The organism is Mesorhizobium sp. M7A.F.Ca.US.005.03.1.1, assembly GCF_003997975.1.
GTDB classification, from domain to species: Bacteria; Pseudomonadota; Alphaproteobacteria; order Rhizobiales; family Rhizobiaceae; genus Mesorhizobium; species Mesorhizobium ciceri.
The window spans coordinates 54,339-109,838 of record NZ_RZRO01000011.1; the positions used below are offsets into that span (position 1 = coordinate 54,339).

A 55,500-nucleotide genomic window follows, 5' to 3' on the forward strand; every position below is an offset into this window, starting at 1 on the left:
CTAACCAGCCAAACAACAGTTGCCGTAATGCCCTGTTGAAGCGGCTTTCTCCCGTTGACCTGGACCTACTTGAGCGACATCTTAAACGGGTGGATCTGCCATTGCGCACTCCGCTTGAGACCGCGAAGGCCCCCATCGAATACGTCTATTTTCTGGAAAGCGGCATCGCTTCGGTGGTTGCCAAGTTCCCGAAAGGCCGCGATACCGAGGTGGGCCTCATCGGTCTGGAAGGCATGACCGGCGCACTGTTGGTGCTTGGCGGCAATCGCGCCGCACATGATACCTACATGCAGATCGCCGGGGACGGATTCCAGATTCCTGCATTGGCATTATCCGCAGCCATGTCAGAAAGCACGACGCTTAAGGCCCTGCTGCTTCTCTATGTGCAAACGCTCTTCATCCAAACCAGCTACACCGCCCTGGTGAATGCCCGATCGAAATTGGATGAACGCTTGGCGCGCTGGCTGCTGATGTGCCAGGACAGGGTAAGGAATGACAGGTTTGCGATCACCCATGAGTTCATGTCTGTTATGCTCGGTGTGCGGCGACCTGGCGTGACCGTCGCCCTTCAGGAACTTGAAGGCAAGGGCCTGATCAGGGCAAACCGAGGTGAGATCCTTATCCGCGATCGCGATGGCCTGTTTCAGATCGCCGACGGCACCTATAGCGAGCCGGAACATGAATATGAGCGGCTGCTCGGTAAAATCTAGCCATAGTCGGCGGCGGCAACGAAGGTGACGGTTGCGATGACCGTCCCGTCGTCGAGCGCGACCTCAAACGCGGCATCACTTATCAACGGTTTGCCAGCGCGCAATTCCTCGGCCATCAGGTCCTTGGCTGCCCAAATCGCTTCGCGAACGGCGCTTTCGTTGTCGGGGAGCTCACTACCCTCCGGATCAGGCCGCCGACGTCCGGCTAGGACAAGGTGCAAGAAAAAGCGTGGCAACCGGTGTCTCCGCCAGCGGCAGTCCGGCCGCTATAGGGATGTAGGATGGGAAACAGTGTCTGCAACCGTACCAAGGACCGCTTTTAACGTCGACAGCGCTGCCCTAACGCAATTAAAGCTCAGTAAGCAATTGTTGAGCTCCAGGCGTCGGGAACTCTCAACTATGGTGGGGCAACAGCATGCGCAACTTCATTCAAGAGAAAGCTGCCAGCCTCGAAACCTATAGGTCCAAATCTGATGTGGCTTTCTGGTTACCGCAGCAGCGACATTATCTCGACGTCCGTTGTGATAGCCGACATCCGAAATCGGCTCCCTGCCTGCGAGTGCAGCGATGAGGATCTGGTCGGCCTGATTGTTCACGCCTAGGCAGGACAAGGGAAGGCCATCGGCTTCGATCTGCGGGGTGAACCCGTTGCCGATGGACACAGGAGTTGCCCGATAAAAACTGTATCAGGAACTTCTCCTTAAAGACGAGAGAGTCACTGGCGCTTTTCTTCTTTGATCTATCTGAACAACGGCGACGTATCCGGACGCTGAGACAGGTTCAGTTCCGCCAACGGAGTGATAGCAATGATCCCGTCGAAGCCGAGCGATGTCATCGAAAGCGCACGTATGTTCCAGCGGCGGGCTGATGCGCATTTGGAAGACTTACAAGCGACCATTCAAGCGACGCGACAGAAAATCGAAGAATCCCGGAAGGTGCTTGAGCGCCTGGCTACAAATGGACACTCAACCGAGCCGTAAGGTATGACTTCTCCGCTTTGCGTCGCTCATTCACGAGGGCGCTCCGGCTGCTCTTGTCCTGCAAGCCGCTGAGGCTATAGGCTTTGGCATTTGCGCCCATCGACATAGAGCCCGCGATAGCGCGGCTTCGAGCAGATATGGAACATTCCTCCGAAGCATGAGTTGGGCATGCCAACGCACCCGGAGGAATGTCAATGTTCATGCACAACAAGCGCCTGCAATACACCGTCCGTGTCTCGGAGCCAAACCCCAGACTGGCGTGCATGATCATGGAACAATTCGGCGGCGCCGACGGCGAGCTGGCCGCAGCGATGCGCTATTTCACGCAAGGGCTCGGCGAAGACGATCTTGGGCGTCGCGACATGTTGCTCGACATCGCAACCGAGGAACTCAGCCACCTCGAAGTGGTGGGATCGATCGTCACCATGCTGAACAAGGGGCTCAAGGCACAACTTGCCGAGGGCCAAATGAAGGAAGCGGACCTTTACCTGATGATCGGCGCCAGCGGTACAACGGCCAAGGAATCGATTCTGTTCGGCGGCGCTCCCGCGCTTTGCGACTCAGCCGGCGTTCCCTGGACCGCCGCCTATGTCGACTCGCGCGGCGAGCCTACGGTGGACCTGCGATCGAATATCGCCGCCGAAGCTCGCGCCAAGATCGTTTACGAACGCCTCATCAACATCACCGACGACCCCGGCATCAAGGACGCGCTCGGCTTCCTGATGACGCGCGAGATTGCGCACCAGAAGTCATTTGAAAAAGCGCTTTACGCGATCGAAAACAATTTCCCGTCAGGCAAGCTCCCGGGCGTAGAGAAATACGCCAGCATGTACGTCAACACCTCTCAAGGCGACGGCGATATCACCGGGCCCTGGAACTCCGGCGAAGAGTGGGATCGGATCGATAACCTTGAAGAGGTGATGCCCGTCGACGGCGGAGACGGCCTGGCAACTGTCAAGCTGGGGGCCAAGGACATGAAGGTGGTGGCCAAGATGGCCGACCGTACTCTTTCCGATCCGGCTTCCGATCCGACCACAGGCGCTGATCTCGGTGCGGGCCCGGGAGCTGGCCGTACCAAGAACGCGGATTTTGGCGGCGCGGCAAGCATTCAGGAGGCCCCCGCCGTGGCAGAGGCTGCCGTCAAACGCGCACGTAAGCGTTAGTTCGGAGCCCAACGTCGTTGCCGGGCACCTATGTCCGGCGATGGGTCAGGAAGCTGGCGACGAAAGCGGGGCATCCGACCGGCAGCAGAGGACTGGCCGGAGCGCTCGCATCGACATCTTTACTGAAGGTGGGTGAAGCACATGGCCACCGCCGCACCACGACCAGAGTCGGAACATGCGGGACAGCCGGAGAAGATGCGTGCCCACGGTTGCGAGAACCGGTGCATTGTCGCAATCGGAGCCTCGGCGGGGGGCGTCGACGCGCTGAAGAGACTTGTCCGCGATATCCCGCCGGACATTCCGGCGGCCCTCCTCATCGTACAGCACGTCGGCCCCACGAGTTACCTCGGCGACATTCTCGGTCGCGCTGCCAACATGCCCGTAGCGAATGCCGCAAGCGGCATGGCGGTTGAAAATGGGCACATCTTCGTTGCACCGCCCGGAGCTCACCTGCTTTTACACGACGATCACATGCTGCTGCGACGCGGGCCGCGGGAGAATCTGGCGCGCCCCGCCATCGACCCCCTCTTCCGATCGGCGGCCTGCAGCTTTGGTGGCAGCGTAATTGGGGTCGTGCTCACAGGCAACCTCTCCGACGGCACCGCGGGCCTCCGCGCCATCAAGACTTGCGGCGGCGTCAGCGTGGTCCAGGATCCCGACGACGCTGCAGTACCCGGTATGCCGCTGAGCGCCTTGCAGAATGTGGAAGTCAACCATTGCGTCGCCCTCTCCGAAATGCCTGGCCTGTTGCGCAGGCTTGCTTCCGAACTGGCAGGGCCGACACCAGAAATCCCGCCTGTCATCCGCCTCGAGGCTGCGATTGCTGCTCAGGAGCACGGCACAATGGAACAGACAGAAGGCCAGCTTGGCACCCCCTCGACATTTGTCTGCCCAGAATGTCACGGACCACTTTGGGAGATCGAAGACGGGCCGATCACCCGCTACCGTTGTCACACCGGACATGCGTTCGGAGCAGACGTTTTGATGCAGGCTCAAGCGGACGATGCGGAACAGGCTCTTTGGAGCCTTCTAAGAGCGCACCAGCAGCGAGCCGAGTTAGCGAAACGAACCGCAAAACGCGAAGCCGCTCGTGAAAGACATAGCTTGGCCAGCCAAATGGCTGCGCGGGCCGCGGAATACGAAGCTGACGCGAAACTTATTGAAGAGATCATCCATCGTCGAACGACATAACAAAGTAGAGGCAATCGAGGCAGGGGCGGGGTCTGATGTGGATCCCAGGAAATAGCGGCTATTCCATCAGGAACTTTCCAGCGTTAAGAACGTGCGCTGCAGATCGACGACGGCCAACCGCTGGAACCACTGCGGTTCTCGACCTGCCTGCGGCTGGCTGCATCATGCCGCTCACCCTCGATGAACGGACAGTAGCCGCATTGCGGGCGGGCTCGGTGCTGAAGATCAAGGTTAAAAGCGCCGATCAAAAGGACGTGGCGCTGTCCGTATCGTTGAAAGGTCTTGCACCCGCGATGGACAGGCTCGGCGTCCTCGCTGGATCTTGAAAACGCGGCCGTGGGGGGCCGACTGCCAACGCAGTGGTGCGTTCTCGCCTCCCGCCATGACGCGGACACAACAACTTACGCCGGTTGGCAGGGTCTAAACCGCAGGTATCCGAGACGGACACAGCGAATGCCCCGGGTTGGGTGATGAGGGGTCCCGTGGTTTAGGCTCGCCAATGGCCGGAGCCGCAATGCAGTTCCGGCCATTTTTACTCAGCCTGAGATTTTTGCCGCCCGCGCCATTGGCGCGGGCCGCAGACCTCGATTGCCTAGCATCAGGAAAGAAGCTATCGGTATGCTCTTGACGAGAGAGGAATATGTTCCTTATTTCAGCTTGATCTGGAGCAGCAAGGGACCATGGCTCGGCGTCACTCGCGCCGCTGGCCGGCGAAGCTATGGCAAAGACAGCGGAAGACAATTTTCGGATCGAGGTCTGGGATCGCGAGGAGCAGGCTTTGTCAGAGACCATTTCGCGTTCTCCCGATCCAACTGTGAGTCAGGCAGCCTGGCAAGCTGCCATCCGGCGCCGGCCGGGCATGTTGCTGATCCACTACAACAGTCGGCATGTGATGGAGAAAATCCTTACGCCGGGCGAGGTGAAGATCCCGTCACAGACCATCATCGATGGCAGCGTCCATGCCGGCTTCGATGTGGCGCTCGGCGATCTTCGCGAATGGCATGTGTTGCGGGCTTAGTGCAGATCCTGCTCGCACCACGCGACGGTAAAGCCTGCCGGGCTCATCCAGCGCTATGGAAAAGGCGCCCTGTTCAGCTCTGTCGAGCGAGCGCTTTTCTGCACGAGTTGTGACAGGGGCGGGCCTGTCCGTCTTGAAATTCACAAGCTGCCACGCAATTGAGGAGAGCCGAAGGGAGCACAACCTGAGTGATTCATCAGGCAATGCCACTGTACCGGCCAATCCTAGCGTCGCCGATGCGCGCGAACGATGCCGGTCGCATCCATATCCTGAACGCAAACCATACGGACCGCCGCGGACGGGGACAGTCGGTCCCGCGTCCCGTCCTGCGGCCGGCGCTATGCTGACGCTCCTACGGCTGTCCCGTTCACCGCCCGCGGCGGGGGCGAATTTCCTCCGTCCAGCGCGCGACAATGCCGCTGTTGCGGACGCGCGCAGGACTGCGGCTTATACGCCGTTCTTCCTTAGAGCGCCGACGGTCGCCGGCGCGTAGATGCTTGGGGATGGAACCGAACCGCGGGGCAGGGTATTGAATCGGACTATGTAACCGAGTTCCGCATGTCGCCTGTAGATGGCACCCTAAGCATCAGCAAAAGGCGCACACGGCGCAGAGACTCAGAATCTATCCCTGCATATCCGCTGCCGGGGTTTCGGTCGTTCCAGCTCTGCACATTGACAGACCAAATACCGGTGGGCGGGGATTGGCTTTTCGAGATGAAGTTCGACGGCTATCGTGCCCAAGTCGCCATCTCCGGCTCGGACGTCGTCGTCTATACCCGCAATGGCCACGACTGGACCCGACAGTTCAAGGTCATCCTGCCGCCGCTTCAGAGACTGACAAAGGGCGCGGTGCTGATCGACGGTGAGATCGTCGCCATCGACAGCCAGGGCCGCACGAACTTCTCCATGCTGAAAACCGGCATTGCCGCGGGTCTGCCGCTCAAATTCTACGCCTTCGACCTGCTTGAATTGGATGGCCAAGATCTGTCGAACCAGCCGCTCCTCGCGCGCAAGGAGCGGCTGGAGTCCCTGCTGGGCACTCGCCTGCCAGACGACTGCCTGCAATTCTCCAGCCACATCGTCGACCAGGGCAAAAGGGTGTTCGACGCCATGTGCGAGGGCGGCCACGAAGGTATCATCGCCAAACGCGCCGACAGCTCCTACGTAGGCGATCGCACCAGGAGTTGGCTCAAGATCAAGTGCACGAAGCGACAGGAATTCGTTGTCGGCGGCTATCGCCCGAGTGACACAGGACATGGCATGGCCTCGCTTATCCTCGGCACTTACGACAATGGCAAACTCATCTATCGCGGCCGTGTCGGCACGGGGTTCACCGCGGCGATGCGCAAGGACATCGTGGCGAAGCTCGAGAAACGCCGTATTGAGAAACCGCCTTTTGTTTCTGTTCCGAGAGACATTGCCCGCCGTGCCCGATGGGTGAAGCCCGAGCTTGTCGCCGAAGTCACCTATGCCGAAGTGACACCGGACGGCAGCTTGCGGCATCCAAGCTTTGAGGGCATGCGCGAAGACAAGCCAGCCGACCAGGTGGTGATCGAGATGCCGAAGACGCCGGCAACCCTTGGCTCCGCCAATCTCGATCCGCGATTGGGCAAGGAGATCGCCGTTGCTGTCGGCGTCAAGCTGACGCATCCGGACAAGGTCATGTATCCCGGGACCAAGGTGACCAAGGCCACGCTTGCCGCTTACTACGCCGTCGTCGCCGAGAAGATGCTGCCGCACATCCGGGATCGGCCGCTGTCGCTGGTGCGCGATACCGACGGCGACCTGCAACAGACCTTTTTTCAGAAACACAGACTGCCAGGCATGCCCAAGGCCATTCATGACGGCCACTTGGCGAAGATGTCCGGTAAGGAAAGCCGCATCTTGTGGGTCAGCGACCTGGCGGGGCTGATCGCAGGCGTCCAGATGAACGTGCTCGAATTCCACATTTGGGGAAGCCTGCGCCAGCAGCCGGATCTGCCGCATCGTATGATCTTCGACATCGATCCCGACGAGGGCCTGGGCTTCACCGCCGTCAAGCAGGCAGCCTTCGACATTCGGGGCATTCTGGAAGCGCTTGGACTGCAGTCGTGGCCGTTGCTGTCCGGCGGCAAGGGCGTTCATGTGGTCGTGCCGCTCGTCCCGGAGGCAGACTGGGACGAGGTCAAGAGCTTCTGCCAAGACTTCGCCGAACTGCTGGCCCGTACAGATCCGTCGCGCTTCGTCGCCAACATGAGCAAGGCGAAGCGCAAGGGCCGAATGTTTCTCGATTACCTGCGCAACGGCCAGGGCTCCACTGCAATCTGTCCCTGGTCCACTCGGGCACGCGCGGGGGCGGGGTGCGCGGTGCCCGTCAGCTGGGAGGAGTTGCCCTCCTGCGAAAGCGCCAACGGTTTCGATGTTTTCGCCGCCGCCGCGCGGGCTCAGCTGCCGGAAGCCTGGGAAGGTTATTTCGAAGTCGAACAAACGCTTACCGAGCGCATCCGCCACGTAGTCCGGTAGGAATAAGCATTTGGCGCGGACAGCCTTTGCCCAAATTCGAGAGCGTCCCCTTCTGCGGGAGGCCCCCGCAACGCCTTCTAGAGTGAGAGTACGGACCGGTTTGCCGTGACGGGTTGAGAGCTGGAGGAGAGGCTTCCGGCGCCCGTCGCGGAGAACCGCGATGTCCAGACAATACGCTCGCGCCGGCGCCGACCGGTCAAGCCTCTATGGCGATATCACCAACAAGATCCTCGCCGAACTGGAAGCAGGGCGCTTTCCCTGGGTGCAGCCCTGGGGCACGGCGGCGGCGCAAGCGCCCATTGCTATGCCGGCCAATGCCGCGACCGGCCGCGCCTATTCCGGAATCAATGTGCTGATCCTGTGGGGGGCGGTCATCGAGCATGGCTTTCCCGTCCAGAGCTGGCTGACTTTCCGTCAGGCGCTATCGCTGGGCGGCCATGTCCGCAAGGGCGAACACGGCACCACCGTCGTCTATGCTGACCGCTTCGTCCCTGAAGACCAAAAGAGCCGTGCGCGGGAAACCGGCGAAGCAGCCCAAGCCATACCGTTCCTGAAGCGCTTCATCGTGTTCAACGTAGCACAATGTGAAAATCTCCCCGACGATTTGGCCGTGGCTCCGCCTGCACCAGAGCCTGGACTGATCGAGCCGGTCGTCGACGCGCTGATCAAGGCGACCGGGATCGATTTCCGCATCGGTGGCGATCGCGCCTATTATGATCCGGCGCATGACTATGTTCGGGTGCCGCCGCCGCAGGCCTACTTCCAGACCATCGACTGGCATCGCACCGCCCTGCACGAGCTTGGCCATGCGACCGGCCATGCCTCCCGCGTCGGCCGTGACCTCGGCGGCGCCTTCGGTACCAGGAAATATGCTTTCGAGGAACTGGTCGCGGAGATGAACGCAGCCTTCTGCTGCGCCTCGCTTGGCATCGTGCCGACCGTACGCCACGCCGACTACCTGGCCTCCTGGCTTGAGGTTCTGCGCGAAGACAACCGCGCGATCGTGCGTGCCGCGTCGCGGGCCAGCAAGGCGGCCGACTGGCTGCTCTCGTTCCTGCCGCAACCTGACGGCGCATTCAGGGCAGGCCAAGGCGAGGTCGATGAAACCGAGATCAAGTGGAGGGCGGCATGATCCTCCTCATTGATGCAAAGTCGTGCCTGCTGCCCTGTGCCCCTCCGTTATCTTCGGTGTGGGGCGCAGTCCTCAGAGTGAGAGGGCTGCGCCTTTCTTTGTGACGGGTTTGGAGGTCGAGAGAGTCTCGGCCGCCCGTCGCGGAGATAATCAAGATGGCTACCGTCAAGCAGAAGATCACCCTCAATGCCTCGCGTGACATCCCTTTCAACAAGCTGACGCTGAGCCAGTCCAATGTCCGGCGCATCAAGCGCGGGGAAACGATAGAGGACCTCGCCGCCTCGATCGCACGGCGCGGCCTGCTGCAGAGCCTCAACGTCCGGCCGGTGTTGGATGACGAGGGTAAGGAGACGGGCATGTTTGAGGTGCCCGCTGGCGGACGCCGCTATCGCGCGCTGGAACTGCTGATCAAGCAGAAGCGCATGGTCAAGACCGAGCCCGTGCCCTGCGTCGTGACCAACGCCGATAGTGAGGTCCCGATCGAGGAGGATTCCCTAGCCGAGAATTTTCAGCGCGAAGATTTACATCCGCTCGATATGTTTCGCGCCTTCCGGACTCTGCACGACCATGGCGCCAGCCATGAGGAGATCGCGGCACGCTTCTTCGTTTCCGCAACGTTCGTGCAGCAACGCCTGCGGCTCGCGAAAGTCTCGCCCAAGCTGCACGATATTTACGAGCAGGACGGCATGAAGCTCGATCAGCTCATGGCCTTTACCGTGGCCGACGATCACGCCCGTCAGGAACAGGTCTGGGAGGCGCTCGAAAATTCGTGGTCGAAGGAGCCGCATCAAATCCGGCGCATGCTGACCGAAACCACGGTTCGGGCAAGCGATCGTCGAGCGCTGTTCGTCGGTGTCGAGGCCTATGTCGCAGCCGGGGGGATAGTGCTGCGTGACCTGTTCGAGGCCGACAATGGCGGCTGGCTGCAGGACCCTGTGCTGCTCGACCGCCTGGTTCGCGACAAGCTGAAATCGATCGCAGATGAGATCGCCGCCGAAGGGTGGAAGTGGATCGTGGTCGATATCGATCTGCCCTATGGCCACAATCACGGCCTGAGGGCGCTCGCTGGCACTCCCGCCGATCTGACCGACCCGGAGCGGGGACAACGTGAAGCGTTGCGCAAGGAATACGATCGGCTGGAAGCCGAGTATGGCGAAGCCGACGAACTCCCCGATGTGGTCGATCAGCGCTTCGGCGAGATCGAGTCCGCGCTCGAGGCCTTCGAGAGCCGGCCGATGAACTACGATGCGGCCGAGATCGCTCGCGCCGGCGTGTTCATCAACATCGATCGTAATGGCGATCTCGTCGTCGATCGGGGCTATGTGCGCCCTGAGGACGAGACACGTGAGACGGTCGAAGGCGACTCCGCCGAGCCCTGCGATGTGACCGGGAGCGAGGATGGCAGCGACGATCTTTCCGTTCGCCGCGCAACCATCACCATCGGCGCGCAGGCCTCCGAGCCCGAGGAGAATGAGGGCGACACCATCAAGTCGCTGCCCGAGCGCCTGGTGATCGAACTCACCGCCCAACGCACCTTGGCGCTGCGCAATGCCGTAGCCGAGAACCAGCATGTGGCCATCACGGCGCTATTGCGCTGGCGGAAGGCATCCTGTTCACCACCTATGCCACGCTGCGCTCCGACGCTCGCGGCGAGAAGGTTTCGCGGGTCAAACAAATCGTCGAATGGTTGGGTCCGAATTTCGACGGGGTCATCATTTTCGACGAGGCGCACGCCATGCAAAACGCCGGTGGCGGCAAGGGCGAACGCGGCGACGTCGCTCCCTCCCAGCAAGGCCGTGCCGGCCTGAGGCTACAGCACGCCCTGCCGAATGCCCGCATCGTCTATGTGTCGGCGACTGGCGCCACCACAGTGCACAATCTCGCCTATGCGCAGCGGCTCGGCCTCTGGGGCGGCGAGCATTTTCCATTCTCAAGCCGCGCCGAGTTCGTCGAGGCGATCGAGGCCGGCGGCGTGGCGGCGATGGAAGTGCTGGCACGCGACCTCAGGGCACTCGGCCTCTATACGGCCCGCTCGCTCTCTTTCAACGGCGTCGAATACGAACTGATCGAGCATGAGCTGACGCCGGAACAGATCCGCATCTATGATGCTTATGCCGGCGCCTTCGGCATCATCCATAACAATCTCGATGCGGCGATGCAGGCGGCCAACATCACTGGCAGCACCGGCACGCTCAATGCCCAGGCCAAGTCGGCCGCGCGCAGCGCCTTTGAAAGCGCCAAGCAGCGCTTCTTCGGTCATCTGTTGACCAGCATGAAGACGCCGACCCTGATCCGGTCCATCACCCGGGATCTGGAGGAGGGCCATGCGGCCGTTGTCCAGATCGTCTCGACGGGAGAGGCGCTCATGGAACGGCGGCTGGCCGAGCTGCCTACCGAGGAATGGAACGATGTTCGCGTCGACATCACGCCGCGCGAATACGTCCTCGACTATCTCGCCCATTCCTTCCCGGTGCAGCTCTACGAGCCCTTCACCGACTCCGAAGGCTGTCTATCGTCGCGCCCGGTCTACCGCGAAGGCCGGCCCGTCGAGAGCCGGGAGGCGGTCGCCCGGCGCGACGAGCTGATCGCCAAACTCGCCAGCTTGACGCCTGTCCCCGGCGCGCTCGACCAGATCATCCAGCATTTCGGGGTGGACATCGTGGCCGAGGTCACCGGTCGCTTGCGCCGCATTGTCCGCAAGGGCGAGCGCCTTGTCGTTGAAAACCGTACCGGGTCAGCCAACCTCGCCGAGACGCAGGCCTTCATGGATGACCAGAAGCGCGTTCTGGTTTTTTCGGACGCGGGCGGAACGGGGAGGAGCTACCACGCCGACCTGTCGGCCCGCAACACGCGGCTGCGTGTGCATTATCTGCTCGAAGCCGGCTGGAAGGCCGACACCGCCATTCAGGGCCTGGGACGCACGCGTCGCACCAATCAAGCGCATCCGCCGCTCTTCCGGCCGATCTCGACCAATGTAAAAGCGGAAAAGCGCTTCCTCTCGACGATCGCGCGGAGGCTCGATACGCTGGGCGCAATCACGCGCGGCCAGCGCCAGACCGGCGGCCAGGGCTTGTTCCGGCCAGAGGACAATCTGGAAAGCCACTATGCCCGCGATGCGCTACGGCAACTTTATCTGCTGATCGTACGCTGCAAGGTCGAGGGCTGCTCGCTAGAGCGTTTCGAGGCGGCAACCGGCCTTAAGCTTACGGATGCCAATGGCATCAAGGACGAGTTGCCGCCGATCACCACCTTCCTCAATCGCCTGCTCGCACTGACCATCGCACTGCAGGGCGTGCTGTTCGGTGCCTTCGAGCAACTGCTGGCGGCGCGCATCGAGGGCGCGATCGCGTCAGGCACCTACGATGCCGGGCTGGAGACGCTGCAGGCCGAAAACTTCGTCGTCACCGATCGGCAGGTGATCTACACCCATCCGCGCACCGGCGCCGAAAGCCGCCTGCTCACGATCACCCAACGCAAGCGCAATCGGCCCGTCACGCTCGATGCGGCGATCGATCATCTCCGCGATCCGCGTGCCGTACTGCTCATCAACGAACAATCGGGCCGCGCCGCCGTGCAGATCCCGACCACCAGCGTCATGCTCGACGATGGCGAGGTCGAGCGACGTGTCCGCCTGATCCGGCCGATGGAAGGCCAGAACATGCCGCTCAAGGCCATGGGCGAAACACGCTGGATCGAGGCCGATCGCGAGGCGTTCACAACTGCCTGGACGGCCGAACTCGCCGGGGTGCCGGAGTTTTCGGACTCGGTCTTGCACATGGTCACCGGCTTGCTGCTGCCGATCTGGAAGCGTCTGCCCAACGAGTCGACCCGGGTTTATCGACTTCAGACCGACGAGGGCGAGCGCATCATCGGCCGCCGCGTCTCGCCGGCATGGGCCGCCAACGCCTCTGCGCCGAACGTAGTTGCGCTATCGCCGGAGCAGGCTTTTGCGGCTCTGATGGACGGCCGGAGCATCCTCGATCTTGCCGAGGATCTCCAGCTTCGCCGCAGCCGCGTCATGGGCGCATGGCGCATCGAATTGTCTGGGTTCACCGACACGATGCCCGAGCGCCTCACCGCCTACGGTCTCTTCCACGAGATCATTTCGTGGAAGCTCAGGATGTTCGTGCCGATCGACGCTGGCGGACTCGCCGTGCTGGAGCGCGTGCTCGACCGCTTCCCAATCGATCAGGTCAGTGAGCGGGAGGCTGCATGATTGCGCTTCACGCTGCATCCGACCTCGCACACCGCCTCGGCGAACATGCCGAGGCGGTGTGCCGCCACTACCTCTCCAATGGCCGTCGCCAGGGCAACTATTGGACCGTCGGCGACGTCCGCAATGCGCCGGGCCGCTCGATGTTCGTGCGTCTGCAGCCATCCCCGAAGGGACCGCCAGGCAAATGGACCGACGCCGCCACCGGCGAGCATGGAGATCTGCTCGATGTCATCCGCGAATCCCTCGGACTGGTCAATTTCCGGGACGTCGCCGACGAGGCGCGCGTGTTTCTCGCTATGCCAGATGCCATGCAACCCCGACCGGCCGAGCCGATCGCGCAGGTCCCTATTGGATCTCCGGAAGCGGCTCGCCGACTGGTCGCCATGTCGAAGCCCATTATCGGCACCCTCGTGGAAACATATTTGCGTGGACGCGGCATTACGACTTTGCACGGAACCGCGGCCTTGCAGTTCCATCCACACTGCTACTACCGGCCAGACGATCCTGGACCGACCAAGACCGTGCCGGCGATGATCGCCGCTGTCACCGACCTCGATGGACATCTGACCGGCGCGCACCGCACCTGGCTCGCACCGGACGGCGCCGGCAAGGCACTCGTCGACACGCCGCGTCGGGCAATGGGTGACCTTCTCGGTCACGCCGTCCGCTTCGGCGTACCCGGCAGCGTCATGGCGGCAGGCGAAGGCATCGAGACGACGCTCTCGCTCAGATGCGCCTTGCCCGACATGGCGATGGCTGCGGCACTCTCGGCAGCCCATCTTGCCGCCATGTTGTTCCCACCGAACCTGCGGCGGCTCTATGTCATCCTCGACAACGATCCGGCCGGTGACGGTGCCAGACACAGCTTGCTTGAGCGCGCGACGGACGCAGGAATCGAGGCTATCGTGCTGTCGCCGGAGACGGAGGATTTCAACGAAGACCTCCGCCATTTCGGACTTGCCGCCTTGCGGGCCTCGATTGCGGACCAGCTCATGCGCAAAGATCGCATTTGCTATCTGACACGGGCAGCATGAGCCGGGAGGGAAGCGCGCGGCGCATGGTGCCGATGCGCCGCAGGATGCGTGGCCCGCCGGCAGGAGAACCGCGGCCAGGCCTTTAAGAGGGCGATCGGGCCCACAGTCGTGCCGGTCAGGCAATGGCGGCGGCCGACTATTTTCCGGCGGCGCACGACAATCGCGAATGGCAGCGATTGGGCGCGACGCCTTTCCATCGCGAAGCAAAATAGCCGGACGCCGCCATCCTCCGCTACGCTCCGGCCCTCCGCTTCGCTGCGGGTGTCGGACCGTCCCGCCCGTGGGCTCTCGCCGCCATGAAGGCCGCGAGGGTCGCGGTCACCCGACGGGAGCATCCGATGAGCGAGCACGACGACAGCGAACCGCACCACGCCGCTTCTCCGACCGATCATATCCTCACCGAACTCCAGCTTTATGGCTGGCGCCCCTATGCGGACGAGCCAGATCCGCGACCGCTCCCCGGCGGCGACCACGTGGCCGGCGCGGTGGCCGACATCTTTGACGCCCTCATCGCCACCTTGGCTGACACGCGCCTCGAATCCGACCTCGATGATCTGCTCTGGTCCGTCACCAATGTCTTCCACCGCGCTGTACAACGGATCGAGCGGCAACTGGACGACAACGAGCAGGCCCAGCGCCGCCTGCAGCGCGAACAGGACGGCACCGAGATCAAGGCGGTTGAACTCGAGACACTCACCGCCCAGGGTCAGACCATGATCGAACGGCGCGACGCCTTCGAGCTCATGCGCGACCAGGCCGCCGACCACTACGATCAGCAAACCGGCTCGGCCTGGCGACCGCGCACGGGGTCGATGGTCAACCACCACCATCTCACAGCCGCAATGATCGATAGCCGCGACTTCCTCGCGGCAAGGCGGCGCGCGGAAACCGAAATCATGTTACCCGCCGGCCCCAAGATCGCCTTCTCCGGCGGCGATAGCGCCGATCACCAGTTGATCTGGGCAAAGCTCGACCAAATCCGCGCCAAGCACCCCGACATGGTGCTGATGCACGGCGGATCACCGAAAGGCGCCGAAAAGATCGCCGCCCGCTGGGCCGATCATCGCAAGGTGCCGCAGGTCGCCTTCAAGCCCGACTGGAGCAAGCATGCCAAGGCCGCTCCCTTCAAGCGCAACGACCAGATGTTGGCGGTCATGCCGATCGGCGTCATCATCTTTCGGGGCACCGGCATTCAGGAGAACCTCGCCGACAAGGCCCGCAAACTCGGCATTCCGGTCTATCGGCTGGTCAACGGCGGCGCGTAAGCGCCGCCGGAACCTAAGCCCCCGATACATAGCCGGGAGACACGGCATTTTTCAATCTATGTCGTCGTATCCTTTCCCGAAAGCTTCACACTGGACGTCGCGCTTGCCGACACCTTCTTGCGCAATGCCGCCGCTCACCTCGATGGCACTGACTGGGCGGCGGATCGAGGCAGGAACAATGCGGCCCTTCACGCCATCGCCATCGCCATTGAATTGCTCCTGAAGTCGTATCTTCTCAGAGTCGCGACCGATGATTGCTGGAACCGCGCCATATCGGGCACGATCTCGACAAGGCGGCTCGCTACGCCGAGAGAGCTGGATTGCGCCTGCCACCGCAACTGCACAGCGTCATCGCCCGGCTTCATCCTCATTTTCAGCGTGGCGGCTTCCACCAGGATCCATCGCGATCATGGGCGTCCGGTTTCTCGCTCGACGCCCGCCACATCGCGCGGCAGCTCGCTCAGGCTCTCCTGGAGCAAGAGCGTTGCCTCAACAATGCCCGCTGCTCCTGACTTGAAGATGACCGCACCCCGCGATCCATTGCGCTGATCCTTGGTCCAGCCGATGGCCTGAGGCCATCAACCCGCAAGGGGTCGGACTACGCGAAGCGTGCCGCCGCTCCGGCTTCGCCTTCGCGGTGATTGCGGCCACCGGCCGAACACATCGGGCGCCTGTCAGCGGGGGAGGGTCCTCCGCTTCAAACAGGAGCCGGATCGATGTCCTTCGCAGACGCACATGCCTTCGCCTTCAGCCTCGCCGCCACTCTCATGGTCACTATCGTCATCTTTCGTGCTGGCGACGGCACCCTCTCGGTGGTGCCGGCGAACGAGTATGACGGCGACGACACCGCCGTTATCGGCGAAATCGACCCGTTCGCCCCATGACGGGGGCAGACATCGCGCCTGCCGATGCAAGAAGACGGTAGCGGGTCAGTTTGAAAGTCAGCCCCGATCACGATACGTGCATTGCATACGCGCCGTCTGGAAATTGGCGGAAGCATATGCCCTCTTCAAGCCATGACCGATAAGCACCCCAAGCAAAGCGAAGGAAGCTCAGAAGCCGACGGTGCGCGGCTCCTATAAGAAGCGCGTGTTCGCATGACAAAGCCGACCGCTGAAGGGTTGCCCACCGTCTATTGATGTTGGTATCAAGACAGACCTATGAACCAGGGTCTTTACTATGGACGAATACGATAACCAGAAGGGCGCGAAGCCGGAGGATGTGCGCGCCGCCTTAAAAGGCTGGGCGTTTTTTGCGGCTGCAACGCTTGCAATCTTCGGCGTGGCCTACGCCCTGATTGAGATGTAGCAGCAATGAAACATTTCTGAGGGTTCATGATTAGGGCCACATGGCCCGCTTCTTCTTCGATCTAATCGACAACGGAACCTCATACCCGGACACGGAAGGCACGGACCTTCCAAGCCTAGCTTCTGCCGAAGATGAGGCAGCAAGGGCGTTGCTCGAAATCGCCAAGGACCAGATGCCGGACGGCACGTTTCGCGAAGTCGCAATCCGAGTTCATGACGGTACAAGCGCGCCGCTGTTTGTGGTAAAGGTGACGTTCGAGCTAATCCGCAATGGACCGTCCCCTGATGGACGAGTGGGAACTTGATCACCTTGCCGCAGAACATGCGCGCCTCTACCAGATACGAGCGGCGGCAGGTGTGGAAGACTTGCACGCCACCATCGCAGAGACCCGCCGCATAATCGCGGAGTCCCGCAAGCTGCTAGATCGGCTTACCGACAAGAGCGCTACCCAGCCCTAATTTCAAATTGACCCACTACCAAGAAGACCGGCGGGTTTCACCCGCGCTTTTCCTTTGCTATGCTGTGCACTGCGCCAGGTGGTGGTGGAAGGCGCAATCGCCAGAGTCGTTCTCTCGGAGACACCACCATGATCATCCTCGGCATTCTCCTTTGCGTCGCGGCCATCGGCATCTTGTGCTGGTTGCTCTTCACGTCTGCCGTCGTCGCCCTCCCTTTGTTCGTCGGCATCAACGCAGGTGCATGGGCATTCAACACCGGTGCCGGCTGGCTTGGCGCGATCCTTGTCGGCATCCTCGCAGCCGGGTTGACGCTCGGCATCGGCCAAATCCTCCTCGGCGTTGTCAGGCCTATGTGGGTGAGGCTGGCGATCGCGATGGTCTTCGTCGCTCCCGCGATCGTTGCCGGCTACCATGCCAGCCATGGCATTGCGAAGCACATGATGCCTTCGGAAATCTGGCAGATCGTCTTTTCCGTCATTGGCGGGGTCGCCGTCGGCGTCACGGCATATCTGCGGCTCGCGGGCATGGCCGCCGCCGACCAATCCGGTAGGGACATGGTTGAAGCTTAAACCCGCGCGAGCGAGGCGGGTGGACCAGACCGACGAAGCCTTAGCCTCCTCATCGTCGGTGCTTGGAGCAATCGGGCTGCATGCGAAGGATAGAGCAAACGACCTCGACGGCGCGGCCTTGTTTGTGAGCGTGGACATTCTGTCGACGCCGCAGGGCAGACCGGCCATGCGGTGGCAGGACGGTAGGCGACCCGTCGCCGCGTCGTTGGAGATGCGCGTGATGCCTGGATGTCTAGGCGATGCCGGTCCAGCCCGCAGCGATCTGCTGGCGGCGCGTTGGACGCCACTGTCTCCTTTGCCAAACTGTTCCAAGAGCGCTCCAAACGGCCTCTTCAATGGGCTGATCTGGCCGAAGGACGGCTGAAGCCTCGACCGCCTAAGCCGCAACGACGCGTCCCGACTTTCTTCCCCTGCCGGCTCCCACCCCACGCGGCAAGCGCATGGGGACCCCGAGCGCCGCCATTCCTCGCGAAACAAGAAAGTCGTTCCGGCGCCGTCCTCCGCGTTGCTCCGGTCGCAAGCGATGCGTCGTCGCTCGCCTCCGGCCAAGCGATCGCCATCGAGGCCGCATGGTGCGGGCTCGAAACAGAAAAGGAGACTTTACAATGGCTACCATCGGCACCTTCAAGAAGTCCGCATCGAACGAGTTCACCGGTGAAATCGTCTGAAGCTCCGTCAACTGAAGGTCTTCCGAGAAGTGTTGCGGGCTGGTTCTACAAGGCGAGCGGCGGCAGCGCTCGGGATTAGCCAGCCGGCCGTCAGTCAACATGTGAAGCAACTCGAGACCACGCTCGGCATCACACTCTTCAAGAGATCAGCCAACCGCATCGTCCCCTTGCAGGAAGCATGGGAACTTCTGCGAAACGTAGAACTTGCCCTGACGTCGCTGGATCGGCTGGAAGCGTCGATCTTCGCGATGAAGAACGACGAAAAGCAGCGGATTGCGATTGCCGCGCCTTCTGTTTTCGGTTTCGTGACCTTGCCCAAGGTCGTGGCGATCATCCACTCAAAGACCGCCTCGAATGTCCGGTCACTTTCGGGAAGCTACGAGCAGATCGGCGAGCACATCCTGGCAGGGCGTGCCGAACTCGGAATCTCGAGGCTGCCCCTGGATCCAAGTCTCTTTGAGTGGGCGCCGCTTGGGTCGGCACGAAACGTATGCATCTTCCATCCCGACCACCGCTTTTCAAAACAGGCCTGTATCGAGGCTCACGACCTGGCAGGCGAAACGATCGTCGATATCGATCCGCAGTTCGCCGCACACCAAATGAACTTCAATGCCTTGCGCTTCGCCGGCGTTGAGCCAGACATACTGGTGGAATTCGATTGCAACGGTCACGAAGCCGGATACGTTTCGGCTGGCCTCGGCATTTCGATAACCAACGAGATCATCGCGCGTGAGTACGCGGCGTTTAACCTCGAAGCAAAACCGGTGGAACCGTCCGCGCTCTATCACTACGTTGCGATTTGGCAGAAGGGCAGGACCTTTTCTAACGCATTGAACGTCTCGCTCGAAGCGATAATCGCTGCGTTTGCACAGACGCCGTCTGCGGGAGGGTGATGCTCCCTTGAGGAGCGTTGTCCTTGATGGCCGCTGCCCTTGAATAAGGGGCAGGGTTCATTTTGTCGAACAGTGATCAACCCGCGCCTGCTGCAACAGAACGCGGGCCGTTCGAGCCAAATAACCTCGATGTCAGGTCGTCTTGATGCCGATCTTGCGGCGCTTCGCTGGCGCCGCTTCAGGCTCAGGCGCTACGGCCTTCCGTCCCAGACCGATCGCCTTCGCCATCGTCGATCGCGCCGCGGAATAATTCGGCGCAACCATCGGATAGTCGGCGGGCAGGCCCCATTTCGCCCGGTACGCATCCGGCGACAGATCGTAGTGAGTGCCAAGGTGCCGTTTGAGCGACTTGAACTTCTTGCCGTCTTCCAGGCAGATGATGAAATCGGGCGTCACCGATTTCTTGATCGGGACAGCGGGTGTAGTCTTCTCTTCCGCTTTGGGCGGGGGCGGTCCCTGCAGCTTGCTGATCGCTTCATAGGTATCGGCAATTACGCGCGCGAGTTCGGTGACGGGAACCGGGTTGTTGCTGACATAGGCGGAAACGATGTCAGCGGTCATCTCCAGCAATTCCGCGTCGGACTCGATAAGATCTTCAGGCATTTGGCCAACCCTTCATTTGCTCTTCCAGTAGCCGTAGCCCCGATCTACGTCAGCAGCCTCGCTACAGCAAAGCGCACCGGGTGCACAAGACAAGAAGAAGGTGCAAGTGCAATTGGGCAGGAGGGCGGATACAGTTTTTGAGCGAGCCTTGTTATGCTGCCGGCTGCATGGCTGCCCTCAGCAGCATGCCAAACAGATCGCGCGGTTCATCCGGATCGGCGAGCAGATCGAGCTCCTCGTAGAGGCCGGTCGCCTGCAACTGGTCGCGCACATAGCGCAGGGCCGAAAAATCCTCGATCGCGAAGCCGACTGAATCGAACAGCGTGATCTGCTTGGCGTCTCGGCGCCCTTGTGCCTTGGCGGTGATCACTTGCCAGAGCTCGGTCACCGGATGGTTGGGATCAAGCTGTTGGATCTCGCCCTCGATGCGTGTCTGTGACGGAAACTCGACGAAAATGTCGGAGCGCAGCAGGATGTCCCTGTGCAGTTCGGTCTTGCCGGGGCAATCGCCGCCGACGGCGTTGATGTGGACGCCGGAGCCGACCATGTTGTCGGTGAGAATGGTTGCGCACTGCTTATCGGCGGTAACGGTCGTGATGATCCCGGCACCTTCAACCGCTTCCTGCCCGGTTTCGCAGATAGTGATGTCGAACCCCATGCCAGCCAGGTTCTTCGCGCATTTCCGCGAGGCTGACCGGTCGATGTCGTAGAGCCTCAGCCGGTCGATGCCGGTCAGAGCCTTGAAGGCGATCGCCTGGAATTCCGATTGGGCGCCGTTGCCGATGATGGCCATGGTGCGCGCGCCGCTCGGCGCCAGATACTTGGCCGCGACAGCTGACGTGGCGGCGGTACGCAGTGCCGTCAGGATGGTCATCTCGGTGAGCAGCATTGGGTAACCGCTGCCGACATCGGCGAGCACGCCGAAGGCGGTGACCGTCTGCAAACCCTGGCGCATGTTCTTGGGATGGCCATTGACATATTTGAAGCCGTAGAGGCGACCATCGCTTGTCGGCATCAGCTCGATGACGCCGTCATGGCTATGCGAGGCGATGCGAGGCGTCTTGTCGAAAAGTTCCCAGCGACGGAAGTCTTCCTCGATATAGCCAGCGAGCTCGGTCAGGAAGCGCTCGACGCCGATGGCGATCACCAGCTTCATCATTCGGTCGACGCTGACGAAGGGGACGATGTTCAGCTTTGCCGTGGTCATGATCAAAAGCTCCCGGAATGGCTGCGGGTCGGACGGTCCATGATGCGGCGGCCCATCAGGCTCGCCGTCAGGTCGACCATCAGCGTCGCGGTTCGGCCACGCTCGTCCAGAAAAGGGTTCAACTCGACCAGGTCGAGGCTGGAGACGAGGCCGCTGTCGGACAGCATCTCCATCACCAGATGCGCCTCGCGGAACGTCGCGCCGCCGGGAACCGTGGTGCCGACCGCGGGCGCGATCGACGGGTCGAGGAAGTCGACGTCGAGACTGACATGCAGCAGCCCGTCCTCCGCCGATACACGCGCCAGGAAGGCGCGCAGCAGCGGCGCTATGCCATGTTCGTCGATCGCGCGCATGTCGTGCACGGTCACGCCCGCCTGGTTGAGCGCGCTGCGCTCGGCCGGGTCGACACTGCGCAGGCCCATGGTGCAGACGCGCTTGGGATCGACCGCTGCCGGCAGATCCGGAAAATAGCCACCGAAACCCGGCTGGCCACTGGCGTAGGCGAGTGGAACACCATGCAGATTGCCGCTGGCGGTGGTGTCGAGCGTGTGGAAGTCCGGATGCGCGTCGAGCCAGAGCACAAACAGCGGGCGGCTGGCTTCTGCGGCTCGGCGGGCGAGGCCCGATAAGGTCCCGGCCGAGATCGAATGGTCGCCGCCGAGAAAGATCGGCATGGCGTCCTCGCTCGCCGCGTATGCGGCCGCGGCAATGGCGGACGTCCAGGCCGATATCTCAGGCAGGGCCTTCAGCGCCAGGTTGCCGTGCGAAATGCGTCTCGCTGGAATTGCTTGGATGGCGCCCATATCCTCGACAGCGTGGCCGAGGCCGGACAGCACCTCAGAAAGCCCGGCCGTCCTCAGGGCACTCGGCCCCATTTCGCATCCCATTCTGCCAGCGCCGTCCTGCACCGGCGCCCCGACGATTTTGCAACGCATTGTTTTTCCCATGGCCCAAGTTCGAATGACCGCGAGAAGATCATGGCGAGCCGGCGATATGAACAGGCAGAATTGGCAATTCGAGAAGCATTGTCTATCGTAATGGCAGCAAAACTGATCAAAGTGGTAACTCCGATGGATGCACTGGACGAACGGCTAGTGACCTTGCTGCGGCATGATGCGCGCCGCAGCGTGTCGGATCTCGCCATCGATCTAGGTGTCTCGCGCGCCACGGTCAGGGCACGTATGGAGCGGCTCGAACGGTCCGGCGATATCATCGGCTACACGGTGGTGCTGCGCGCCGACGCCGTCGATCAGCGCATCCGCGGTATCATGCTGATTGAGATCGAGGGCCATGCCGCCGACCGCGTGGTCCGGGCGCTGGGCGGCTTCCCGGAAGTCTCGACAATCCATACCACCAATGGCCGCTGGGATCTGGTGGTCGAGCTTGGGACCGCATCACTGACTGATTTTGATGCGGTGCTGCGCCGCATCCGACTCATAGCCGGCATAACGGGCAGCGAAACCAGTCTGCTCCTGGCCACGCCGCGGACTACCCGAGCACGATTGACCTAGTTCTGAAATAAGCAGAGGGTCGACGGCTAAGCCGCCTTACCATCTCAGGGTCAGCGCAAAAGCGAAAATCACCAAGGCAACTAAAATAGTGATTGCTGGAGCTCGCCACGGGGAAACGTGAAGGAAGCTTTGAGTTCTCGTGAAAACTGGTTGGCGAGGGGGACGCCTGCGAGAAGGGTTCATTGAAAATTGGTCCGCATTGAGTGATTCTTAGTCGTTCGCTATTTAGGGTCTGAGTACCTCGATCGTAAATTTCATGGCGGCCGGGATCTGGTGTGAACCGCTATTCGCAGTCGTTCCTGGACGTCTCGCTAATCGCGGCGACGCGCCTCACGTCAGTCGTTCCATCTGATATTGTCGCACTCCACACCGGCATCGGGTCCGAACTGAGTGGGTCACGTCCCATGTTAACCTGCTAACAATAGGCGAGCTTGTAGAGTGTCCCGGCCAGCACCTTGATGCCGTCGACGATGTCATCGATCGAGGAGAACTCCTCAGGTGTATGGCTCCTGCCGTCCTTGCTCCTGACGAATATCATCCCGGCCCGGGCGATCCTCGACATCTGCTGTGTATCGTGGCTGCCGCCACTGGAGAGTGCGCCCAGCCTGACGCCCTGCTCCTCCGCCGTCGCCTTGATTGCCGCAACGATTTCGGGGTGACAGATCAGGGGCTCTTGGTTCTCAACCACCGTGATCTTCACTTTGAGGCCACGGCGATCCGCGACCTCCCGGATCAGATTTTCGTGCAGGGTATAAAGCCGCCGCACAGCATCTGGATCAGGATGCCGGGCATCGATCATGAAAGTGACTTTCGCAGGTATGATGGAAGGCAGGTTGGGTTCGACGCTGACTTGCCCCACGGTTGTCACCGCCGGCCTTCCCCAACGTTCCGCCGTCGAGATGAGACCGCCGGCGATTTCCGCAAACCCCGCCATCGGATCGCGGCGCGCATCCATCGGAAAGGCGCCGGCATGATTTGCCTCTCCGGTCAGTTCCACACGATAGTGGCGCAGTCCGTTGATCGCCGTGACGAGGGCGACTCCAAGACCAGCAGCTTCGAGCACGGGGCCTTGCTCGATGTGCAGCTCGATGAACGTGTCGATATCATCGCGCTCCACCTTGCCGAGGTCGGCGGGATCAAGCCCGACAGCCTTCATGGCTTGGCCAATCGAAACACCGTCGCCGTCTACCAGCTCGTCAAGTTCGCGCGGCTCGATGCAGCCGGTTATGGCGCGCGAGCCCCAAAGGCTTGCCGCAGGGAAACGGCTTCCCTCTTCCTCGCAAAGTGCTAGTACTTCCAATGTCCGGCGCGGCTTACCAAACTGCTTTGCAAGCGCGTCAACCGCAACCAGCGCTGCGATCGCGCCCAAGGCACCGTCATAGCGGCCCCCGGGCGTCTGGCTGTCGATATGCGATCCGGACACGATCGAAGGCCCGGGCTCTTCACCGTCAAGCCTTCCCCAGACATTGCCGACCGCGTCGCTATGCACAGCCAAACCCGTTTCTCTGCACCATTCAGCGAACTGGTCGGCTGCCGCGACCCATTCCGGCGAATACACGGTGCGCCAGACGCCGGTTCCGCTGTGTGCTCCGAACCTGCCGAGGTCGAAGATCAGCCGTTCGACATGTTCAGGGTCGACATTGATCGGTTGTGCCACGTCGTTCTCCCTTGCCGTCCACCCAGCCTGCACGGCGGTATGGGGCTCGTCGTTTCTCTTTTCAGAAAGGTCAGTTGCCACATCTCATAACCAATCACGAGCCGCCCGTCTTATGAATGCTTTCTGGTATCGACACAGATCGGAAAACAGCATGACGATTGAATTCATTGCCGGGCCTAATGTGGAAGGGCTTGCAATTTCGGAAGCGGTCCGCGCCGGCGATTTCGTATTCTTGTCGGGCCTTGCCGGCTTCGGGCCCGACGGTGAAATCGTCACCGGCGGGGTAGCAGCCGAGACTGATCGCATTATGCTGGAGGTGAAAGACATCCTGCAGCGGGCGAGTCTGCGCCTTTCGGACATCGTTAAGGTCAACGTCTATTTACGCGAGTCAAAGGACGCGAACGAGTTCAACACCGCCTACGCAAAATACTTCCCGGACTCTAAACCGGCGCGAATCGGCACCGTCGCCGAACTGCTCTACGGCGGTCTGGTCGAACTGGAAGTCGTCGCCTACGGTGCGAAGCCGGAGGGCCGCGATGAACAGTGACGGTCAATTGAACAACCGCCTTTCGCGCAGATATTCGTCGATGCCTTCCAGACCGCTTTCCAGATGATGCGGGTCGACGCCGAAGCCAACGCGGATATGACCCTCGATACCGAACCAACTGCCGGCGCAAACGAACACGCCCTTGGCACGGCGCAATTCTTCCACGAAAGTCTCTGACGGGATGTTCATCTCGTAGCGAAGGAACGCCATGCCGCTTGCTTGCGGAACGACCCAGGACCATCCATCGCGCCCTTCGAGCCACCCCGCTACCCGCTGACGCCCGGCGATAAGGATTTGGCGGCCGCGCGAGAGCAACTTGCTCCGCACGGGCTCGCCGAGCGCTCTCTCGGCAACGAACTGCGAGACCACGCCAGTGCCGATACTCGTGTAGTCCTGAAACCGATGGCCTTCCGCTACCAGGGTTTGCGGACCGATCATCCAACCCATCCGCAGTCCAGGGCAACCGAAGGATTTCGCCAGTCCTCCCGTCACGATGACCCGTTTGCCCATCCCAAAAATGGTTGGCGCATCGGTGGAATCGATCTCCGAGCCGCGATAGATTTCGTCGACATGCAACCAGATACCCGTGCGATCGCTCAGCTCCGCGAGCGCCCGCCGGGACGATCGGGTGAGCGTTGTACCGGTCGGATTGTTGGGGTCGCAGAGCGTGATCAGCTTGGTGCGCGGGCCAATTGCCGCTTCCAGCGCCGTGATATCGGGCTGCCAGCCATCGCTCGGTCGCAACGCAATCTGCGTGACGTCGATCCCCAGGCTGTGAGCAAGGCCGGCGATCTGCATGAAGTTTGGCACGACAACGATGATGTGGTCGCCGCGCTCGGCGAGCGCCATCAAAGTCAACAGGTTCGCTTCCGACGAGCCGTGAGCGACCAGCACGTTTTCCGAAGCCGCACCCGGGTACCAATCGGCGATCGACTGGCGCAGCGATGGATTGCCATCCGTGTATCCGTAGCCCAGAGGGAGTGCGGCAAGCTCCGCTAATTCGGCTGCAGACAGGATTTCCGAGATAGCTGCGGGGTGAACGCCGCTCTCCGTCAGATTGATGGCGACATCGTTCTCATAAAGCGTCTGGCTTCGTTCAAGGACGAAAGTGGGAATCTGCATACGGCACTCCTCAAGTTGTTCGTGCGACCACCGCTTTGGCAATCATGATGTCCTGCACGGCCACACCGGTCAGATCGGCCACCGTGATGTCTTCGGGCGACCGCCGTCCCGCCTTTCCAGAAATGACATTTCCGAGCTCGACGACATCCTCTCGTCTCAAGACACCGGCCGCTATCGCGGCGTGAATCTCTCCACGTACCAGGCACTGCGGTATACTGTCGGCGACAACCAGGGCGGCCGACTTCAGGATCATCGGATCGATTTCGTTCTTTTCGGGTGTGTCCGAGCCCATCGCAGTGATGTGTGTGCCGGGCCTAATGGAGCCCGCGAACAGATAGGGCTGGTGGGCCGCGGTCGTCGTGACGATCAGCTGCGACGAAGAGGCAACCTCTTCTGGGCTTGCTGCCACTCGAGCGCTGTAGCCCATCCGCGCGATATCGCGCACGGCTTCAGTCGCCCGCTCGACATCACGCGCCCACAAAACGAGGTCACGGCATTGCGTCACCCGGCGTAAATAGTCGGCCTGCAGGCGCGCCTGCACGCCGGCGCCACAAATGCCAATCGTCTCCAACCGCGCAGGTGCCAGGTGACGCGCAACGACGGCGCCTGCAGCGGCGGTCCTGTGATTGGTGAGTTCCCCTTCTTCGAGAAGGATGCAAAGAACCTGACCCGTCTTCGCGGACAGCACCAGCATGCAACCGGAGAACGGCGGCAGACCTAATTTCGGATTGTTGAAGAACCCCGTTGCGAGCTTGACGACGAACACGTCGTCGCCGCGCACGGCGCCATATTTGATGTGAAGCTCACCGCTTTCGTCCGGGAAAAGGAGTTCGCCTACTGGCGGGACCTCGACCTTTCCCTCGGACAGGGCAACGAAGCCACGCTCGATTTCGGCGACGACATCGATGTCCGGCAGCGCTTTCAGGATTTGCTCAAGCGACACGATCTTCGTCAATTTCATCTCCCCGAGCAGAACCAATCAATTTGATAGCGCCGCACCGCCCTAGCATGGGACCTGACGACGCTTGGTTGCCTAGTTTGGAAACCTGGCTTTCGGAATTAGGTAACGCATACAACCCCGGCTGCACTAACCTTGGAACCGCAGAAAGGCCGGAGGGCATATGCGGCGCGAAGTAGTTTCGCAATGGATAGCCCGCCTCGGTTGCGACGAGAAAGATCGCCGGGTGGACCCAAGGGATGCCACATCGTCAACTTGCGGCAGATGCCCGCATAATCCAGGGGACAAAAAATGAAAAAGAAATTGCTTGGCTTGGTCGCGGTACTCGGAATTGTCCTGATGCCCGCTCTGGCCGTGGCGGGGGACGTTACGTTCGCCACCGAAGCCGCATATCCGCCCTTCAACTTTCGAGCCGCGGACGGCTCGATAGCGGGCTTTGAAATCGAACTAGGGAATGCTCTCTGCAAGAAGATGGACCGGAACTGCACCTTCGTAGCCCAGAATTGGGACGGCATGATCCCGGGTCTGCTGGTCAAAAAGTTCGATGGCATCTTTGCCTCGATGACCATCACCGAGGAGCGTAAAAAGCAGATCGACTTTACCGATCCATACTATCAAACAGCGGCTGCGTTCGTTGCGTCCGACGGAACCAAGATCGACTTCGCCGACAAGGCTCTGGGTGGACTGAAGATCGGCACCATTCCGGGTGTGGCGCAGTGCTATCTGGAGAAGACCTATCCGAATGCCAGCGTCCAGGTTTACCAGAACGCTGAAGACATGTTCCTCGACATTGCTGCCGGCCGACTGGACGCGGTTTTCTCAGATCGGATCCAGCTCGATTTCGGCTTGCTGAAGACCGAGCGCGGCAAGGGTTTTGCGTTCCAGGGTGACCCTGTCAGCGAACCCGGTTGCTTCGGTGCAGGCATTGGGATCGGCCTCCGAAAAGACGACACCGAGCTTCGTGAGGCGTTGAACAAGGCGATCAAGGAGGTTCGCGCCGATGGGACCTATAAGACGATCAACGACAAATATTTCAGCTACGACATCTTTGGCAAGTGAACACGTACGCTCTCGAGTGTAACTATAGACTGTAAAGGTGATTGTGGCTGAAACTGCCGACTACCTGCCGTTTGTGTTGAAGGGCGTCTACGTCACGATTGCGTTGAGCGTCTGCTCGCTCGTGGTGGCCACGGCACTGGGCCTGATCGGAGCTTGGGCAAAATCATCGAAATTCTCGGCCGCGCGCCGCGCGGCCGAGACCTACACTACCTTGGTCCGGGGCGTTCCGGACCTGGTCTTGATGCTGCTGCTCTACTATGGCGGCCAGGCGGTTGTTAACCGGATCGGTGACGCGACAGGGTTGTGGGACACGCTGCAGCTCGACCCGTTCACCGTGGCCGTTGCAGCAATCGGCGTCATCTTCGGGTCGTACATGACCGAGACGTTCCGCGGTGCGTATTTGTCGATACCGCGCGGTCAAAGCGAAGGTGGCAAGGCGCTCGGCATGAACGGGTGGATCCTCTTCAAGCTGGTCATTTGGCCCCAACTCATGCGCAACGCCATGCCGAGCTTCACCAACAACTGGCTGAGCCTGATGAAGACAACTGCCCTGGCGTCAGTGATGGGACTGGAGGACATCGTCAATAAGGCAAACGCGGCTGGACGCGCAACGCACCAGCCATTCACCTTCATCTTCATCGTTTTGATCATCTATCTCGGCCTGACGATCGCTTCCGACGTGGGACTGCGCTTTCTCGCCAGACGGCTTCGCGTGGCGGAGACCGTCTGACATGGAAACCGCGTGGTCGAAGCTCCAGGATTTTTCACCGATCGATCTCGGTGTTATCGCCGCCAACTGGCCTCTCTTTGCGAAGGGGTTCATCAACACCCTGTTGCTGGTCACACTACCGTTGCTACTCGCCGTCGTGATCGCCATTCCTCTCGCGGTGATCCGGGCGCAAAAACTTCGCGTCTTCAACAGGGTAGTGTTCTGCTACACCTATGTTTTCCGCGGTACGCCGCTGCTTGTGCAGCTCTATCTCCTCTATTACGGCGTCGCGCAGTTCGAGTTCGTACGCCATTCTTTTCTCTGGCCAGTCCTGCGCGGGGCATGGGGGTGCGCATTCCTCTCGATCACGCTTTGCTCCGCCGCATATCTCACGGAGATCCTGAGAGGTGCGATCGAAGGCGTCCCCAAAGGCGAAGTTGAAGCCGCCAAAGCTCTGGGTCTATCCGGCGTCCGGCTGTTCTGGCTGATCGTTTTCCCGTCCGCCTGGCGACGTTCGCTGCCACCTCTTTCCAACGAAGTCATCTTCACGCTGCATGGCAGCGTGGTGGCAAGCACCATCACCATCATCGACATCCTGGGCGCCGGCCGGATGCTCAACAACAAATATTATCTCGCTGCCGAAGGCCTGCTCACCGCCGCCTTCCTCTACCTTGCGCTCACCTTCCTGATCACAGCGGCATTCCGCCAGCTCGAGCGCAAATACCTGTCGCATCTGAAACCAACACGATCCTGAAGGGAGCTAGACATTGGACAACTACGCAAACGAGGGCCGACTGGCATCGCTGGAAGTCTTTCCGCCGGCGCAATCTTACGTGTATCTCGATGCCGCATCGGTCGGGCTGACGCACAAGACGGCGGCCGAAGCGATCAATCGTTGGCAGACGCAACTCGCCGAAGACGGAACTGTGACGTTCGATGAGGAATCCGAGGTCAAATGCTTCGATGACCTGAACGCGGCCGCTGCGGAACTCTTCAATGCGACACCTGCCGACATCGCGGTCGCCTCCAGCGAGACTGTGTTGATGTCGTCGCTGGCCTGGGCGGCGATGCCGAAAAAAGGATCGACCATTGTGGCCACATCCATAACCCATCCGAGCACAGTCTACCCCTGGATGCGGGTCGCGCAGCACACGGGTGCGGAGATGCGCTGGGTCAAGCCACGCGATGGTATGGCCATCGATATGGATGAATTGCTTGGCGCGATCGATGCCAACACCTCCGTCGTTTGCATTTCGCATGTCGAATACGGAACCGGCCAGGTCTATGACCTCAAGGCGATTGCGGACAAAGCACACCGCCATGGTGCTCTCTGCGTCGTTGATGGAACGCAGTCGGCCGGGCAGGTCATGGTCGATGCCGCGGGCAGCGGCATCGACGCCGTGGCAACCTCCACATACAAATGGCTGTGTGGTCCGTTCGGAACAGGCCTGACGTATATTTCGCCTCGCATGCAGGACATGAACCCCGGCCTGCTGGGTTGGCGGTCGCATAAGGATATGTGGGATTTCCAGGCGGACAGAATTGAACTGCCGAAGGGAGCGAAGCGCTATGAATTCGGAACCATGGCCTATGGCACCGCGATTGGCGCGACGGTGAGCCTGCGCTACCTGCTGGACACGGGCATCACCGCGATCCAGGCGCACAACGCGAAAATCTCAAGACAATTGGTTGACGGGCTGCTTGAACTCGGCGCGGAAGTGCTGGGTCCAAAGGATCCGAAGCAGCGCTCTGCAACCGTCGCCGCGCGCTTTGCAGGCAAGAACAGCGCCGCATTTGCAAGGACGTTGAAGCAAAACAATGTGATCGCCTCGCTCCGGAAGGATTTCATCCGCTTCTCGCCGCACTTCTACAACTCGGCCGACGACATCAGGCGGGGACTGGCTGCCATCCGAGCAGCCTTGTGAGCTGACCGCAGTCCGACATCCGCGGGCAGCTTGTAGGCGCCACAGCGGTCCCTTAGTATTGCTCAGGCGGGTACAAACAGTGCTCCGCCTGAGCAATGATCAAGCATGAACTGGCCACATCGACTTTTCACGGGTGAGATCGGCGACGCCGAGATCAAGTTGCTCCGTATTTTCCGCACCGTAGTCGATTGCGGCGGCTTTTCTGCCGCCGAAGTCGAACTGGGCGCATCTAAATCCGCGATCAGCAAGCAGATGAGCGATCTGGAAATCCGTCTCGGCATGCGGCTGTGCAACCGGGGCCGATCGGGCTTCAGCCTGACGCCGGAAGGCGAGCGGACCTATTCCGCGACGAGCCAGTTGCTTGCCTCGCTGGAGATTTTCCGTTCGCAGATCAACGACACCATGGCCGGCCTGACCGGGACACTGTACATTGGACTGGTCGACACGATCGTCACCCAGTCGGAGTCCCCTCTGCATCGCGCCATCTCGGCCTATTGCGGCAAACACAAGGACGTCGGCATCAGGATTATCTCCGGATCGTCCGCGGAGATAACCCGCGGCGTCCAGGAGATGCGTATCCATGTCGGTGTGACGGTCCTGGAATCGGAGCACGCGGACATCTCGGCTGTGCCTCTTTTCGAGGAAGTGAGCCATCTCTACTGCGGGGCAGGGCACCCCCTCTTCCAGATTGCCGACAGCGACATCCAGATCGCTGACCTTTCCGGACGGGCCTTCGTCCAGCACGGCTATTCCGAGGCGGAGCGGTCCTATGTCGATCGCATGAACATGTCCTTGAAAGCGATTTCGCATGTCACCGAAGGCGTGCTGTTTCTGATCTTGTCGGGAAGCTATCTTGGCTTTCTCCCAACCCATTTCGCGGAAATCTGGGAGAAGCGGGGAGACATCCGGCCGATCCTGACTAGCAACGTCGCCAAGAAGACGGAGTTTTCGGCGATCGCCAACCGCAAGCTCATGAAGAACGCCCTGATAGGCTGTTTCCTCGATGAAATCGCGCAACAATAGGATGTCGGCGGCAACAGGCCATTTGGCGGCTCCTACCATGTCAAACGGCTTCCCGCTTAGCGTCCTCGGCGACATCGAGGGCGCGCATGGCAAGTAGCGCCCGCCAATAAGGCCCGCCTGCCATCAGCGGCGCCGGGCCGTGTGTGATGGCGAATAGGTAGCTTGACGACTTGGGCACGCCGTCGAACGGCGTAAGTGCAAAAAATCGCCGATTGATCCCGATAGTTGGTGAAACCTCAAAATATTTTCCGCGGCGATTTTCCCTTTAAAATCAAGAGCGTAACTTTTTGACGGCCCGTGGGTCGATATTGTGCGTCTAAAGTAAGAAAAAACCCAGCTAGATCAATGGCCTAGATGGGTTAGATACAATCGAATGGTGTTCTTTCGTGAAACCTTACGACACTCATATCTATGCGGCGCGCGCTGCCAACAGCGCGTGGAGAGCCTCCGGCTTCAGATGGGTGTAGCGCTTCAACATTTTCCAGTCCTTGTGCCCCGTTACCAGCGCAACCTGTTCGATCGTGAATCCGGCCTCGAAAAGGCGGCTTGTCCCTTCGTGCCGCAAGTCATGAAAATGAAGGTCGTGGATGTCCAGGTCAGCGCACCCTAGACGGAAGGCAGTGCCGACTGACCTATGATTGAATGGGAAAATTCGATCATCGTCATTGCTTCGCTTGGCCTGTCGGTCCTCGACAATGGCCCATGCGTCGTACCCAGTTGCCGCGAACAAGGGTATGCGTTGATTGTTCCCGTTTTTGTTTCGCGGGTCTTTCCGGTCACGGATGAGAAGCATCCGCGTGCGGGCGTCCACGTCGGACCACCGCGCCTTGCAGATTTCCTCCTGGCGCATTGCGGTTGCGACGGCGAAACGTATTATCTGACCAACCGGCGCTATTTGACGAGGATTTGCATCGAAGTGGGCGATGAGCCTGTCGTGTTCATCCTGGGTCGGCCTCCTGTCGCGCTGATTGCCCTTACCAACGAGGCCAAGCCTCTTTAGGGCAATACGCGCGAGCTCAACCGGTTCGACCTTGACGGGCAGGCCGTGCACCGCAGCAGCATGAGCCAGAATGAGTTTTACAAAGCCGATGTCGATGCCGAGCGTCATCGGTCCGGCACCTTGGGCGGCCCGGTCGCGCCCAAAACGAATGAGCCGTTCGCGATCGAGAGCCGCGATGTTGCACTTCCCCAGATGTCTTTGGAGCATATCGAGAGCCGCGGCCTTGGAGCGGCGAGGGGACTTGCCTACATCGCACATGTCGTCGATATGAAGGTCGATGAGTTCACCGAAAGTTTTCAGGCGCGCTATACGGGACTTGGTCGGCGTCTCACCACGATCGACTTGGCGCTCGACTTCGGTTGCCCAGCGCCGTGCGTCGTCTCGGCGCAGGAAGGTCTCGCTGACGTAGCGACCCTTGCGACGGACTTGGACACGCCAGGAACCGGACGAGAGTTTTGTGTAGGTGGCCATTTTTTGTGTGCGCTCTGTGTGCACTGAGAGATCGAAACGTGGCGAAAAGGGTCGTATTCTGGCGTAAATTCGTGTGCACTCGGCAGGTTTTAACGATTTGATGTTAAAGAAAAAATGCTGAAAAATCAAGAGCATAGACTGGCTATTGCACCCATGATGGACTGGACGGACCGGCATTGCCGGTTCTTCCACCGCCAGCTGTCGAGCCATGCGCTGCTTTACACCGAGATGGTGGTGGCCGACGCCGTCATCCATGGCGCACGCGAGCGGCTGCTCGGCTTCGATGCGTCAGAACATCCGGTCGCGCTGCAGCTCGGCGGCTCGGATCGCGAAAAACTTGCCGAGGCGGCGCGCATCGGCGAGGCCTTTGGCTATGACGAGATCAACCTCAATGTCGGCTGTCCGTCAGACCGCGTCCAGTCGGGCACGTTCGGCGCCTGCCTGATGAAGGTGCCGGACCTCGTTGCCGGCTGTGTCGCGGCGATGAAGGCGGCGGTGACAATTCCCGTGACCGTCAAATGCCGCATCGGCGTCGACGAGCAGGATCCGGAGCCGGCCCTCGATGCGTTGGCGGATGGAGTTTTCGACGCCGGCGCCGACGCATTGTGGGTGCATGCACGCAAGGCGTGGCTGGAAGGGCTGAGCCCCAAGGAAAACCGTGACATCCCGCCGCTCGACTACAACAGGGTCTATCGGCTGAAGGCTAGAAAACCTAACGAATTCATTGGCATCAATGGCGGCATTCAGACGATCAAAGAGGCGTTGGCGCATCTCGGCCATGTCGACGGCGCCATGCTTGGCCGCGCCGCCTACCACACGCCCGGCATTCTGGCTGGCGTCGATGCCGCTTTCTACGGCGTCCAGTCCGAGCCCTTCGATTTCGCCGCGCTGATCGATACGATGGCGGACTATGCGGCACGTCATATCGAGCTGGGTGGGCGGCTTGGACATGTCACCCGCCACATGGTCGGACTGTTCCATGGCTTGCCCGGCGCGCGCCGCTACCGGCAGATCCTGTCCACCGACGCGACAAAACCCGGCGCCGGCCCGGACGTGCTGAAGGCGGCTTTCGCGGCCGTCGAACTCGGCGGAGCGGCAGCCGAAGCGGCTTGAGATTCCGGGATCAGTCCCTGAGGATCATGCGGTCGCCGCGCACGTCAAAACCCGACAATGAACCGATGAAGTTCATGCCGAGCAGGCTCTGGCTGAGCATGCCGGGTGCGGCGATCATCACCGACATATCCCTGCGCGTGATGCCGCCGATCGCAATCTGATCGGTTTTCACGGCCGCGGCGCGTGCCATGCCGTTGGCGGTCGAAACCGGTATGGTGTAGTTGAGCGCCGCTGGATTGAATCCGGCGGCTTGTGCGTCTTCGGACGTCAGCACGGTGCTGGTCGCGCCGGTATCCACCACGGCCCGGACCGGGTTGCCGTTGACCAGGATGCGCGCTTCGAAATGGCCGTTGTCCGCCTTGTCGAGCGTTACGGTGGCGTGACCGTCTTCGATACCCAGGGCCAGCGGACTGCCGGGAACAAGGCCCGCGGTCACCCGGCTGGCGACATCCTGCAGCTCATAGCGGTACTGATAGCCGGCGATCAGCGCGAGCGCGATGGCCGCCCAGGCGCCTAAGTTGCGGGCCATGGCGCCCAGGGGTCGGCCCGAGCGAAGCAGGCCGGCGCCGATAAGGGCGCCAAAGGCGCCGAGCCAGATCAGCCGGCTGAAATCGTTGTTCTCCACGCCGAGGGTGCTGCCGGCGGAATCGTTGAGCATGAGCAGGACTGCTCCCACCCCGATCGCGGCCATCAATATCCAGAACAACCGGCTCATCCGCACCTCACGACAGCGCGTCGCGTTCGCGCGCCATGCGGGTGCGGCGCGTTTCCCGGCGCGGCCGGCGCTCGACCGTTTCCAGCCGGGCCGGCAATTCAGCCATGACGCTGCGGCGCGTTTCCGGCGTCATCCCGATCCAGGCGCCGATTTCCTCGCGCGTGCGGCCGCACCCGAAACAGAAGCCGGTTTTCATGTCGATCGAACAGACCAGGATGCACGGGGATTCGATGGCCGTCATGACTTTCTCTTGGGCTTCCATCCGCAATCCCTTGTTCCACCTCCACATGGTGCAACGGCAAAGCCAATGCAAGCCCTCGCGATTGCGCCCTTCGGGGCCGGCTTTGCGGCAAATGCAGGCCCATCATCCCAGAGGTTGTGCCAACCCCGCAAGGCGGCTATGCCGCTTACCAAATCCAGGGAATGATCGATAACAAGATGACCAGCGCACTGCCTTTCGACGATTTTCGCAACCTGTTGGCCAATCTGCCGGCGGCCGACACGGCAGCCGAGACCCGCGTGCGCACGCTGTTTGCCAAGGCCGAACCGGGCAATTCGCTTGGCCGCATCGAGGACATCGCCGCCTGGCTGGCCGCCTGGAGCGGGCGGGCTCCGCCCGCGGTGACAAGACCGCTGATGGCGGTCTTTGCCGGCAATCACGGCGTCACGCGCCACGGCATTTCGCCACGGCCGGTGGCGGCGACCGCCAACGCGGTCGAACTTTGCGCCGCCGGAGGTGCCGCGATCAACCAGATCTGCATTGCCTACGATCTCGGGCTTAAGGTTTTCGATCTTGCCCTGCACATCCCGACCGCCGACATCACCGAAGAGGCCGCGCTTGACGAGCGTGGCTGTGCCGCCACCATGGCCTTCGGCATGGAAGCGATCGCCGGCGGCACCGATCTTTTGTGTCTCGGCGATCTCGGCGTCGGCAACTCCACCGTCGCCGCCACCCTGTTTGCGGCGCTGTTCGGGGGCGGGGGCGCCGACTGGGCCGGCCCGGGGTCAGGCGCCGATACGGCGATGCAGGCACGCAAGGCGGACGTGGTCGATGCGGCGCTGGCTTTTCATGGCGGCCATCTCGGCGACCCGCTCGAGGCGCTGCGCCGGGTCGGCGGCCGGGAATTCGCGGCGATCGCCGGTGCCATTCTGGCCGCGCGGATGCAGAAGATCCCGGTGCTGCTCGACGGATTGGCGGCGACGGCAGCCGCAGCGGTACTGCATGGCGTCAATCCCGCCGCGCTCGACCATTGCCTGCTGGCCAGCCTGTCGCCGGAACCCGCGCATGCACGCGCCGCCCAACGGCTCGGCTTGCGCCCGTTGCTTGATCTGGGCATCAGCCATGGCGAAGGGGCAGGGGCCGCCCTTGCCGCGGGTCTGGTCAAGGCCGCCGCGCTGACCAGTTCGGGCATGGCTGCGGCGGTACGCGGTTAGGGCTTGAGGTATTACCGCCGTCGAGCCGCCACCGCTGCTGTCGGCAGTGCTGGCAATTCCTCCATCACCCGGCTCAGCGGGAAGATGGCGATCGCCTCGGTGCCTTCGCGCAGCTTGGAATGAAGTTCGAACTCGCCGCCATGCATTGCGAGCAGCCCTTGCACGATCGGCAGGCCAAGCCCGGTGCCTTGCTCGGCGCTCTTGATGGCGATGGAGCCCTGGCCGAAGGCGGAAAGCACGATCGGGATCTCGTCTTCCGGTATGCCCGGGCCATTGTCCTTGATCGAAATGTATTGTCCGCCGCCCGCCGTCCAACCGACACGGACACGGATTTCGCCGCCGGTGGCGGTGAATTTTATCGCGTTCGACAGAAGGTTGAGCGTGATCTGCCGCACGGCCCGTTCATCGGCGAACAGCCGAGGCAGCTCGTGCTCGAAATCCTGGACGACACGGATATCCTTGTTGCGCGCCCTCAACTCCATCATGTGACAGCAGTCCTCGACGATACCAAGCAGCATCACCGGCTCTTCATTGAGCTGGTAGCGGCCGGCCTCGATGCGTGACAGGTCGAGAATCTCGTTGATCAGGTCGAGCAGATGCTGGCCGGATTCGTGCACGTCATGGGCGTAGTCACGATAGGTGGGATTGCTCATCGGTCCCAGCACCTCGTTCGACATCACCTCGGAAAAACCGAGAATGGCGTTGAGCGGCGTGCGCAATTCGTGGCTCATCGAGGCGAGGAACCGCGATTTCGCCAGATTGGCGTCCTCGGCCCGCCGCCGCGCTTCGTCCGACATCGATTTCGCCGTCTCCAGTTCGGCGATCAGCGCATCCTTTTCGGAGCGGAACGACAGCATCATCAGGGACGAGTGGTTGAGATGACGGGCCACATAGGCGAAGAACGGCAGCGACACGACCAGCAGCGCGGCCATGATCGCCTCGACCGGCATCCATAGCTTGGCGCCGGCATAGGCGTAGAGCGCCACGGGAACGGCAAAGGTCGCCAGCAGCGCGCCCCGCAGAGACGAGGTCATCACCGCGGTCGCCGCCATGGCGAACAACAGCACCACGGCCTTGACGATGTGGAACGGATCGACCTCGCAGACGCTGCAGCCAAGCCACACGAACCAAGCCCAGCCGAGACCGCACAGGAAATGGCCGATCAGGAATTCCCGCCGTGCTTGCAAAGGGTTGAGCTCGGAAGCTTCAGTGCGCTCGATGCGCCGCGCCATGAAGGCAACGATAGTGTAGCAGGTTAGCGTGAACAGCGCCCAAAGCCCGATCTCATTGCCGATTCCGGCCAGCCGGCCACCCGCGGCAATCGCCAGCACGAGAAGCGGGATGGCGATGGCGCCGCTTGTCATCGCTCGGGCATGCAGCTTCAGCAGTTCGCGATCGAAATCGGGATTGCCGGCCTGCTGCGAAAGACGGTCACGCGTCTTGCGCACCGCGCGCGCGACATCGCTGTTGCGATGGCGTTTCCTGCGGTCCACAATGAACTTGTCCGCTGTGTTCGAGCGTTGCAAGGGCATCAAAACTTCAATTTATGCGAGCAGCGGTTTCCAAGTGTTAAGCTACGTTCGAATGATTAACCAACCGTTTGCCATATGAGCCGTTCATGGTCGCCGAGGCCGCGCCGGCGATACGTTGCGCGCCCCAGAAGCCTGTGGCGCCGGCTGGTGGATTACGGGCTTGCCGTCATCATCCTCGGACTGCTGATCCTGCTGGCGGCCCGCCTCGACCGGGTGGAGACACGCAAGACGCAAGGCGTGGCAATCATCAACGACGGCGATTCGATCACGCTTGGCACCGAGCGTATCCGCATGCGCGGCATCGATGCTCCGGAATATACGCAGACCTGCCGCAAGAACGGCGCGGACTATTCCTGCGGCACGCTTGCGCGTCAGTCGCTCGTTCGCCTGATCGCCGGCAAGCCCGTCTCTTGTACCGGCTGGCAGCGTGATCGTTATGGCCGGCTGCTCGGCGACTGCACCGCCGGCGGCAAGGATCTCAACCGCGCGCAGGTCGAGGCGGGCTGGGCGGTTGCCTATGGCGACTTCGAGAGCGAGGAAGCCATCGCCCGCGCGGCAAAGGCCGGCATCTGGGCGGGAACGTTCGATCAGCCGCAGAATTGGCGAGACAGCCATCACGGCGAAGTCGTCGAGAAGAAGCACGGCACACTGGCGTCGATCGGCGATGCCGTGCGCGAGATTTTTCGCTTCTGGTGATGCGCATCCTGGAACTGGAACCGAGGACGAACAGGAGGATGGAATGAAGCTCTTCGACGGTGGCCGGGCGCCCAATCCAAGGCGGGTCCGCGTTTTCCTGGCCGAGAAAGGCATCGAGGTTGCGCAGGTGCCCATCGATATGGGCGCGTTGGAACACAGGCAACAGGCGGTCAGCTCGCGCAACCCCTTGCAGCGTCTGCCGGTGCTGGAACTCGACGACGGCACCGTCATCACCGAATCCGTCGCCATCTGCCGCTATTTCGAGGAACTGCATCCGGAGCCCGCTTTGTTCGGGCGTGGCGCACTCGGCAAGGCGCAGGTCGAGATGTGGCAGAGGCGGATGGAATTCAATTTACTCAGCTGCGTCACGCAGGCCTTCCGGCACATCCATCCGGCCATGAAGGAATGGGAAATCCCGCAGGTCCCTGAATGGGGTGAGGCCAACAAGCCGAAGGCCGTGGCGTTCCTCAGGCTGCTGGACGGCGAACTGGGCAGCCGGGAGTTCATCGCCGGTGACAGCTATTCGATCGCCGACATCACCGGCCTGATCGCTGTCGATTTCATGAAGCCGGCACGCATCAAGGTACCAGATAAGTGCGCGAATGTGTTGCGCTGGCATCAAGCCGTTTCCAGCCGGCCGAGCGCATCAGCCTGAGAATGACTGCCGAACTCGAAAACCTCGTCGCCAGGGTCCGCGCCTGCCGCATCTGCGTGGAAAATCCGGCCGGCAAGCCGTTGCCGCATGAGCCGCGACCAGTGCTGCGCCCATCATCCACCGCCCGGATCCTGATCGCCAGCCAGGCGCCCGGCACCAAGGTGCATCTGTCGGGCATGCCGTTCACCGACGCTTCCGGCGACCGCCTGCGCAGCTGGCTTGGCGTGACGAGCGACGAATTCTACGACATCGAAAAATTCGCAATCGTCCCGATGGGCTTCTGCTTTCCCGGCCAGGATGCCAAGGGGGGAGATCTGCCGCCGAGGCGCGAATGCGCGGCGGCCTGGCGCGCACCTTTGATGGCCTCTATGCCACGGATCGATCTGGTGCTGACGATCGGTATCTACGCGCAGTCCTGGCACATGGGTGCGGCGCGCCGGCCCTCACTGACGGAAACGGTCATGGACTGGCGCTCCATCTGGGAGAATTCCATCGGTCCGAAAGTGCTGCCGCTGCCGCATCCCTCGTGGCGCAACACGGGCTGGCTGAAGAAGAATCCGTGGTTTGAAATGGATTTGCTGCCTTTTCTGCGTTCGGAAATCCGCTATCGCCTCGGCTGACCTTTCAGCAAGAAATCACTCGCTTTTTGCCCGATCAGCAGAATTTCTTTCTTGTGAAAGGCCTGGATAAGGCAGAGTATAGGCATTCTATTCCTTTGGGAGCACGATATGGATCGCCTCGATAGAAAAATTCTCCGCCTCTTGCAGGAGGACGCGACACTCGCGGTCGCCGATGTCGCCAAGAAAGTCGGGCTGTCGACGACGCCTTGCTGGAGACGCATCCAGAAGCTCGAGGAAGAGGGCGTCATCAAGCGGCGCGTTGCCATTCTCGACCATGAAAAGGTCAATGTGCGCGTCACCGTCTTCGTGTCGATCCGCACCAATTCGCATAGCCATGAATGGCTGCGGCGTTTCTCGGAAGTCATCCAGGAGTTTCCCGAGGTGGTTGAGTTCTACCGCATGAGCGGCGACGTCGATTATCTCCTGCGCGTCGTGGTGCCCGACATCGCCGCCTATGACGCCTTCTACAAGCGGCTGATTGCCAAGATCGAAATTCGTGACGTGTCGTCGTCCTTCGCCATGGAGCAGATCAAGTACACGACCGAAATCCCGCTCGACTACATGGTTCTGGACAAGGAATCGGGTGCCAACGCTGCCTGAGCTGAACGTCACATAAAGTCATCCCGCTTAGTTCTTCTTTTTGTTGAGGAAACTCCAGGGTGAGTTCACCGGCAGAGTGATCGTATCCGGCACGGTCTCGACGCTCACCACATCTGCCTTGCGCACGCTGTAGCCAGACTGGATGATGCTGACGCCGTCGAGGATGAACAGCTGGTTCTTCTCCATGTCCGGCTTCAGCGCGCCGGTGACCGCTACAGGCTGATAGGCCTCGGACATCTTGAAGGGACGGGCCGGCGTAACCAGGACAATCTGGTTGGGCGGCGGCGTCGGCATGTGACTGCAGGCACCCGTCCAGGGTACCAGCAGGAACTGGTAGACAAGATCACCGTCGCGATCGACCGGCAATGCGTAGCCGGCTAGCTGAATGCTTTTGTCCTGAAGATTGACGGACAGCGTTTCGCCATGGTCGGGCAATTTTGCCGCGATCATCGGCAGCCCGACGTTTTCGGCGGCGGATTGCGTAGCCGGACGCAGATCCTTCCAGAATATGTGCGCAGTCTCGGCCGAGGCATCGGCGGCAGCGGACACAAACAAAGCGGCAGCGAGCGCCAGGGTTGATTTTAGAGGATTGCTCATCGGCCGCTTCCTTTGAGCCTAAAGTAAAGACGCCGCTGCCAAAGACGTCAACGCTCGAGGCGCATCACATGTCGGCAGCCACTTCACATGTCGGCGAGATACTGACATGGCGGAACGCGCGCCGTCAGCCTTTCCTGGCGGCGATCCGCGCGAGCGTCTTGGCATTGGTCAGCTCCCTTACGGCGTCCTTGCCGATCCAGCGCGCCGTCTTGTCGGCCGACTGCGCCAGTCGTTCGGCGACAGCCAGGGCGGCACCGTGCATGTTCATCGATCGCTTACCGATCGACCGAAGCGCCCAGTTCACGGCTTTCTTCACGAAATTGCGGCTGTCGTTCGCGTGCGTTTCGATGATCGGCAGGAAGGAGAGGAAGGTCGCCCCTGGCTCCTGCTTCCGGTGGACGACAGACCAGGCCATCATGGCGAAGGCCGTGCGCCGAACGAACTCCCGCTCGTCGGCCGCGAACTCGGCGATCAGTTCTTTCCAGGCGTCCGTATCGACAAAGAGATCCGAGACGCCGTCGACGATGTCCCAGGAGTCGAAACTAGCCGCCCATCGCCTTGCATCTTCAGCAGAAAACCGTTTCGGGTCAGCCGTGACGGAGGCAATGAACTGCGCCTCCATGATGCCGCTGTCCCATAGCTCGAAGGCGCGCTCGTGGTTGCGTTTGATCGTCCGCGCGATCTGCCGCTGCATGCCGTGCGAGATGCCAAGTGCACGGTCGATCTTGATGCCGTAGCGCAACATGCCGAGGCGGTTCTGCTCGGATCCGATGGCGCGAAGATGGGCGACGATTTCCGCGGCACTGGATTGAGGCGAGAGCTCTGCCACGGCAGAGACCTATTTTTCGAGACGGGCGAGCAGCGAGGACGTGTCCCAGCGCTTGCCGCCCATCGCCTGCACATCCTTGTAGAACTGGTCGACGAGTGCGGTGACCGGCAGTCTGGCGCCATTGCGGTCGGCCTCGGCCAGGCAGATGCCGAGATCCTTGCGCATCCAGTCGACGGCGAAGCCGAAATCATATTTGCCGGCGTTCATCGTCTTGTGGCGGTTCTCCATCTGCCAGGAGCCCGCGGCGCCCTTGGAAATCACCTCGATCACCTTCTCGATGTCGAGCCCGGCCTTCTTGCCGAAATGGATGCCTTCGGCCAGGCCCTGGACGAGGCCGGCGATGGTGATCTGGTTGATCATTTTGGTGAGCTGGCCGGCACCGGCCGACCCCATCAAGCCGACCATGCGGGCAAAAGCGTCGATGACAGGCTTCGCTTTGTCGAACGCATCCTGCTCGCCGCCGACCATGACAGTCAGCACGCCGTTCTCGGCGCCGGCCTGGCCGCCCGAGACCGGCGCATCGAGAAACGAAAACCCGCCGGCTTGCGCCGCCGCCGCCAGCTCGCGAGCGACCTCGGCCGAGGCGGTGGTGTTGTCGATGAAGACCGAACCCTTCTTCATCGATTTGAAGGCGCCTTCCGGACCGGTCGTCACCGAACGCAGATCGTCGTCATTGCCGACGCAGGAGAACACAAAATCCTTGCCCTCGGCGGCCTGCGCAGGGGTCGCCGCCAGGCTACCGCCATGCTGGCCAACCCATTGCTCGGCCTTGGCCTTGGTGCGGTTGTAGACGGTGACGTCATGGCCGCCTTTGTTCTTCAAGTGTCCGGCCATCGGATAGCCCATCACGCCAAGACCGAGAAATGCCACAGATGCCATGAGCTTGCCCTTCAGAATGGAAACGGAATTTGCTGCGAAAGCTCTAGGCTCTGCGCTCAATTCGTCAAGACGCGTAGAGCCTGATCGACTGGTGCAGCCGAATTGAAAATCGTCAGCGTTTCAGGTGAACGGTGATCCGGCGCTCGATCCATTCGACGCCATGCCGCAAGATCTCGACCATCACCAGATAGACGAGGGCGACCCAGATATAGGCCTGGATGTCGAACGAGTTGGCGAAGGCGAGCTTGGCATTGCCCATCAGATCGTAGACCGTGATGATGGCGACGATGGCGGACGCCTTGACCATCAGGATCAGTTCGTTGCCATAGGGCCGCAAGGCGACGATCAGGGCTTGCGGCAGGATGATCTTGCGCAACGTCTGCAGTTTATGCAGGCCAAGCGAGGCCGCCCCTTCCCATTGCCCTCTTGGCACGCTCTCTATGGCGCCGCGCAGGATCTCCGCCTGGTAGGCGGCCGTGTTGAGCGCAAAGGCAAAGACGCCGCAATTGAACGCGTCCTTGAAAAAATCCCAGAGGCCGACCGACTGGAGTTCGACGCGGAACGAGCCCAATCCGTAGTAGACCAGATAGGTCTGGACCAGCAGCGGCGTGCCGCGGAAGAAATAGACGTAGCAATAGGCGAGGCCGGACAGGATCCGGTTGCTGGACATGCGCCCGTAAGCGACGGGCACCGACAGGATCGCGCCGAGTACCATCGATATGGAAACCAGCGCCAGCGTGACCCCAAGCCCGCTCAGATAAGCCGGCGCATATTTGGCAAAGAAATCGGGATTCCAGGCAAGGAAGAGATAGCTGACGATGCCGATACCGAACAAAATCCATAGGCCCACCAGCGCGTAACCGGCGATACGCCTGCGCGGCCAGCCGCGCGCCCGTGGCGGCGGACGTTCGACCATGGTGGCCGTGGCGCTCATCGCTGCGCCTCCCGCCGGCCAAGCGAGCGCAGGATCGCATTGGTGGCGAAGGACGACAGGACGGCCAGGCCAAGAAAGACCAGCGAGGCGACGCCGAAGAACAGGAAAGCGTGCTTGGTGACGCGGGCCGCAATGCTGGCATTGCGCAGCGTCTCGGCCAGGCCGACGACCGACACCAGCGACGTGTCCTTGAGCAGGCTGAGCCAGCAGTTCTCCAGTCCAGGAAACGCGATGCGCAGCAGTTGCGGCACGATCACCTTGCGCATGGTCAGCCAGTTCGAAAGACCGATGGCATAGCCGCCCTCATACTGGCCTTTGGGAATGGCGCGGAAGGCGGAAAGGAAAACCTCACTGGCATAGGAGGAGAAGATCAGTGCAAGCACGATCATGCCGGCGACAAAGCTGTTGACGTCGATGGTGACGTCAGGCCGGAAATACCTGACGAGATGCTGCAGCAGGATCGGCATGCCGAAAAAGAACAGGAACAGCGTCACCAGTTCTGGCAGGCCGCGAAAGACGGTGGTGTAGATGTTGGCGGCAAGGCGCAGCGACGGTTCTTCGGACTGCTTGGCGAGTGCAATGAAAAAGCCGATCGTCAATCCGATGGGCAGCGTGGCAAGCGCCAACGCAATGGTGATCAGTGCGCCATAGGCAATATCGTCAAGCCAGCCTTCAGGTCCCCAACTGAGAAGTGTCCATATGCTCTGGGCTGGCATCGACCGGTCTTATCCCCACGGCATTCCCAAGACGAATAGAAAGACGGCGGGGAAATTCCCCGCCGTCTTGAACTGGCTTATCAGGACTCGGCGCCGTAGACGTCGAACTTGAAATACTTGTCGTTGATTTCCTTGTATTTTCCATTGGCGCGAATGGCGGCGATGGCCGAATTGAGCTTGTTGACCAGGTCAGTTTCGCCCTTGCGTACGGCAATGCCGGCACCAGGCCCGAAAATCTCGACCGGCTGCGGCGAAGGTTGGCCGAGGATCTTGCAGCAGGCGCCGTCAGGCGAGTCCAGAAACTGCTGCAGCACGACGATATCGTCCTCGATGGCGTCGAGACGACCATTGGCAAGATCGGCCTGCTCCTCGGGGCTGCTCGGATAGCCCTTCACGGTGCTGTCGGTGTAGGTCTTCGAGGCATAGTTGAAATGCGTGGTGGTGGTGGCGACGCCGATGGTCTTGCCGGCGAGATCTTCCTTGGTCACGCCTTTCAGCGTGCTGTCCTTCGGCACGGCGATCGCCGAGGGCGTGTTGTAGTATTTGTTCGAGAAGTCGACCTTCTCCTTGCGCTCCGGCGTGATCGACATCGAGGCGACGATGGCGTCGAATTTACCGGCCTGGAGGGCTGGAATGATGCCGTCCCAATCCTGGGCGACGAAGGTGCACTTGACCTTCATCTCATCACAAAGCGCCTTGGCGATGTCGATATCGAAGCCCACGAGCTGGCCATCGGCGGTAAGGTTGTTGAAGGGCGGGTAGGCGCCTTCGGTGCCGATCCTCAGGGTCTTTTCCTGGGCCTGGGCGACGCCGAGTGTCAGCAGCGCGGCCGATGCGGCAAGCGCGATACGCAGTGAAATACGCATGATGGTCCTCTCTTTATGGTCCCGGCCGTCGTTCCGAACGGCTCTGTGGGGCGGTGCTTTTGACCGCCCGCTGGCGCGATACTCCCACTCTTTCCAAGAAAAAAGCAACTGCAAAACCATAAAAATGGGCAAGGCTATTCTGCCGTTGCGTCAGCGCTCAAGCAACGAGCCCGGCGGTGCGCTCGATGAAGTCGGCTATCGATTTTGCATCGTCGAGATCGAATACCGGCAGCAGCTCGCCTTCAATGGCAAAATCGGCGGCAACAGCGACGATGTTGGGATCCTCCGCTGAAAGCGGCGTACGGTCCTTCGCATCCAGCCGGCGGGTTTCGATCTTGCTGTGGGCTTCGCGCTTGTAGCCTTCGACCAGCACGAGGTCGCAAGGGGCAAGCCGCGACAGGACAGTCTCCAATGTCGGCTCATCCTCGCCGCGCAGCTCGTGCATCAGTGCCCAGCGAACGCCGGAGACGATCGCGACTTCGGTGGCGCCGGCCTGCCGGTGGCGAAAGCTGTCCGCGCCAGGTTTGTCGATGTCGAAGTCATGGTGGGCATGTTTCACCGTCGACACCTTCCAGCCGCGCCGGACCAATTCGCTGACCAACCTCTCGGTCAAAGTCGTCTTGCCGGAATTCTTCCAGCCGGTGATGCCGAAGACGCGTCTGTTCATGGCTTGATGCTCTGCAACAGACGCTCGGCAGACACAAGATCGTCCGGTTCGTTGATGTTGAAGAAAGGGTCGATCCCCGCCGATGGCGGAACCGGGAACTCCACCTCGACAAAACCCTGCCGGTCGATGAAAGCCGAAACCCGCCTGATATCCTGATCGACCAGAAAGTGCCGCAAGGCATCGCGGCAGCCGATCGGCCACAGCGCGAAGGTCGGATGCCGCTTGCCGGCCGAGCGGGCAACGGCAATAGAACCGGGGCTTTGATCGGCGGCCCCTGCCAGACGCTCGACAAGGTCCAACGGCAGGAAAGGCGTGTCACCGGCAGCGCTGACGATCGCCTTGCAAGACCTGTTGGCCGCGGCCCATTCGAGGCCGGTCAGGATTCCGGCGAGCGGACCGGCAAAGCCGGGCACGCTGTCGGCAAGCACCGGCAGTCCAAAGCGCAGGAGTCGTGCAGGGTCGCCATTGGCGCTGAGCGCCATCGATTCTATTTGCGGGGCGAAGCGCGACACGACCTGGTCAAGCAGGCAGCCATCGCCAAGCGGCAACAGGCTCTTGTCGCCGCCGCCCATCCGCCTCGACTGGCCACCGGCCAGAACAATCCCCGCAATGTCTCGCTTCATGCCACGAAGCCTGTATGCCAGCCGTCGGAAATCACAAGAACCTTCAATGATCTGGCTAGATTCCGTCCGGAACCATGCTTGGCCCCGTGCTTTCGGCGACGATCTTGCGCCGGCCGACGACCCGCTCGCGGTAGAGCGCATAGAGGCCGGAGCCGATGATGATGGTGGCGCCGACGATCATCGGCAGATCGGGAATGTCCGCGAAGATGAACAGGCCAAGCAGGATCGACCAGATCAGGGCCGTGTAGCGGAACGGCGCGATGAAGGAGATGTCGCCCGCCCGCATCGCCATGATGATGAACTGGTAGCCGATAATCACCAGCACAGCAGCCAGGGCCAGCAGGGCCGTGCTGTTGCCCGTCATCGGCGTCCAGCCGCCCATTGCCGGCAACAGCGCCGCGCCGACGATGGTCATGGCAAGCGCGGTTGCCGTCGACACCAGCAATGTCGGAATGGCCTTGGGAATCCGCTTGGTGGCGAGATCGCGCACCGCGCAGCAGGCGACGCTGGCCAGCGCCGACAGCGAGTAGACGCTGAACCCTTCGAAGCCCGGCCGCACGATGATCAGCACGCCGGCAAATCCGATGGCGATGGCCAGCCAACGCCGCCAGCCGACAGTCTCGCCAAAGACAAGTGCCGCTCCCATCGTCACCGCCAGCGGCAGCGCCTGCAGCACCGCCGAAACATTGGCGATCGGCAGATGGGCGAGGGCGACGAGGAAACTCACCGTTGCGCCGGCCTCGCTGATCACGCGCAAGGCGACCAGAGGCTGCAGCATCGAGCCCGGGTGGGCGAGAGCGCCGCGCTGCCAGGCCAGCAGGCCGACGAAAAGCGAAGCGAAAGCCCCACGGATCAACATGACCTGCGCCATGTTCATCGATTGCGACGAGTATTTGGTTATGGCGTCGTTGAGGGTGAAGCCGGCCATCGCCACCATCATGAACAATGCGCCGCGAAGATTTGGAGACAGGGGCAAGACGGCTACCGGTTCTGCTAATACATATCGCCCAAAAGTGACCTCGGTTTGGGGAAACGACATGCATAAGAAACAAAGACCTGAAGCGCGTGGCTGAATCCGTTCAAACGCGACGCGCTTCAGGCAGCAAGCCTGTAACAGTCGGGCATGAAACAGCAACAGCAAAGGACTGGGCCACAGCCTTGTTTGTGGCCCTGAATATCGCCTGCGATGGCGAACTTACTTCTTCGGCGTAAGCACCTCGGTGCCATTGCCTTCCTTGCCGGCGATCGTCCAAAGACCGTGCAGCGAACCGTCCGCCGCCACCTTGTAGACGACGAGGCCAATGTCCTTGTCCATGACATAGCCGGCGGAGAAGGCATCATCGTTGCGCATGCAGATGCCGTCGGAAGATGAGCCACCAGTTTCCCAATGGATCGCGCAGGTCGTCCCGCTGGTCAGCGTGATGGTGGCTTCGCCGCCATAGGCCGAGCCTTCGAAGTTGGTGCCGGCGACCGTATAGGTGCCGCCGATCGACTGCGCCGCCGCGGGCACGGCCGCGAGGCCAAGCAGTGCCAGAGAAAGAACGAGTTTGCGCATGGTGTATCCCCCTGTGAGCGAAGAGCAGCTTCCAGGGGAAGGCTAGGCTGGAACAGACTGGCCGTAAATCCGGCTGCGGTTCGCGAACAAGACTTTTTCTGGGGTGTGGTTCGAAACCGTCATGGCCCCTTGAGACTGCCGGCGATGGCGCCGACCAGCGGATCGTATTTCGACTTCAGCGCCGGCGGGTAGTCGACCCAGACCGTACGGATGATACCGTCTTTCCCAAACAGACGTCGCTCGTAGAATATCTTTCCATCCCTCAGGCCCGACAGCACGGCCCAGTCCTTTCCGGCCTTGCTGTAGGTGATCTTGTAGCCCGGCTCCTTGCTCGCCTTCTCCGCCGCGACAAAGCCTTTCGGCGTGTCGTCGTCGACGTTGAGGATGCCCGAGCAGATCAGGCTGGCGCCATCGGCGCTCAGCCATTGCTGTCCGTCGCCATTGTCGGGCTCCGGCTGGCGATCGGTGAAGACGTCGTCGGGAAAGGTGCAGACAGTGCCGAAGCGATCGTTCACATAGGTGAATGGCGCGGCGACCGCACTGGTTGCTGCCATTGTCGCAATGACCAGGAATGAAGAGTGCAGCCGCATGCTCGCCTCGAAGTCATGATCCCGAAGCGATATTGCATAAATTTCACGGAAAGATCAGCCGCCAGTGACGCTCATGTGGCGCGACACCGATGGGCGGCTGGTGCGGCGGTCGATGATGAAGTCATGGCCCTTGGGCTTGCGGCCGATGGCTTCGTCTATTGCTTCGGCGACCAGCTCGTTGCCTTCCGAGGCGCGCAAGGGCGCGCGCAGATCGGCGGCATCTTCCTGGCCGAGACACATGTAGAGGGTGCCGGTGCAGGTCAGCCGGACGCGGTTGCAGCTCTCACAGAAATTATGCGTCATCGGCGTGATGAAGCCGAGCCGTCCGCCGGTCTCGGCGACCTGGACGTAGCGCGCCGGGCCGCCGGTCTTGAAGGGAATGTCGGTCAGCGTGAACTGGCGTTCGAGCGACGCGCGCAGCAGCGACAGCGGCAGGTACTGGTCGGTGCGGTCGGCGTCGATCTCGCCCATCGGCATGGTTTCGATGACCGTCAGGTCCATGCCGCGGCCATGCGCCCAGCGCATCATGTCGGGCAGCTCGGCGTCGTTGAAATCCTTCAGCGCCACCGCATTGAGCTTGACTTTCAGTCCGGCCGCCTGCGCGGCATCGATGCCTTGCATGACCTTGTCGAGATGGCCCCAGCGGGTGATCTTGTGGAATTTGTCGGCATCGAGCGTATCGAGCGACACGTTGATGCGCCTGACGCCGCAATCGGCGAGTTCGGCGGCAAAGCGCGACAGCTGCGAGCCGTTGGTGGTCAGCGTCAGTTCTTCCAGCGCGCCGCTTTCGAGATGCCGCGACAGCTGGCGCACCAGATGCATGATGTTCTTGCGCACCAGCGGCTCACCGCCGGTCAGCCGCAATCGCCTGACGCCCTTTTCGATGAAAACCGTGCACAGCCGGTCGAGCTCTTCCAGCGACAGCAGGTCCTTCTTCGGCAGGAAGGCCATGTCCTCGGCCATGCAATAGGTGCAGCGGAAATCGCAGCGGTCGGTAACCGACACGCGGAGATAGCTGATCGTGCGACCGAAAGGATCAATCATGTCCATGCTTCAAGCGCTTCCCGTGGCCGTGAACGGCTTCGTTATATACCGCTATGTGATACGATCCGGCCTGCTGTTCAAGATAGCGCCTCTCGATCTTTGGTAACATCTCTCAGCCGACATCGCATGTCGGTCGGTCTCATCAGACCTTTTCCCGTTTGGCGAAGCGGCGTAGGGAAGGGCGGATGACACGGGATCGAACAGCATGACCGCACCGAAAGAACTCAGGGTTTCCAAGGACCGCAAACTTCTGTCCGTCACCTTTCCCGACCACCATCCGTTCGAACTGCCGGCGGAACTGCTGCGCGTCGCCTCGCCATCGGCCGAAGTGCAGGGCCATTCGCCGGATCAGCGGGTGACGGTCCCCGGCAAGCGCAATGTGGCGATCCTGAAGATCGAGCCGGTCGGCAACTACGCCGTGCGCATCACCTTCGACGATTTCCACGACACCGGCATCTTCACCTGGAATTACCTGCATACGCTCGGCCACGAGAAGGATGCGCGCTGGGAAGCCTATCTCGCGGAGCTTGCGGAAAAGGGATTGAGCCGGGACCGCTAGATTGATTCCTCTCGCTGTCGTCAAAACGTCATCGAGATGGCGTAGCGCCGGCAAAGGTTTGGAGGCGAAAACATGTCCGTCATCACCACGGTCGAGCAGCTCGAGGCACTCTATGGCGTTCCAGGCGAGGCCTCGCTGGTCAAGGAACTCGACCACGTCATTCCCGAATACGCCGCCTTCATCGAAGCCTCGCCCTTTGTCGCACTGGCGACCAGCGGACCGGAGGGGCTGGACTGTTCGCCGCGCGGCGATCTCGCCGGCTTCGTGCGCATCCATGATCCGAAAACGCTGATGATGCCGGACCGTCGCGGCAACAACCGCGCCGATTCGCTGAAAAACATCATCCGCGACCCACGCGTCGGCCTGCTGTTCCTGGTGCCGGGCTCCGGTACGACGCTGCGCGTCAACGGTCGCGCCCACATCACAACGGATACAGCGCTGTGCGCGTCATTTGCGGTGGACGGCAAGGCGGCGCGATCGGTAACCGTCGTCGACATCGATGCGGTCTATTTCCAATGCGCCCGGGCCATCGTCCGCTCCGAGCTCTGGAACCCGGCAAGGCATGTCGAGCCGAAGTCGCTGCCGACGCCCGGACAGATCCTGGAAATCACCAGCCGCAAGAACATCGACGGCGAAACCTACGACAAGGAATGGCCGGAACGGGCGAAGAAGACGATGTGGTAGGGTTGGGCTGAAGGGCGCTCAAGCCTCATTCAGCACATCATAGATCTTGCGCATCTGCTCGCCGATCATGTCGCATTGCTCCGGCGTCGACTGGCTCATCGCCTTCTCGATCAGCGCCATATGCACTTTCAGCGCCTGCATCAGCAGCGCCTCGCCGGCTTCCGTCAGGGCGAGACGCAAGATGCGCTTGTCCTTCTCATCACCCTCGCGGCGCAGCAGGCCACGCGCTTCCAGCTGCGGCAACAGCATGGTGATGTTGGAGCGGCCGACGAGCAACTTGCGGGCAAGATCGTGCTGCGACATTCCGGGGTGGCGATAGAGGTTCATCAGCACGTCGAGCTGCGCCGGTTTCAAATCGAGCGGCGCAAGTTTCACCGCCAGCGTGCGCTCAAGCACATGGCAGGCGCGCGCCACCGCGACCCAGTTGCGGAAACGCGGGTTGTCCCAAGGCAGCTCTTGTTTATTGTTCATCTTTGAACTATTATGTTCATGCTTGAACGTATGGATGGATTCTCACTATGGCATCATTCGGGCTGAAGGTCATCCGGGGCGTGTTCGGTGCGGCAGAGCGTGTCGCGCCACGGCTCAGCGGACGCGCGGCGTTCGAATTGTTCTGCCGCACCCCGAATGTCAAGGCGCTCAGCGATGGCGAGCGCCGCGCTGTCGAGCGTGCGACGGGGTTCATGACCGAGGCGCGTCATCACCGGCTGAAGACCGCGACCGGCTGCGTCATGGTGCACGAGTTCCGGCCCGAGCCGGGCAGGGCGGCCGTCGGCACGGTGCTCGTCGTCCATGGCTGGCGCTCGCGCACCGAATATATGCGCGCCTTGATCGAAGGCTATCGCGCCGCCGGCTACAGGGTCGTTTCGCTCGACCTGCCTGGCCACGGCCAGTCGCAGGGCCGGCGCCTGAACATGGTCAATGCGGTGGATGCGGTGCGGGTTGCCGGCGAATGGTTCGGCCCGTTCGCGGCGGCGGTTGGCCATTCCTTCGGCGGCGCCGTCGCCGCCAATGCCATCGCGGGCTCGGTCAAGAACATCCCGCCGCTGGCGGCGGGACGCCTTGTGCTGATCGCGGCGCCAAGTTCCCTGCCGGCGATCTTTGCCGACTTCAGTCATATGTTGAATGTCGGCCCGCGCTCGCAAGCCGCCATGGCGGACCGGGTCGAGCATCTTTCCGGCCGGCCGCTGCACGAATTCACCGGCGACCGCCAGCTCGCCCAGGCACCGGTGCCGACCCTGGTCATCCACGCGCCGGACGACCGCGAAGTCTCGGCCGATCACGCAAGGCGCTATGCCGGCGCCGGCGGCCATGTGCGGCTCTACTGGGCCGACGGGCTTGGCCATCGCCGCATTCTTGCCGACAAGGGCGTGGTCGAACGCGCGGTCGGCTTCGTGACGCATCGCGAGCCATTGCTGCTGCATTGAGCGGCGGTCGAGATTATTTCTTCTTCTCGCCGGGTTCGACCGGCAGTCCGGCGGCCTTCCAGGCGGTGTAGCCGCCGAGGATGTGCTTGACCGGCGAAAGCCCCATGTCCTGCGCCGTCTTTGTGGCCAGGGCAGAGCGCCAACCGCCGGCGCAGAAGAACACGAAGCTCTTTCCCGAGGCGAAGAACGGCTTGTGGTAAGGGCTTTCGGGGTCGATCCAGAATTCCAGCATGCCGCGCGTGACATGCTTGGCGCCCGGAATCCGGCCGTCGCGTTCCACTTCGCGTGGATCGCGCAGATCGACGAAGATGGTGTCTTCATCGTCGAGCAGCCCGGCCGCTTCCTCCGGCGAAACCACCTCGATCACGGCGTTCGCCTCGTCCAGCAGCTCGCGATAACCCTTTTTCACGCTCTCGTCCCTCCCGGCCCTGCTGGCGGATTTCGAGCACACCAGCCGGCGTTTGTCACGCCGCGTTGCCGCCGGCCAACGTCTGCCAGGCAGCCATGGCCCCGGCAACCGTCGCCAGCAGGGCAGCGTGCGAGGCGCCGTCTCGCGCCTGGATCGACATGCCGTGCTGGACCGTGGCGAAGAAGGTCGCGGCAGCGCTCGCGTCGAAATCCGCCGGCAATTCGCCTTCGGCAATACCGCGCTCCAGACGTTTTTGCAGGGCGGTGTGGTTTTCGGCACGACGGCGGCGCAGATCGTCGCAGATGGCGCCGCGGCTCGAATCCTGATGCAGTGCGCCCAGCGTGATCAGGCAGCCCTGCGGGCGATCGCTCTGCGCATAGGCTTTCGCCGTCAGGCACAGGAATTGTTCGATCGCCTGCCGCGCGGTCGGAGCCTCGTCCAATGCCAGCCAGATGTCGGCACCCTCGGTGTGCGAGTAAAAATCCGTCGCCTCCAGGAACAGCGCCTCCTTGCTGCCGAAGGCAGCGTAGAGGCTGGGCGAGTTGATGCCCATGGCGGCGGTCAGCTCGCTCATCGATGCACCTTCGTAACCACGCGCCCAAAACACCTGCATCGCGCGGCGCAGGGCCGCGGTTCGATCGAAGGTGCGGGGACGGCCTCGTTCCGACATGACGCTCTTTCTGTGTTGATCGATACATAATTCAGTTGACGCCAGCGGGCAAGGCTGACAGATATTTATGTATCGATCATTACATAAAAGGAGAATTCGATGTCTTCCAGCAGATTGAACGGCAAGGCCGCGCTCGTCACCGGCGGCAGTCGCGGCATCGGCGCGGCGATTGCGCGGAGGCTGGCGGCCGATGGCGCCAGCGTCGCGCTGACCTATGTGCATGGCGAGGAACAGGCCCGCGCTGTCGTCGCCGAGATCGAGGCCAAGGGCGGCCGCGCCATCGCGATCAAGGCCGACAACCGCGATGCGGTCGCCCTAGACAAGGCAGTCGATGACGCCGTAACCGCCTTTGGCCGACTCGACATCCTGGTCAACAGCGCAGGCATCTGGCGCGCCGCCCCAATCGACACGCTGTCGCTCGCCGATTTCGACGAGACCATGGAGGTCAATCTCCGGGCCCCGTTCATCGCTTCCAAGGCCGCGGCCGCCCATATGGGTGAGGGCGGCAGCATCATCTCGATCGGCAGCAACCTTGCCGAGCGGGCGACCGACGGCAGCCTCACGGCCTATTCAGCCAGCAAGGCGGCGCTGGTCGGCCTGACCAAGGCGCTGGCGCGTGACCTCGGCCCGCGCGGCATCACCGCCAATGTCGTCCACCCCGGTTCGACCGACACCGACATGAACCCGGCCGACGGCCCGCATGCCGAGCATCAGCGCCGGAAGATGGCAACGCCGCGCTTCGGCAAGGCCGACGACATTGCCGGCATGGTCGCCTGGCTCGCAGGCCCGGAAGGCCGCTTCGTCACCGGCGCTGCCCTGACCATCGATGGCGGCGCCAACGCCTGATCCCGCGGGGATTTCCGGCTGGGGCGGAACCACCCTCCGCTCCAGCCGTCACGATCTTGTGAAACCGTTCTGCAACAGGCTTTCCAAAATTTATGAAAGCTTAACGAAATCGGTATGAATCAGTATAGTCGCGCCTTACATCCGCCATGCGGTGAGCGGGACGATCGAGCGTGCGGAACGGGAACCGGTTGCGGCCGGAGCGGGTGATTCATGAAATTCCTCGGAAACAAAGCAACCGTGATGCCGCTGATGGCAATCACGGCGACGCTGGCTTTCGGTGTACCCCAGGCAGGCGCGCAGGGGCTCTTCGACATGCTTTTCGGCGGCGGCGTCAGGCATGCGCCGAAAGGCGAGTTTCCGCCCCCGCCACCGAAGAACAAGCCAAAGCCGAAAGTGTCCGGTGGCGGCGGCGGCAATGTGAAGATCAGCAGCCCGTCCTACTACACCTACAAGGCCGACCGGCTGGTTCGCGTCGACTTCTCGGCATTGGCCGCGACGCCGGCGCCGGCGACACCGCAGGACGCCGCCTTCGTCCCGTCGGCTACGGGTGCCGCGTTTCGTGATGCGGTTGCCAGCTTGGGCGACTACGAACTCTTAGCCGAGCCCGACATCGCCAAGGCGCTGATCGCGTACTACTCGGCCAATCCGGATTTCATCTGGATAAGCGGAACCAGCCTCAACAGCCGTGCGCAGGATGCGGTGCGGGTGCTTGGCGAGGCTTCAAGCTATGGCCTCACGCCCGCCGACTATACGGTCGAAGTGCCCGCTGCCGGCGCATCGTCGACCGATGCCAATGCGCAACTGAAAGAACTCGTCCGTTTCGAGATGGCGCTTTCGGCGCGTGTGCTGCGCTATGCCCACGACGCCCAGAACGGCCGCGTCGATCCCAACCGCATGACCGGCTATTATGATTTCCCGGCCAAGCCGCTCGATCTGCAAGGCGTGCTGAAAACGCTGGCTCATACCCAGCAGGTGCGCACCTATCTCGAATCGCGGCACCCGCAGAATGCGGAATACCAGGCGCTGCGCGTCGAACTGGAAGCGCTGCAGGCCAGTGCGGAAAACGAAATCGTCGTCGACCCCAAACTGCTGCTGAAGCCGGGCGAAACCAGCCCCGAACTGCCGAAGCTGCTGACCCTGATCGCGCGCAATCTCGATGACGAGATGGGCGGCGCCTATGGCGAGGTCCTGTCCAGGCTGGCCACCAGCGACGTCTATGATCCGGAACTGGTCCCGGTCATCAAGGCCGTGCAGCAGAAGGCAGGCATGAAGGGCGACGGCGTCATCGGCCCGCGCACCGTCGCGACGCTGGCCGGAACATCCAAGGCCGACAAGCTGCTG

At 61.6% G+C, this 55,500-nt stretch carries 61 protein-coding genes and 2 pseudogenes (2 of these 63 running past the window's edge); 36 read left to right on the plus strand and 27 right to left on the minus strand.

The features are described 5' to 3' along the window. Positions 1-710, plus strand: the 3' portion of a protein-coding gene (locus tag EN990_RS07745) for a Crp/Fnr family transcriptional regulator (protein ID WP_127369746.1). 4 nt of this gene lie to the left of the window's left edge; only the last 710 of its 714 coding nucleotides appear in the window; its start codon lies beyond the left edge, outside the window; it ends in the stop codon at positions 708-710. Positions 711-1,135: 425 nt separating this feature from the next. On the opposite strand, the gene EN990_RS07750 is transcribed toward EN990_RS07745, so the two are convergent. Further along, positions 1,136-1,372 (minus strand): hypothetical protein, encoded by a 237-nt coding sequence (locus tag EN990_RS07750; RefSeq protein ID WP_127369745.1) that lies wholly within the window; start codon positions 1,370-1,372, stop codon positions 1,136-1,138. A gap of 144 nt (positions 1,373-1,516) precedes the next feature. Here EN990_RS07750 and EN990_RS35760 point away from each other — a divergent pair, with 144 nt between their 5' ends. The 11 genes and pseudogenes from EN990_RS35760 (at position 1,517) to EN990_RS07800 (ending at position 15,211) form a co-directional block, all read left to right on the plus strand. Continuing rightward, on the plus strand, positions 1,517-1,690 hold the full coding sequence (locus EN990_RS35760; protein WP_206526339.1) for a hypothetical protein: 174 nt from the start codon (positions 1,517-1,519) through the stop codon (positions 1,688-1,690). A gap of 194 nt (positions 1,691-1,884) precedes the next feature. Beyond that, positions 1,885-2,853: a manganese catalase family protein gene (locus EN990_RS07755; RefSeq protein ID WP_127369744.1), complete on the plus strand. Its 969-nt coding sequence runs from the start codon at positions 1,885-1,887 to the stop codon at positions 2,851-2,853. A 141-nt stretch (positions 2,854-2,994) separates the two neighbouring features. Beyond that, entirely contained in the window at positions 2,995-4,044 is a 1,050-nt protein-coding gene (locus EN990_RS07760; RefSeq protein WP_127388277.1) for a chemotaxis protein CheB, read from the plus strand. Between the two features lie 164 nt (positions 4,045-4,208). Further along, positions 4,209-4,370: an invasion associated locus B family protein gene (locus tag EN990_RS35445; RefSeq protein WP_164766096.1), complete on the plus strand. Its 162-nt coding sequence runs from the start codon at positions 4,209-4,211 to the stop codon at positions 4,368-4,370. Between the two features lie 392 nt (positions 4,371-4,762). After that, positions 4,763-5,062 (plus strand): hypothetical protein, encoded by a 300-nt coding sequence (locus EN990_RS36050; protein ID WP_245461123.1) that lies wholly within the window; start codon positions 4,763-4,765, stop codon positions 5,060-5,062. 558 nt (positions 5,063-5,620) lie between these two features. Continuing rightward, positions 5,621-7,564, plus strand: a complete 1,944-nt coding sequence (ligD, locus tag EN990_RS07775) for a DNA ligase D (RefSeq protein WP_127388278.1) — start codon at positions 5,621-5,623, stop codon at positions 7,562-7,564. A 160-nt stretch (positions 7,565-7,724) separates the two neighbouring features. Beyond that, complete coding sequence (locus EN990_RS07780) at positions 7,725-8,696, plus strand: zincin-like metallopeptidase domain-containing protein (RefSeq protein ID WP_127368301.1); 972 nt, start codon at positions 7,725-7,727, stop codon at positions 8,694-8,696. Positions 8,697-8,851: 155 nt separating this feature from the next. Continuing rightward, positions 8,852-10,288, plus strand: a pseudogene (locus EN990_RS07785) (ParB/RepB/Spo0J family partition protein); the annotation flags it as partial. 2 nt (positions 10,289-10,290) lie between these two features. After that, positions 10,291-12,912, plus strand: a pseudogene (locus EN990_RS07790) (strawberry notch family protein); the annotation flags it as partial. Continuing rightward, entirely contained in the window at positions 12,909-13,946 is a 1,038-nt protein-coding gene (locus EN990_RS07795; protein WP_127368300.1) for a toprim domain-containing protein, read from the plus strand. The pseudogene EN990_RS07790 and the gene EN990_RS07795, both read left to right, overlap by 4 nt. A 338-nt stretch (positions 13,947-14,284) precedes the next feature. Continuing rightward, positions 14,285-15,211 carry a DUF2493 domain-containing protein gene (locus tag EN990_RS07800; protein WP_127365578.1) on the plus strand — a complete coding sequence of 309 codons (927 nt, stop codon included), beginning with the start codon at positions 14,285-14,287 and terminating at the stop codon, positions 15,209-15,211. A gap of 188 nt (positions 15,212-15,399) precedes the next feature. Here the strand turns inward: EN990_RS07800 and EN990_RS07805 are convergent, their stop codons facing one another. Then, positions 15,400-15,603 carry a hypothetical protein gene (locus tag EN990_RS07805; RefSeq protein ID WP_127368299.1) on the minus strand — a complete coding sequence of 68 codons (204 nt, stop codon included), beginning with the start codon at positions 15,601-15,603 and terminating at the stop codon, positions 15,400-15,402. A gap of 324 nt (positions 15,604-15,927) precedes the next feature. Between EN990_RS07805 and EN990_RS35450 the strand changes: the two genes are divergently transcribed. The 6 genes from EN990_RS35450 (at position 15,928) to EN990_RS07825 (ending at position 19,107) form a co-directional block, all read left to right on the plus strand. Next, positions 15,928-16,095 (plus strand): hypothetical protein, encoded by a 168-nt coding sequence (locus EN990_RS35450; RefSeq protein WP_164753788.1) that lies wholly within the window; start codon positions 15,928-15,930, stop codon positions 16,093-16,095. 295 nt (positions 16,096-16,390) lie between these two features. Beyond that, positions 16,391-16,519 carry a hypothetical protein gene (locus EN990_RS36615; protein ID WP_275955654.1) on the plus strand — a complete coding sequence of 43 codons (129 nt, stop codon included), beginning with the start codon at positions 16,391-16,393 and terminating at the stop codon, positions 16,517-16,519. 40 nt (positions 16,520-16,559) lie between these two features. After that, positions 16,560-16,823: a hypothetical protein gene (locus tag EN990_RS35455; protein WP_164753786.1), complete on the plus strand. Its 264-nt coding sequence runs from the start codon at positions 16,560-16,562 to the stop codon at positions 16,821-16,823. A gap of 282 nt (positions 16,824-17,105) precedes the next feature. Next, positions 17,106-17,546, plus strand: a complete 441-nt coding sequence (locus EN990_RS07815) for a hypothetical protein (protein ID WP_127365580.1) — start codon at positions 17,106-17,108, stop codon at positions 17,544-17,546. Between the two features lie 19 nt (positions 17,547-17,565). Further along, on the plus strand, positions 17,566-17,910 hold the full coding sequence (locus EN990_RS07820; protein ID WP_127365581.1) for a hypothetical protein: 345 nt from the start codon (positions 17,566-17,568) through the stop codon (positions 17,908-17,910). A gap of 300 nt (positions 17,911-18,210) precedes the next feature. Then, positions 18,211-19,107 carry a LysR family transcriptional regulator gene (locus EN990_RS07825; protein ID WP_127368298.1) on the plus strand — a complete coding sequence of 299 codons (897 nt, stop codon included), beginning with the start codon at positions 18,211-18,213 and terminating at the stop codon, positions 19,105-19,107. Positions 19,108-19,239: 132 nt separating this feature from the next. Here EN990_RS07825 and EN990_RS07830 read toward each other — a convergent pair whose 3' ends face one another. The 3 genes from EN990_RS07830 to rocF form a co-directional block, all read right to left on the minus strand. Further along, positions 19,240-19,710, minus strand: coding sequence for a MucR family transcriptional regulator (locus EN990_RS07830; protein WP_127368297.1), 471 nt, complete (start codon positions 19,708-19,710; stop codon positions 19,240-19,242). A 151-nt stretch (positions 19,711-19,861) separates the two neighbouring features. Then, a complete protein-coding gene (locus EN990_RS07835; RefSeq protein ID WP_127368296.1) occupies positions 19,862-20,917 on the minus strand; it encodes an ornithine cyclodeaminase in 1,056 nt (351 codons plus the stop codon). Between the two features lie 2 nt (positions 20,918-20,919). Next, positions 20,920-21,852, minus strand: a complete 933-nt coding sequence (gene rocF, locus EN990_RS07840; protein ID WP_127368295.1) for an arginase — start codon at positions 21,850-21,852, stop codon at positions 20,920-20,922. Positions 21,853-21,987: 135 nt separating this feature from the next. On the opposite strand from rocF, the gene EN990_RS07845 reads away from it, so the two are divergent. Further along, on the plus strand, positions 21,988-22,428 hold the full coding sequence (locus tag EN990_RS07845; protein ID WP_038644816.1) for an Lrp/AsnC family transcriptional regulator: 441 nt from the start codon (positions 21,988-21,990) through the stop codon (positions 22,426-22,428). A gap of 415 nt (positions 22,429-22,843) precedes the next feature. Here the strand turns inward: EN990_RS07845 and EN990_RS07850 are convergent, their stop codons facing one another. Further along, entirely contained in the window at positions 22,844-24,085 is a 1,242-nt protein-coding gene (locus tag EN990_RS07850) for a Zn-dependent hydrolase (RefSeq protein ID WP_127385225.1), read from the minus strand. 151 nt (positions 24,086-24,236) lie between these two features. On the opposite strand from EN990_RS07850, the gene EN990_RS07855 reads away from it, so the two are divergent. Further along, complete coding sequence (locus EN990_RS07855) at positions 24,237-24,632, plus strand: RidA family protein (protein ID WP_164753785.1); 396 nt, start codon at positions 24,237-24,239, stop codon at positions 24,630-24,632. Between the two features lie 3 nt (positions 24,633-24,635). Here the strand turns inward: EN990_RS07855 and EN990_RS07860 are convergent, their stop codons facing one another. Together EN990_RS07860 and EN990_RS07865 are read right to left on the minus strand one after the other, a co-directional pair. After that, positions 24,636-25,796 (minus strand): aminotransferase class I/II-fold pyridoxal phosphate-dependent enzyme, encoded by a 1,161-nt coding sequence (locus EN990_RS07860; protein ID WP_127369997.1) that lies wholly within the window; start codon positions 25,794-25,796, stop codon positions 24,636-24,638. Then, positions 25,765-26,709 carry an ornithine cyclodeaminase family protein gene (locus tag EN990_RS07865; RefSeq protein WP_127385224.1) on the minus strand — a complete coding sequence of 315 codons (945 nt, stop codon included), beginning with the start codon at positions 26,707-26,709 and terminating at the stop codon, positions 25,765-25,767. Before EN990_RS07865 ends, EN990_RS07860 begins: the two co-directional genes overlap by 32 nt. 294 nt (positions 26,710-27,003) lie before the next feature. On the opposite strand from EN990_RS07865, the gene EN990_RS07870 reads away from it, so the two are divergent. The 5 genes from EN990_RS07870 (at position 27,004) to EN990_RS07890 (ending at position 31,428) form a co-directional block, all read left to right on the plus strand. Continuing rightward, a complete protein-coding gene (locus EN990_RS07870) occupies positions 27,004-27,771 on the plus strand; it encodes a transporter substrate-binding domain-containing protein (protein WP_127369635.1) in 768 nt (255 codons plus the stop codon). A gap of 43 nt (positions 27,772-27,814) precedes the next feature. Then, positions 27,815-28,501, plus strand: coding sequence for an ABC transporter permease subunit (locus tag EN990_RS07875; RefSeq protein WP_127369634.1), 687 nt, complete (start codon positions 27,815-27,817; stop codon positions 28,499-28,501). A 1-nt stretch (position 28,502) separates the two neighbouring features. Then, the gene (locus EN990_RS07880; RefSeq protein ID WP_127369633.1) at positions 28,503-29,234 is read left to right on the plus strand and encodes an ABC transporter permease subunit; all 732 of its coding nucleotides are present in this window, start codon (positions 28,503-28,505) and stop codon (positions 29,232-29,234) included. A 13-nt stretch (positions 29,235-29,247) separates the two neighbouring features. Beyond that, positions 29,248-30,405 (plus strand): aminotransferase class V-fold PLP-dependent enzyme, encoded by a 1,158-nt coding sequence (locus EN990_RS07885; RefSeq protein ID WP_127369632.1) that lies wholly within the window; start codon positions 29,248-29,250, stop codon positions 30,403-30,405. Between the two features lie 105 nt (positions 30,406-30,510). Further along, positions 30,511-31,428 carry a LysR family transcriptional regulator gene (locus EN990_RS07890; protein WP_127369631.1) on the plus strand — a complete coding sequence of 306 codons (918 nt, stop codon included), beginning with the start codon at positions 30,511-30,513 and terminating at the stop codon, positions 31,426-31,428. A 409-nt stretch (positions 31,429-31,837) separates the two neighbouring features. Here the strand turns inward: EN990_RS07890 and EN990_RS07895 are convergent, their stop codons facing one another. Then, a complete protein-coding gene (locus EN990_RS07895) occupies positions 31,838-32,899 on the minus strand; it encodes a site-specific integrase (protein ID WP_127388279.1) in 1,062 nt (353 codons plus the stop codon). Positions 32,900-33,013: 114 nt separating this feature from the next. Here EN990_RS07895 and dusA point away from each other — a divergent pair, with 114 nt between their 5' ends. After that, complete coding sequence (dusA, locus tag EN990_RS07900) at positions 33,014-34,012, plus strand: tRNA dihydrouridine(20/20a) synthase DusA (protein WP_127369528.1); 999 nt, start codon at positions 33,014-33,016, stop codon at positions 34,010-34,012. Between the two features lie 10 nt (positions 34,013-34,022). On the opposite strand, the gene EN990_RS07905 is transcribed toward dusA, so the two are convergent. After that, on the minus strand, positions 34,023-34,727 hold the full coding sequence (locus EN990_RS07905) for a TIGR02281 family clan AA aspartic protease (RefSeq protein ID WP_013531717.1): 705 nt from the start codon (positions 34,725-34,727) through the stop codon (positions 34,023-34,025). A 7-nt stretch (positions 34,728-34,734) separates the two neighbouring features. Further along, positions 34,735-34,968: a DUF1289 domain-containing protein gene (locus tag EN990_RS07910; protein ID WP_024503316.1), complete on the minus strand. Its 234-nt coding sequence runs from the start codon at positions 34,966-34,968 to the stop codon at positions 34,735-34,737. A gap of 197 nt (positions 34,969-35,165) precedes the next feature. Here EN990_RS07910 and EN990_RS07915 point away from each other — a divergent pair, with 197 nt between their 5' ends. Further along, entirely contained in the window at positions 35,166-36,161 is a 996-nt protein-coding gene (locus EN990_RS07915) for a nicotinate-nucleotide--dimethylbenzimidazole phosphoribosyltransferase (RefSeq protein ID WP_063170237.1), read from the plus strand. 11 nt (positions 36,162-36,172) lie between these two features. Here the strand turns inward: EN990_RS07915 and EN990_RS07920 are convergent, their stop codons facing one another. After that, positions 36,173-37,693: a HAMP domain-containing sensor histidine kinase gene (locus EN990_RS07920; protein ID WP_024503313.1), complete on the minus strand. Its 1,521-nt coding sequence runs from the start codon at positions 37,691-37,693 to the stop codon at positions 36,173-36,175. Between the two features lie 75 nt (positions 37,694-37,768). Between EN990_RS07920 and EN990_RS07925 the strand changes: the two genes are divergently transcribed. From EN990_RS07925 to EN990_RS07940, 4 genes are all read left to right on the plus strand, one after another. Further along, a complete protein-coding gene (locus EN990_RS07925) occupies positions 37,769-38,389 on the plus strand; it encodes a thermonuclease family protein (RefSeq protein ID WP_063167987.1) in 621 nt (206 codons plus the stop codon). Positions 38,390-38,432: 43 nt separating this feature from the next. After that, positions 38,433-39,044 (plus strand): glutathione S-transferase, encoded by a 612-nt coding sequence (locus EN990_RS07930; RefSeq protein ID WP_127370189.1) that lies wholly within the window; start codon positions 38,433-38,435, stop codon positions 39,042-39,044. Positions 39,045-39,046: 2 nt separating this feature from the next. Continuing rightward, the gene (locus EN990_RS07935) at positions 39,047-39,664 is read left to right on the plus strand and encodes a uracil-DNA glycosylase family protein (protein ID WP_024503311.1); all 618 of its coding nucleotides are present in this window, start codon (positions 39,047-39,049) and stop codon (positions 39,662-39,664) included. A 108-nt stretch (positions 39,665-39,772) separates the two neighbouring features. Next, a complete protein-coding gene (locus EN990_RS07940) occupies positions 39,773-40,264 on the plus strand; it encodes an Lrp/AsnC family transcriptional regulator (protein ID WP_006205209.1) in 492 nt (163 codons plus the stop codon). A 27-nt stretch (positions 40,265-40,291) separates the two neighbouring features. Here the strand turns inward: EN990_RS07940 and EN990_RS07945 are convergent, their stop codons facing one another. The 12 genes from EN990_RS07945 to moaA form a co-directional block, all read right to left on the minus strand. Further along, positions 40,292-40,861 carry a DUF3299 domain-containing protein gene (locus EN990_RS07945; protein WP_127370188.1) on the minus strand — a complete coding sequence of 190 codons (570 nt, stop codon included), beginning with the start codon at positions 40,859-40,861 and terminating at the stop codon, positions 40,292-40,294. 124 nt (positions 40,862-40,985) lie between these two features. Further along, positions 40,986-41,690, minus strand: coding sequence for a DNA alkylation repair protein (locus tag EN990_RS07950; RefSeq protein ID WP_027161587.1), 705 nt, complete (start codon positions 41,688-41,690; stop codon positions 40,986-40,988). Between the two features lie 9 nt (positions 41,691-41,699). Continuing rightward, positions 41,700-42,569, minus strand: coding sequence for an NAD(P)-dependent oxidoreductase (locus EN990_RS07955; protein WP_013531708.1), 870 nt, complete (start codon positions 42,567-42,569; stop codon positions 41,700-41,702). Between the two features lie 112 nt (positions 42,570-42,681). After that, complete coding sequence (locus EN990_RS07960; protein ID WP_024503307.1) at positions 42,682-43,503, minus strand: ABC transporter permease; 822 nt, start codon at positions 43,501-43,503, stop codon at positions 42,682-42,684. Then, positions 43,500-44,219 (minus strand): ABC transporter permease, encoded by a 720-nt coding sequence (locus tag EN990_RS07965; RefSeq protein ID WP_024503306.1) that lies wholly within the window; start codon positions 44,217-44,219, stop codon positions 43,500-43,502. The genes EN990_RS07960 and EN990_RS07965 overlap by 4 nt, the downstream gene beginning before the upstream one ends. Before the next feature lie 80 nt (positions 44,220-44,299). Next, positions 44,300-45,085 (minus strand): ABC transporter substrate-binding protein, encoded by a 786-nt coding sequence (locus EN990_RS07970; RefSeq protein ID WP_013531705.1) that lies wholly within the window; start codon positions 45,083-45,085, stop codon positions 44,300-44,302. A 157-nt stretch (positions 45,086-45,242) separates the two neighbouring features. Further along, positions 45,243-45,752, minus strand: coding sequence for a molybdopterin-guanine dinucleotide biosynthesis protein B (mobB, locus tag EN990_RS07975; protein ID WP_127388280.1), 510 nt, complete (start codon positions 45,750-45,752; stop codon positions 45,243-45,245). Further along, the gene (gene mobA / locus EN990_RS07980) at positions 45,749-46,375 is read right to left on the minus strand and encodes a molybdenum cofactor guanylyltransferase MobA (RefSeq protein WP_127370527.1); all 627 of its coding nucleotides are present in this window, start codon (positions 46,373-46,375) and stop codon (positions 45,749-45,751) included. The genes mobB and mobA overlap by 4 nt, the downstream gene beginning before the upstream one ends. A gap of 55 nt (positions 46,376-46,430) precedes the next feature. After that, the gene (locus tag EN990_RS07985; RefSeq protein WP_127385185.1) at positions 46,431-47,351 is read right to left on the minus strand and encodes a DMT family transporter; all 921 of its coding nucleotides are present in this window, start codon (positions 47,349-47,351) and stop codon (positions 46,431-46,433) included. 219 nt (positions 47,352-47,570) lie between these two features. Continuing rightward, positions 47,571-47,930, minus strand: a complete 360-nt coding sequence (locus EN990_RS07990; RefSeq protein WP_127370295.1) for a hypothetical protein — start codon at positions 47,928-47,930, stop codon at positions 47,571-47,573. A 119-nt stretch (positions 47,931-48,049) separates the two neighbouring features. Further along, positions 48,050-48,520 (minus strand): hypothetical protein, encoded by a 471-nt coding sequence (locus tag EN990_RS07995; RefSeq protein ID WP_024503302.1) that lies wholly within the window; start codon positions 48,518-48,520, stop codon positions 48,050-48,052. Between the two features lie 54 nt (positions 48,521-48,574). Continuing rightward, positions 48,575-49,570: a GTP 3',8-cyclase MoaA gene (moaA, locus tag EN990_RS08000; protein ID WP_127385184.1), complete on the minus strand. Its 996-nt coding sequence runs from the start codon at positions 49,568-49,570 to the stop codon at positions 48,575-48,577. A gap of 199 nt (positions 49,571-49,769) precedes the next feature. On the opposite strand from moaA, the gene EN990_RS08005 reads away from it, so the two are divergent. Continuing rightward, positions 49,770-50,123 (plus strand): DUF971 domain-containing protein, encoded by a 354-nt coding sequence (locus EN990_RS08005; protein WP_013531698.1) that lies wholly within the window; start codon positions 49,770-49,772, stop codon positions 50,121-50,123. Positions 50,124-50,195: 72 nt separating this feature from the next. Then, positions 50,196-50,807: a pyridoxamine 5'-phosphate oxidase family protein gene (locus EN990_RS08010; RefSeq protein WP_063172133.1), complete on the plus strand. Its 612-nt coding sequence runs from the start codon at positions 50,196-50,198 to the stop codon at positions 50,805-50,807. A gap of 18 nt (positions 50,808-50,825) precedes the next feature. On the opposite strand, the gene EN990_RS08015 is transcribed toward EN990_RS08010, so the two are convergent. Further along, entirely contained in the window at positions 50,826-51,278 is a 453-nt protein-coding gene (locus tag EN990_RS08015; protein ID WP_013531696.1) for a MarR family transcriptional regulator, read from the minus strand. 47 nt (positions 51,279-51,325) lie between these two features. Between EN990_RS08015 and EN990_RS08020 the strand changes: the two genes are divergently transcribed. Beyond that, entirely contained in the window at positions 51,326-52,234 is a 909-nt protein-coding gene (locus tag EN990_RS08020) for an alpha/beta fold hydrolase (RefSeq protein ID WP_027161593.1), read from the plus strand. Positions 52,235-52,247: 13 nt separating this feature from the next. Here the strand turns inward: EN990_RS08020 and EN990_RS08025 are convergent, their stop codons facing one another. Further along, positions 52,248-52,643, minus strand: coding sequence for a rhodanese-like domain-containing protein (locus EN990_RS08025; RefSeq protein ID WP_013531694.1), 396 nt, complete (start codon positions 52,641-52,643; stop codon positions 52,248-52,250). Between the two features lie 55 nt (positions 52,644-52,698). Continuing rightward, positions 52,699-53,313: a TetR/AcrR family transcriptional regulator gene (locus EN990_RS08030; RefSeq protein WP_013531693.1), complete on the minus strand. Its 615-nt coding sequence runs from the start codon at positions 53,311-53,313 to the stop codon at positions 52,699-52,701. A gap of 99 nt (positions 53,314-53,412) precedes the next feature. Here EN990_RS08030 and EN990_RS08035 point away from each other — a divergent pair, with 99 nt between their 5' ends. Beyond that, complete coding sequence (locus EN990_RS08035) at positions 53,413-54,159, plus strand: 3-oxoacyl-ACP reductase family protein (RefSeq protein ID WP_013531692.1); 747 nt, start codon at positions 53,413-53,415, stop codon at positions 54,157-54,159. Positions 54,160-54,369: 210 nt separating this feature from the next. After that, positions 54,370-55,500, plus strand: partial view of a murein L,D-transpeptidase gene (locus tag EN990_RS08040; RefSeq protein WP_063172136.1) — the 5' portion only. 759 nt of this gene lie beyond the right edge of the window; the window shows 1,131 of its 1,890 coding nt (coding positions 1-1,131); its start codon is at positions 54,370-54,372; its stop codon lies off the right edge, out of view.

Excerpts from the sequence above, each read along its gene's own strand:
- EN990_RS35760 (WP_206526339.1), top strand. The coding sequence starts at position 1,517 with ATGATCCCGTCGAAGCCGAGCGATGTCATCGAAAGCGCACGTATGTTC.
- EN990_RS07755 (WP_127369744.1), top strand. The coding sequence starts at position 1,885 with ATGTTCATGCACAACAAGCGCCTGCAATACACCGTCCGTGTCTCGGAG.
- EN990_RS07760 (WP_127388277.1), top strand. The coding sequence starts at position 2,995 with ATGGCCACCGCCGCACCACGACCAGAGTCGGAACATGCGGGACAGCCG.
- EN990_RS35445 (WP_164766096.1), top strand. The coding sequence starts at position 4,209 with ATGCCGCTCACCCTCGATGAACGGACAGTAGCCGCATTGCGGGCGGGC.
- EN990_RS36050 (WP_245461123.1), top strand. The coding sequence starts at position 4,763 with ATGGCAAAGACAGCGGAAGACAATTTTCGGATCGAGGTCTGGGATCGC.
- ligD (WP_127388278.1), top strand. The coding sequence starts at position 5,621 with ATGTCGCCTGTAGATGGCACCCTAAGCATCAGCAAAAGGCGCACACGG.
- EN990_RS07780 (WP_127368301.1), top strand. The coding sequence starts at position 7,725 with ATGTCCAGACAATACGCTCGCGCCGGCGCCGACCGGTCAAGCCTCTAT.
- EN990_RS07795 (WP_127368300.1), top strand. The coding sequence starts at position 12,909 with ATGATTGCGCTTCACGCTGCATCCGACCTCGCACACCGCCTCGGCGAA.
- EN990_RS07800 (WP_127365578.1), top strand. The coding sequence starts at position 14,285 with ATGAGCGAGCACGACGACAGCGAACCGCACCACGCCGCTTCTCCGACC.
- EN990_RS35450 (WP_164753788.1), top strand. The coding sequence starts at position 15,928 with ATGTCCTTCGCAGACGCACATGCCTTCGCCTTCAGCCTCGCCGCCACT.
- EN990_RS36615 (WP_275955654.1), top strand. The coding sequence starts at position 16,391 with ATGGACGAATACGATAACCAGAAGGGCGCGAAGCCGGAGGATGTGCGC.
- EN990_RS35455 (WP_164753786.1), top strand. The coding sequence starts at position 16,560 with ATGGCCCGCTTCTTCTTCGATCTAATCGACAACGGAACCTCATACCCG.
- EN990_RS07815 (WP_127365580.1), top strand. The coding sequence starts at position 17,106 with ATGATCATCCTCGGCATTCTCCTTTGCGTCGCGGCCATCGGCATCTTG.
- EN990_RS07830 (WP_127368297.1), bottom strand. The coding sequence starts at position 19,710 with ATGCCTGAAGATCTTATCGAGTCCGACGCGGAATTGCTGGAGATGACC.
- EN990_RS07835 (WP_127368296.1), bottom strand. The coding sequence starts at position 20,917 with ATGACCACGGCAAAGCTGAACATCGTCCCCTTCGTCAGCGTCGACCGA.
- rocF (WP_127368295.1), bottom strand. The coding sequence starts at position 21,852 with ATGCGTTGCAAAATCGTCGGGGCGCCGGTGCAGGACGGCGCTGGCAGA.
- EN990_RS07845 (WP_038644816.1), top strand. The coding sequence starts at position 21,988 with ATGGATGCACTGGACGAACGGCTAGTGACCTTGCTGCGGCATGATGCG.
- EN990_RS07855 (WP_164753785.1), top strand. The coding sequence starts at position 24,237 with ATGACGATTGAATTCATTGCCGGGCCTAATGTGGAAGGGCTTGCAATT.
- EN990_RS07870 (WP_127369635.1), top strand. The coding sequence starts at position 27,004 with ATGAAAAAGAAATTGCTTGGCTTGGTCGCGGTACTCGGAATTGTCCTG.
- EN990_RS07880 (WP_127369633.1), top strand. The coding sequence starts at position 28,503 with ATGGAAACCGCGTGGTCGAAGCTCCAGGATTTTTCACCGATCGATCTC.
- EN990_RS07890 (WP_127369631.1), top strand. The coding sequence starts at position 30,511 with ATGAACTGGCCACATCGACTTTTCACGGGTGAGATCGGCGACGCCGAG.
- EN990_RS07895 (WP_127388279.1), bottom strand. The coding sequence starts at position 32,899 with ATGGCCACCTACACAAAACTCTCGTCCGGTTCCTGGCGTGTCCAAGTC.
- dusA (WP_127369528.1), top strand. The coding sequence starts at position 33,014 with ATGCTGAAAAATCAAGAGCATAGACTGGCTATTGCACCCATGATGGAC.
- EN990_RS07905 (WP_013531717.1), bottom strand. The coding sequence starts at position 34,727 with ATGAGCCGGTTGTTCTGGATATTGATGGCCGCGATCGGGGTGGGAGCA.
- EN990_RS07910 (WP_024503316.1), bottom strand. The coding sequence starts at position 34,968 with ATGACGGCCATCGAATCCCCGTGCATCCTGGTCTGTTCGATCGACATG.
- EN990_RS07915 (WP_063170237.1), top strand. The coding sequence starts at position 35,166 with ATGACCAGCGCACTGCCTTTCGACGATTTTCGCAACCTGTTGGCCAAT.
- EN990_RS07920 (WP_024503313.1), bottom strand. The coding sequence starts at position 37,693 with ATGCCCTTGCAACGCTCGAACACAGCGGACAAGTTCATTGTGGACCGC.
- EN990_RS07925 (WP_063167987.1), top strand. The coding sequence starts at position 37,769 with ATGAGCCGTTCATGGTCGCCGAGGCCGCGCCGGCGATACGTTGCGCGC.
- EN990_RS07930 (WP_127370189.1), top strand. The coding sequence starts at position 38,433 with ATGAAGCTCTTCGACGGTGGCCGGGCGCCCAATCCAAGGCGGGTCCGC.
- EN990_RS07935 (WP_024503311.1), top strand. The coding sequence starts at position 39,047 with ATGACTGCCGAACTCGAAAACCTCGTCGCCAGGGTCCGCGCCTGCCGC.
- EN990_RS07940 (WP_006205209.1), top strand. The coding sequence starts at position 39,773 with ATGGATCGCCTCGATAGAAAAATTCTCCGCCTCTTGCAGGAGGACGCG.
- EN990_RS07945 (WP_127370188.1), bottom strand. The coding sequence starts at position 40,861 with ATGAGCAATCCTCTAAAATCAACCCTGGCGCTCGCTGCCGCTTTGTTT.
- EN990_RS07955 (WP_013531708.1), bottom strand. The coding sequence starts at position 42,569 with ATGGCATCTGTGGCATTTCTCGGTCTTGGCGTGATGGGCTATCCGATG.
- EN990_RS07960 (WP_024503307.1), bottom strand. The coding sequence starts at position 43,503 with ATGAGCGCCACGGCCACCATGGTCGAACGTCCGCCGCCACGGGCGCGC.
- EN990_RS07965 (WP_024503306.1), bottom strand. The coding sequence starts at position 44,219 with ATGCCAGCCCAGAGCATATGGACACTTCTCAGTTGGGGACCTGAAGGC.
- EN990_RS07970 (WP_013531705.1), bottom strand. The coding sequence starts at position 45,085 with ATGCGTATTTCACTGCGTATCGCGCTTGCCGCATCGGCCGCGCTGCTG.
- mobB (WP_127388280.1), bottom strand. The coding sequence starts at position 45,752 with ATGAACAGACGCGTCTTCGGCATCACCGGCTGGAAGAATTCCGGCAAG.
- mobA (WP_127370527.1), bottom strand. The coding sequence starts at position 46,375 with ATGAAGCGAGACATTGCGGGGATTGTTCTGGCCGGTGGCCAGTCGAGG.
- EN990_RS07990 (WP_127370295.1), bottom strand. The coding sequence starts at position 47,930 with ATGCGCAAACTCGTTCTTTCTCTGGCACTGCTTGGCCTCGCGGCCGTG.
- EN990_RS07995 (WP_024503302.1), bottom strand. The coding sequence starts at position 48,520 with ATGCGGCTGCACTCTTCATTCCTGGTCATTGCGACAATGGCAGCAACC.
- moaA (WP_127385184.1), bottom strand. The coding sequence starts at position 49,570 with ATGGACATGATTGATCCTTTCGGTCGCACGATCAGCTATCTCCGCGTG.
- EN990_RS08005 (WP_013531698.1), top strand. The coding sequence starts at position 49,770 with ATGACCGCACCGAAAGAACTCAGGGTTTCCAAGGACCGCAAACTTCTG.
- EN990_RS08010 (WP_063172133.1), top strand. The coding sequence starts at position 50,196 with ATGTCCGTCATCACCACGGTCGAGCAGCTCGAGGCACTCTATGGCGTT.
- EN990_RS08015 (WP_013531696.1), bottom strand. The coding sequence starts at position 51,278 with ATGAACAATAAACAAGAGCTGCCTTGGGACAACCCGCGTTTCCGCAAC.
- EN990_RS08020 (WP_027161593.1), top strand. The coding sequence starts at position 51,326 with ATGGCATCATTCGGGCTGAAGGTCATCCGGGGCGTGTTCGGTGCGGCA.
- EN990_RS08030 (WP_013531693.1), bottom strand. The coding sequence starts at position 53,313 with ATGTCGGAACGAGGCCGTCCCCGCACCTTCGATCGAACCGCGGCCCTG.
- EN990_RS08035 (WP_013531692.1), top strand. The coding sequence starts at position 53,413 with ATGTCTTCCAGCAGATTGAACGGCAAGGCCGCGCTCGTCACCGGCGGC.